General features: G+C 40.0%; 45 protein-coding genes (1 of these 45 cut by a window edge). 23 read left to right on the top strand and 22 right to left on the bottom strand.

From position 1 onward, the window contains the following. The 5 genes from QNI15_RS22550 to QNI15_RS22530 all read left to right on the top strand — a co-directional run. Nucleotides 1-640, top strand: partial view of a ThuA domain-containing protein gene (locus QNI15_RS22550; RefSeq protein WP_314033660.1) — the 3' end only. It extends 2,771 nt beyond the left edge of the window; only the last 640 of its 3,411 coding nucleotides appear in the window; its start codon lies beyond the left edge, outside the window; its stop codon occupies nt 638-640. Nucleotides 641-857: 217 nt separating this feature from the next. Beyond that, entirely contained in the window at nt 858-2,033 is a 1,176-nt protein-coding gene (locus QNI15_RS22545; RefSeq protein WP_314033658.1) for a 3-dehydroquinate synthase, read from the top strand. A 66-nt stretch (nt 2,034-2,099) separates the two neighbouring features. After that, complete coding sequence (eboE, locus tag QNI15_RS22540) at nt 2,100-3,350, top strand: metabolite traffic protein EboE (RefSeq protein WP_314033656.1); 1,251 nt, start codon at nt 2,100-2,102, stop codon at nt 3,348-3,350. A gap of 520 nt (nt 3,351-3,870) precedes the next feature. Then, entirely contained in the window at nt 3,871-4,416 is a 546-nt protein-coding gene (locus QNI15_RS22535) for a heme NO-binding domain-containing protein (RefSeq protein ID WP_313991244.1), read from the top strand. A gap of 93 nt (nt 4,417-4,509) precedes the next feature. Beyond that, nucleotides 4,510-6,537 carry an ATP-binding protein gene (locus QNI15_RS22530; RefSeq protein WP_314033654.1) on the top strand — a complete coding sequence of 676 codons (2,028 nt, stop codon included), beginning with the start codon at nt 4,510-4,512 and terminating at the stop codon, nt 6,535-6,537. Nucleotides 6,538-6,651: 114 nt separating this feature from the next. Here the strand turns inward: QNI15_RS22530 and QNI15_RS22525 are convergent, their stop codons facing one another. The 3 genes from QNI15_RS22525 to QNI15_RS22515 form a co-directional block, all read right to left on the bottom strand. Beyond that, a complete protein-coding gene (locus QNI15_RS22525; RefSeq protein ID WP_314033652.1) occupies nt 6,652-7,392 on the bottom strand; it encodes an SDR family oxidoreductase in 741 nt (246 codons plus the stop codon). A gap of 143 nt (nt 7,393-7,535) precedes the next feature. Next, nucleotides 7,536-8,132: a Crp/Fnr family transcriptional regulator gene (locus QNI15_RS22520; RefSeq protein WP_314033650.1), complete on the bottom strand. Its 597-nt coding sequence runs from the start codon at nt 8,130-8,132 to the stop codon at nt 7,536-7,538. Nucleotides 8,133-8,205: 73 nt separating this feature from the next. Next, a complete protein-coding gene (locus QNI15_RS22515) occupies nt 8,206-9,576 on the bottom strand; it encodes a flavin monoamine oxidase family protein (RefSeq protein ID WP_314033649.1) in 1,371 nt (456 codons plus the stop codon). Between the two features lie 138 nt (nt 9,577-9,714). On the opposite strand from QNI15_RS22515, the gene QNI15_RS22510 reads away from it, so the two are divergent. The 3 genes from QNI15_RS22510 (at nt 9,715) to QNI15_RS22500 (ending at nt 12,338) form a co-directional block, all read left to right on the top strand. Then, entirely contained in the window at nt 9,715-10,371 is a 657-nt protein-coding gene (locus tag QNI15_RS22510; RefSeq protein WP_314033647.1) for a hypothetical protein, read from the top strand. Nucleotides 10,372-10,549: 178 nt separating this feature from the next. Continuing rightward, the gene (locus QNI15_RS22505) at nt 10,550-10,891 is read left to right on the top strand and encodes a hypothetical protein (RefSeq protein ID WP_314033645.1); all 342 of its coding nucleotides are present in this window, start codon (nt 10,550-10,552) and stop codon (nt 10,889-10,891) included. A gap of 574 nt (nt 10,892-11,465) precedes the next feature. Next, nucleotides 11,466-12,338, top strand: coding sequence for a 3-keto-disaccharide hydrolase (locus tag QNI15_RS22500; protein ID WP_314033643.1), 873 nt, complete (start codon nt 11,466-11,468; stop codon nt 12,336-12,338). A gap of 441 nt (nt 12,339-12,779) precedes the next feature. On the opposite strand, the gene QNI15_RS22495 is transcribed toward QNI15_RS22500, so the two are convergent. After that, nucleotides 12,780-13,364: a non-canonical purine NTP diphosphatase gene (locus tag QNI15_RS22495; RefSeq protein ID WP_314033640.1), complete on the bottom strand. Its 585-nt coding sequence runs from the start codon at nt 13,362-13,364 to the stop codon at nt 12,780-12,782. Nucleotides 13,365-13,430: 66 nt separating this feature from the next. Next, the gene (locus QNI15_RS22490) at nt 13,431-14,207 is read right to left on the bottom strand and encodes a hypothetical protein (RefSeq protein ID WP_314033638.1); all 777 of its coding nucleotides are present in this window, start codon (nt 14,205-14,207) and stop codon (nt 13,431-13,433) included. Between the two features lie 91 nt (nt 14,208-14,298). On the opposite strand from QNI15_RS22490, the gene QNI15_RS22485 reads away from it, so the two are divergent. Further along, nucleotides 14,299-15,729, top strand: a complete 1,431-nt coding sequence (locus tag QNI15_RS22485) for an APC family permease (RefSeq protein WP_314033637.1) — start codon at nt 14,299-14,301, stop codon at nt 15,727-15,729. Nucleotides 15,730-16,289: 560 nt separating this feature from the next. On the opposite strand, the gene QNI15_RS22480 is transcribed toward QNI15_RS22485, so the two are convergent. From QNI15_RS22480 to QNI15_RS22460, 5 genes are all read right to left on the bottom strand, one after another. Further along, on the bottom strand, nt 16,290-17,684 hold the full coding sequence (locus QNI15_RS22480; protein ID WP_314033636.1) for a murein hydrolase activator EnvC family protein: 1,395 nt from the start codon (nt 17,682-17,684) through the stop codon (nt 16,290-16,292). Next, nucleotides 17,671-18,471, bottom strand: a complete 801-nt coding sequence (locus tag QNI15_RS22475) for a DUF4292 domain-containing protein (RefSeq protein WP_314033634.1) — start codon at nt 18,469-18,471, stop codon at nt 17,671-17,673. Before QNI15_RS22475 ends, QNI15_RS22480 begins: the two co-directional genes overlap by 14 nt. An 82-nt stretch (nt 18,472-18,553) precedes the next feature. Continuing rightward, a complete protein-coding gene (locus QNI15_RS22470) occupies nt 18,554-20,278 on the bottom strand; it encodes a tetratricopeptide repeat protein (RefSeq protein ID WP_314033631.1) in 1,725 nt (574 codons plus the stop codon). A 338-nt stretch (nt 20,279-20,616) separates the two neighbouring features. Beyond that, the gene (locus QNI15_RS22465; protein ID WP_313991276.1) at nt 20,617-21,282 is read right to left on the bottom strand and encodes a zinc ribbon domain-containing protein; all 666 of its coding nucleotides are present in this window, start codon (nt 21,280-21,282) and stop codon (nt 20,617-20,619) included. Between the two features lie 215 nt (nt 21,283-21,497). Continuing rightward, a complete protein-coding gene (locus tag QNI15_RS22460; RefSeq protein WP_314033629.1) occupies nt 21,498-23,006 on the bottom strand; it encodes a DUF5723 family protein in 1,509 nt (502 codons plus the stop codon). Between the two features lie 446 nt (nt 23,007-23,452). Between QNI15_RS22460 and QNI15_RS22455 the strand changes: the two genes are divergently transcribed. Beyond that, nucleotides 23,453-24,424, top strand: a complete 972-nt coding sequence (locus tag QNI15_RS22455; RefSeq protein ID WP_314033627.1) for a Smr/MutS family protein — start codon at nt 23,453-23,455, stop codon at nt 24,422-24,424. Between the two features lie 48 nt (nt 24,425-24,472). Further along, a complete protein-coding gene (locus tag QNI15_RS22450) occupies nt 24,473-25,024 on the top strand; it encodes a hypothetical protein (RefSeq protein WP_313991285.1) in 552 nt (183 codons plus the stop codon). Between the two features lie 412 nt (nt 25,025-25,436). Here QNI15_RS22450 and QNI15_RS22445 read toward each other — a convergent pair whose 3' ends face one another. From QNI15_RS22445 to QNI15_RS22415, 7 genes are all read right to left on the bottom strand, one after another. After that, nucleotides 25,437-26,339 carry a glycosyltransferase gene (locus tag QNI15_RS22445; RefSeq protein ID WP_314033625.1) on the bottom strand — a complete coding sequence of 301 codons (903 nt, stop codon included), beginning with the start codon at nt 26,337-26,339 and terminating at the stop codon, nt 25,437-25,439. Between the two features lie 332 nt (nt 26,340-26,671). Beyond that, nucleotides 26,672-28,243 (bottom strand): RagB/SusD family nutrient uptake outer membrane protein, encoded by a 1,572-nt coding sequence (locus tag QNI15_RS22440; protein WP_314033623.1) that lies wholly within the window; start codon nt 28,241-28,243, stop codon nt 26,672-26,674. Between the two features lie 68 nt (nt 28,244-28,311). After that, on the bottom strand, nt 28,312-31,953 hold the full coding sequence (locus QNI15_RS22435) for a SusC/RagA family TonB-linked outer membrane protein (protein WP_313991293.1): 3,642 nt from the start codon (nt 31,951-31,953) through the stop codon (nt 28,312-28,314). A 46-nt stretch (nt 31,954-31,999) separates the two neighbouring features. Continuing rightward, nucleotides 32,000-33,040, bottom strand: a complete 1,041-nt coding sequence (locus QNI15_RS22430; RefSeq protein ID WP_313991296.1) for a FecR family protein — start codon at nt 33,038-33,040, stop codon at nt 32,000-32,002. Nucleotides 33,041-33,207: 167 nt separating this feature from the next. Further along, the gene (locus QNI15_RS22425) at nt 33,208-33,831 is read right to left on the bottom strand and encodes an RNA polymerase sigma factor (protein ID WP_314033621.1); all 624 of its coding nucleotides are present in this window, start codon (nt 33,829-33,831) and stop codon (nt 33,208-33,210) included. Nucleotides 33,832-34,024: 193 nt separating this feature from the next. After that, nucleotides 34,025-34,624, bottom strand: a complete 600-nt coding sequence (locus QNI15_RS22420) for an HD domain-containing protein (RefSeq protein ID WP_313991302.1) — start codon at nt 34,622-34,624, stop codon at nt 34,025-34,027. A gap of 42 nt (nt 34,625-34,666) precedes the next feature. Next, nucleotides 34,667-36,412, bottom strand: a complete 1,746-nt coding sequence (locus QNI15_RS22415) for an alpha/beta hydrolase-fold protein (RefSeq protein ID WP_314033618.1) — start codon at nt 36,410-36,412, stop codon at nt 34,667-34,669. 156 nt (nt 36,413-36,568) lie between these two features. Here QNI15_RS22415 and QNI15_RS22410 point away from each other — a divergent pair, with 156 nt between their 5' ends. From QNI15_RS22410 to QNI15_RS22400, 3 genes are all read left to right on the top strand, one after another. Continuing rightward, a complete protein-coding gene (locus QNI15_RS22410; RefSeq protein WP_314033616.1) occupies nt 36,569-37,648 on the top strand; it encodes a leucine-rich repeat domain-containing protein in 1,080 nt (359 codons plus the stop codon). Between the two features lie 325 nt (nt 37,649-37,973). Further along, complete coding sequence (locus QNI15_RS22405) at nt 37,974-38,243, top strand: hypothetical protein (protein ID WP_313991314.1); 270 nt, start codon at nt 37,974-37,976, stop codon at nt 38,241-38,243. 1,042 nt (nt 38,244-39,285) lie between these two features. Beyond that, a complete protein-coding gene (locus QNI15_RS22400) occupies nt 39,286-39,438 on the top strand; it encodes a hypothetical protein (protein WP_314033614.1) in 153 nt (50 codons plus the stop codon). An 848-nt stretch (nt 39,439-40,286) separates the two neighbouring features. On the opposite strand, the gene QNI15_RS22395 is transcribed toward QNI15_RS22400, so the two are convergent. Further along, a complete protein-coding gene (locus QNI15_RS22395) occupies nt 40,287-40,736 on the bottom strand; it encodes a hypothetical protein (protein WP_313991319.1) in 450 nt (149 codons plus the stop codon). 299 nt (nt 40,737-41,035) lie between these two features. Between QNI15_RS22395 and QNI15_RS22390 the strand changes: the two genes are divergently transcribed. The 3 genes from QNI15_RS22390 (at nt 41,036) to QNI15_RS22380 (ending at nt 43,325) form a co-directional block, all read left to right on the top strand. Then, entirely contained in the window at nt 41,036-41,710 is a 675-nt protein-coding gene (locus QNI15_RS22390) for a hypothetical protein (protein WP_314033612.1), read from the top strand. Further along, the gene (locus QNI15_RS22385) at nt 41,697-42,254 is read left to right on the top strand and encodes a hypothetical protein (protein WP_314033610.1); all 558 of its coding nucleotides are present in this window, start codon (nt 41,697-41,699) and stop codon (nt 42,252-42,254) included. Before QNI15_RS22390 ends, QNI15_RS22385 begins: the two co-directional genes overlap by 14 nt. 114 nt (nt 42,255-42,368) lie before the next feature. Next, nucleotides 42,369-43,325 carry a rhomboid family intramembrane serine protease gene (locus tag QNI15_RS22380; RefSeq protein WP_314033608.1) on the top strand — a complete coding sequence of 319 codons (957 nt, stop codon included), beginning with the start codon at nt 42,369-42,371 and terminating at the stop codon, nt 43,323-43,325. Between the two features lie 161 nt (nt 43,326-43,486). On the opposite strand, the gene QNI15_RS22375 is transcribed toward QNI15_RS22380, so the two are convergent. After that, nucleotides 43,487-44,476 carry a helix-turn-helix transcriptional regulator gene (locus QNI15_RS22375; protein ID WP_314033606.1) on the bottom strand — a complete coding sequence of 330 codons (990 nt, stop codon included), beginning with the start codon at nt 44,474-44,476 and terminating at the stop codon, nt 43,487-43,489. Nucleotides 44,477-44,534: 58 nt separating this feature from the next. Between QNI15_RS22375 and QNI15_RS22370 the strand changes: the two genes are divergently transcribed. Then, nucleotides 44,535-45,692, top strand: coding sequence for an FAD-dependent monooxygenase (locus tag QNI15_RS22370; RefSeq protein ID WP_390902209.1), 1,158 nt, complete (start codon nt 44,535-44,537; stop codon nt 45,690-45,692). Nucleotides 45,693-45,970: 278 nt separating this feature from the next. Here the strand turns inward: QNI15_RS22370 and QNI15_RS22365 are convergent, their stop codons facing one another. Further along, nucleotides 45,971-46,867, bottom strand: a complete 897-nt coding sequence (locus tag QNI15_RS22365) for a helix-turn-helix domain-containing protein (protein WP_313991332.1) — start codon at nt 46,865-46,867, stop codon at nt 45,971-45,973. 334 nt (nt 46,868-47,201) lie between these two features. Here QNI15_RS22365 and QNI15_RS22360 point away from each other — a divergent pair, with 334 nt between their 5' ends. The 4 genes from QNI15_RS22360 (at nt 47,202) to QNI15_RS22345 (ending at nt 53,894) form a co-directional block, all read left to right on the top strand. Next, complete coding sequence (locus tag QNI15_RS22360) at nt 47,202-48,185, top strand: aldo/keto reductase (RefSeq protein ID WP_314033602.1); 984 nt, start codon at nt 47,202-47,204, stop codon at nt 48,183-48,185. Between the two features lie 72 nt (nt 48,186-48,257). Next, nucleotides 48,258-49,058 (top strand): aldo/keto reductase, encoded by an 801-nt coding sequence (locus QNI15_RS22355; RefSeq protein WP_313991338.1) that lies wholly within the window; start codon nt 48,258-48,260, stop codon nt 49,056-49,058. Between the two features lie 201 nt (nt 49,059-49,259). Next, nucleotides 49,260-51,704 (top strand): ABC transporter permease, encoded by a 2,445-nt coding sequence (locus QNI15_RS22350; protein ID WP_314033600.1) that lies wholly within the window; start codon nt 49,260-49,262, stop codon nt 51,702-51,704. A gap of 276 nt (nt 51,705-51,980) precedes the next feature. Further along, the gene (locus QNI15_RS22345; protein WP_314033597.1) at nt 51,981-53,894 is read left to right on the top strand and encodes a S9 family peptidase; all 1,914 of its coding nucleotides are present in this window, start codon (nt 51,981-51,983) and stop codon (nt 53,892-53,894) included. 97 nt (nt 53,895-53,991) lie between these two features. On the opposite strand, the gene QNI15_RS22340 is transcribed toward QNI15_RS22345, so the two are convergent. Further along, on the bottom strand, nt 53,992-55,221 hold the full coding sequence (locus QNI15_RS22340; RefSeq protein WP_314033595.1) for a multidrug effflux MFS transporter: 1,230 nt from the start codon (nt 55,219-55,221) through the stop codon (nt 53,992-53,994). 419 nt (nt 55,222-55,640) lie between these two features. Here QNI15_RS22340 and QNI15_RS22335 point away from each other — a divergent pair, with 419 nt between their 5' ends. Then, nucleotides 55,641-56,834 (top strand): anhydro-N-acetylmuramic acid kinase, encoded by a 1,194-nt coding sequence (locus QNI15_RS22335; protein ID WP_314033592.1) that lies wholly within the window; start codon nt 55,641-55,643, stop codon nt 56,832-56,834. Nucleotides 56,835-56,884: 50 nt separating this feature from the next. Here QNI15_RS22335 and QNI15_RS22330 read toward each other — a convergent pair whose 3' ends face one another. Beyond that, the gene (locus QNI15_RS22330; protein WP_314033590.1) at nt 56,885-57,664 is read right to left on the bottom strand and encodes an NIPSNAP family protein; all 780 of its coding nucleotides are present in this window, start codon (nt 57,662-57,664) and stop codon (nt 56,885-56,887) included. Nucleotides 57,665-57,671 lie beyond the last annotated feature (7 nt).

Below are 57,671 nucleotides of genomic sequence, written 5' to 3'. Positions count from 1 at the left end.
ATGGGGTGAACAAGCCATGAGTGCACACCCTCAATTAACAAAAGATGAAGCTACTGACATGGTAAAATATATTTTATCATTGGCAGACGAAAAGAAAAGTGATCCACTGAAAGGAACCTATGTAACCAAAACGAATGGAAAAAATGGAACCTATTTGTTTACTGCTTCTTATACCGACAAGGGTAAAGGAGAGATTGGACCTGCTACTGCACAAAAGACGCTTGTATTGCGCAATGCAAAAATGAAAGCAGCTGATTTTGATGGATCTAAAGAAATCATGAAATACAAAGCACCTACAGGTAGTGAATTGGCGGTAGGGACTGCTCACAATAGCTACCTGATGTACAATAGCATAGATCTGACAGGAATTGAAGGAGCGGTTGTAACCGTTTTTAGTAATCCGGCTTATACCAAAGGCGGTACACTGGAAATACACCTGGACGCACCTGATGGCAAGTTAATCGGACAAGGGGAAGTTGCGGCAACTGCTACAGGAGATGTCAAAATACCATTTGCTACTGCAACAGGAGTTCATTCACTTTTCTTTGTATTTAAGAATGAAAAAGCAGGAGCTCAGGGTGTGTTTGCATTGGATACAATTTCCTTCCAGAAAAAAGCATCCTTTCAGAGTTTGAAATAGATAACATTCGTAACTTTTGGAAATCGGTTTGCACCAGAATGATATCTGTGCAAACCGATTTTTGTATGTATAGTAGCCCTGTTATCAACTTTTCCGGATTACTATTTGTTACGGGAAGTAGAAAGCAAATCCCAACCTGATAATGAAGTAGTCCAGTTTCTTCACATTTTAATAAAAGATTCGCATTTTTGTGAATCTGTAGCGAGTTATACCTATTATGCAATCCTTATATCAACAGTTTCAGGTTAGATTTCAATATCCCGTACATTTTACCAACGGATTATTCAAGCTGGATAACCCTCTTTTTGCACAAACTATACAGCCTTCTTATCCAGGAGCTATTGGTAAGGTTTTATTTGTGATTGATAGTGGAGTGGCCCTTGCATACCCCCAACTGGAAGAGCAAATACAAACCTATGCAGAAGCAAACCGAACCATTTTCCAGCTTGCGGGAAGTCCTATTTTCGTAGAAGGTGGTGAAGCTTGCAAAAATACGACAGAGTGGGTAGAAAAGATAGAGCAGGCTGTAAATGAGTTTGGCATAGACCGACACTCCTATATTGCTGTCATAGGTGGTGGTGCAGTATTAGACATGGCAGGGTTTGCTGCGGCGGTTTCGCATCGTGGTGTACGTCTCATACGGATACCAACAACAGTATTGGCACAGAATGATTCCGGCATTGGAGTGAAGAACAGTGTAAATGCATTTAACAAAAAGAATTTTCTGGGCACCTTTGCTCCTCCTTTTGCCGTTTTGAATGATTTTGACTTTTTAGGAGCATTACAGGATAGAGATTGGCGGAGTGGAATTGCAGAAGCAGTTAAAGTAGCATTAATTAAGGACTCTGCTTTCTTTTCATTTCTTTTTGAAAATGCCTCTGCCCTGGCAACGAGAGACATGCCTGCTATGCAACAACTGATTCACCGATGTGCAGAGTTACATCTGAATCATATTGCGGGTGGAGATCCATTTGAAATGGGATCATCTCGTCCCTTGGACTTTGGTCATTGGTCTGCTCATAAACTAGAAGCATTGAATGGTTATCAGATACGACATGGCGAAGCTGTAGCTATTGGGATTGCATTGGATAGTATTTATTCCCAACTTGTAGGCAAGCTGTCAGCTGAGGAATCAGATCAGATACTAGAGTTGTTGGAACAATTAGGTTTTGAATTATATATCCCTGAACTATCAGCCAGGACATCTACCGGAGAGTTGGCAGTAATTCGAGGCTTGCATGAGTTTAGAGAACACTTAGGTGGACGCCTTACGATTATGTTGCTGGAGCGAATTGGAAGAGGGGTAGAAGTCCACGAAATCAATACCGAATTAATGACAAAAGCCATTGGTATTCTGGAGACACGAAAACAGAAAACCGAAGTTAATATTTAGTTTGAAACAGGTACATCATGTATGTAAGTGATACATGATGTATTTCCACTTTTTGATTATTACCCCATGCATCTGAGTAATAATATTCATCTCACCTACTGCACCAATATTCATGCAGGCGAATCCTGGAAAGATATATTCCAAAGTCTGCAGGAGTATGTGCTACCACTCAAGGAATCTATTGCACCAGATAATGCTTTTGCAATAGGTCTACGATTGCCAGATCAAGCCAGTCGAACACTCATTCAACCAGCCGAACTGGATGCTTTCAAAAAGTGGCTTACGGAACACAACTTGTATGTGTTTACCATGAACGGCTTTCCTTATGGAGGCTTTCACCGGCAACGGGTAAAAGATGATGTACATCGTCCAGACTGGACAACAACGGAGCGACGGGACTATACTATCAGACTAGCACAGATCCTGGCAGAGCTACCTAATGTACCCGATACGTGTGACAAATGTGATGCAGGTATCTCTACTTCTCCTTTGTCCTATCGGGGATGGTATACTAATCCGTCTGCACACCAGGATGCTATCCGAAAAGGATGTCTGCATATGGCTGAGGTAGTGAAAGAGTTGGTTGGATTGTCTCTGGAAAAAGGAAAAGTAATCCATATAGATATAGAGCCAGAACCTGATGGATCTATTGATCATGTGCAGGATACGATTGAGCTTTTTAATAAAACGCTTATACCCATTGTTACTGCCTATTTGGTAGATAATCTCTCTGTTAAACATGATGCTGCCGAGGAACTGGCCCGCACGCATATACAGTTATGCTATGATGTATGTCACTTCGCTGTAATGTATGAAGAGCCTGCTGCGGCAGTAAAAGCCTTTAAAGAAGCGGGAATTCGTATTGGAAAGATTCAGATTAGCGCTGCCCTCAAAGCGGATTTGCCTACACCTGTTGAGTCCAGAGGGCCTTTACTACAAGCTTTTCAAAATTTGTCAGAATCGACATACCTTCATCAGGTTGTAGCCAGAAAAACAAATTTACATGCAAATGAGAATTGGGCTGTACGTCAGCAGTATCCAGACCTTTCGGATGCCTTGCCACATATTTTTAATCCGGATGTGGCAGAGTGGCGTACACATTTCCATGTACCCTTGTTTATTAAGGATTATGGTCTGTTACAATCTACCCAGGAAGATATAGAAAAGGTATTAAGTATTCAAAAATCTAGTCCATTTACACATCACCTGGAAATAGAAACTTATACATGGGAAGTATTGCCTGCAGAATTAAAAATAAATTTGAAAGACTCAATTGAGAGAGAAATAAAGTGGGTTTTGAATTATTTAAAGCAGTAACTCCAGAAGTTTAATACGACGATCCTTGGTGAAAAGAGTTTTAAGCTAATATTCTTCTACAAATACTTATTTTATAGAAGCACAATTGTCTTTCAGATGATTGTGCTTTTTCTTTATAGATTGTAATCAGATATAGCAAATGCAAAAATACTGTGTATCAAGCAATTGCCAGCGATGAGACGGATTCTCAAATAGAAGGATATGTATTTTTTATGGTAATTTTATTGCATAAAAAGAACGCTTTTTTTTGACTTTTAGTTTTTTTATCGAAAACTTTAAATTAGTATTCACAAGCCCTCTACAACTATTTTGGATGCCTCAAAAATGTTCCTCTATTGGCATTCAAACCAATAAATACGTTTTCTTACTTAACATTTGACAAATCAATTATATGTCAAAGAACTAAAAGCTAATAGCCTGGTATAGTTTATCAAGAGCCGGATTATCTATTTTGGATGGTTAAGGAAGTGAGTGTATGTAAGAAAGAATAACATCTTGGTTGTGTAAAATCTATAGGCATATGTATGGAATAATAAATAAAGCTATTGAGGGACTTGTGACTGAAAACTTTGGTAGCGAAAAGTGGGATCAGATCAAAGTGCAGAGTGGCATAAAAGAAGATCGGTTTCTTAGTAATGATCACTATGAGGATGCCACAACATACCAACTCATTGGGGCTGCCAGTCAGGTACTTGGTATAAGTCAGAATGAAATATTACTGGCTTTTGGCAAGTACTGGATACTGAATACCGGGCATCAGCATTATGGAACACTTATGCATGCAGGAGGAACAAGTCTCAAGGAGTTCTTACTAAATCTGCCTAACTTTCATAGTCGGGTAATGCTTATCTATCCAAGTATTACACCTCCTGATTTTAAAGTTTTTACCATCACAGACAAGGAACTGCACTTATACTACTACTCCACACGACCTGGATTGACTTATTTCGCAGAAGGATTGATTGTAGGATTAGCGGAATCCTTTCAGGAAACCATTTCTGTTGTACTACTTCAGCAGAGAGTTGGGGAACGTGACCCGGATATCTTTAAGATAAGCTGGGTGTAGTATATAGGCCTTACAACTTATTTAACCATGTTAAACCTTTTCTTAACAAGAAGGTTTGTTCTCTAGTATTGAATACTAAATTATTTGTGTAAGATGGATTTTATATACGGAAATGATCCTATTAATATAAATCGGCTCTTTCCATTTTTCTTTGAACTGGATCAATTCCTGAATATTAAAAATGCAGGGAACAGCTTACAGAAAATGAATCCTTTACTGGCTCATTATCCATCGTTTGAGTCGTGTTTTGTCGTTCAGCGACCCTGGAGCCTTCAACTCACATTTGAGAGCTTTCTGGAATATTCGTCTCATCTGTTTATTCTTATAGAAAAAACAAAAGGATTGACGTTGAGAGGGCAGTTTATTCAGCTCAACAACAATAATACACTATTATTTATTGGTACTCCCTGGTTTATAGAAACGACTGAGTTATCCAGATATTCATTAAGTCTGCAGGATTTTTCTTTGAGTGATTCATTTACAGATATGATTCAGTTTCTGAAAATGAATGAAATCAACAATGCAGAAATAAAATCGCTGGCAGAAAGCCTTAAAGAGCAAAAGAAAAAACTTGAGGAGAAAGAGCTTTTGTATCGGCAATTAGTTGAAAATGCAACAGATATTATCTTCCGTTGCAATACACAGGGCATCATTACTTATATCAATTCAGCAGCAAGAGAGATTACAGGGTATACAGAGGAAGAGATTATTGGTAAGAAAATTCAGGATGTTGTTTCCCCTGAATCCAAAGAAGATGTAAGTAAACTATTTGGGGAACAAGTCCAAAAGAAGCTATCTAAAGTAAACATAGAGTATACAATTATACATAAAAATGGAACCCGAGTCTGGCTGTCTCAAAACAGTATCGCCATTCTGGAGAACAATGAGATTGTGGGTATTACATCCATTGCCCGTGATGTAACCTATAAGAAGGAAGCTGAAAAAGAACTATTACTTTCTCGTCAGAAAGCACTTGAGTTAGCGGCAACTAAGGAACGGTTTCTGGCAAACACCAGTCATGAAATCAGGACGCCTATGAATGCTATCATTGGGCTTAGCGGCTTACTTAGTGAAACCCTGTTAACAGAAAAACAGAAAGAGTATGTGCATTCTATTCATACATCTGCCGGCAATCTGTTGGTTATTATTAATGATATTCTTGATTTGTCTAAGATAGACGCAGGCAAGCTTCAATTAGAGCATATTGACTTTGACCTGAAAGAGAAGCTATCCACCTTAATCCGTTCGTTACAAATCAAAGCCTCTGAGAAAAATCTTATTCTGACATCCTCAATAGATCATCGCATAAGCAAGTATATAAAAGGCGATCCTTACCGGTTGAATCAGATTTTGATGAATCTGCTTAGTAATGCTATTAAATTTACAGATCATGGACGAGTTACTCTTACGGCAACATTATTGAAAGAATTGACGTCCTATCAGATAATCCGATTTTCCATAGAGGATACAGGCATTGGGATTTCGCCGGATAAGTTACTCTCTATTTTTGATGATTTTACACAAGCTGATACTTCTACGACCCGTAAATATGGTGGCACGGGTTTAGGGCTCTCTATTTGTAGAAAGTTATCAGAATTAATGGAAGGATCACTGGAAGTAACTAGTACACCTGGCAAAGGATCTGTTTTCTCATTAACTGTAACACTCGAAAAAGGTATAGAAATAACTGCCAGGAAAGAATCTATCCATGAGGCCAATCCTGATTTCCTCAATGAAAAATCTGTACTGCTGGTAGAAGACAATGAGTTTAACCAACTCCTGGCAATTACTATTCTGGAGCAATGGAATACAAAAGTTACGCTCGCACCTGATGGTCTGGCGGCTGTGGCAGCAGTACGAAAGCAGGAATTTGATATTATTTTAATGGATATTCAAATGCCTGTTATGGGAGGAATAGAAGCTACAGAGATTATACGAAAAGAATTATGTGTATCTACTCCTATTATTGCACTGACGGCTGACGCTATTGTGGAGAATATAAAAGAATATCTGGACAAAGGCATGAATGCTTGTGTGACCAAACCCTTTCAGAGAGAAAATTTATTTGAGGTTATGTATGACCTGCTTACTACTATAGAATCAAGTAAGGCTAATAAATAGCCAATACAAAGCAGATTATAGAAAGCTGCAGTAGGCTTACTATCAATACAAAGAAAATAAGTCTACTGCAACTTCACATAAAGACACTGGACTGAAAAGAAGTATGGATATCTACTACACAAGCACATTTCCACCATCTACAACCACTGACTGGCCTGTACTAAATGCTTGCTTCATAAAGTAAAGATAGGTTTGAGCCACCTCATCTGCCTCACCTATTCTGCCTACAGGTAACGCCTGACCTACTGTCTGAAAAAGACCATCCCGATCTGCTTCGTCCATACTATTCCAGAGATTGGTACGCACCAAGCCTGGAGAAACGATATTTACCCGTATAGGAGCAAGCTCTACGGCCATAGCACGGGTGAAAGCATCCATTGCACCACAAATACTAGCGCCTATACCCCATCCAGCTTGAGGCCGTAAACTGGCGATTCCACCTGTTAATGTGATAGAGCCACCTGAGTTTATATGCTTCTTAGCATATTTTATTGCAGCCAAAGCTCCCCAATACCGTATAGCAAAAAACTTCTGTGCTGCTTCCAGACTTAGCTGTTCAATCGTATTCAGAGTCAGATTTTCACCTGCTGTATACACTAAATGATCTATCTGACCATAGCCCTCAAAAAAATTACGAATATTAGTTTCCTCACTCAAATCTACAGAATATATCTCTGTCTCTGAGGGTAATTGACTTGCAGCGATCTCTAATTTTTGCAGACTATGTGAGACCAACGTAATTTTAGCACCTTCCTGTGCAGCCGCCTTGCCTGTAGCAAATCCCAAACCTGTACTTCCACCCAGAATGACAACTCTTTTGTCTCTGAGGCTCTGATGTTGAAATGTTGTATCCATTGTATTGTTTTTTGTTTTGACAATACAAAAGTCACTAACACCCAACCGAATCTATTTAACATTTGGTAAAATCGATCAGGCTCTGGCAGTGCGAAATAAAGAGTCTAGATTTTTACCTATTACTATAAGTGGAATGATACCTTTTAAGGTCGAGTTGGCTGATTGTAGCTGGATTGGGAAAGATTTTTTCGTATACGACTTAGCGACTGCTGAGTAATATCCAGATAGGATGCAATATACCCTAACGGAACTCGTGCAGCTACTTCTGGCTGAAGCATTAAGAAAAGCTTATAGCGACTTGTTGCATCAAGTCCCTGGTAGGTATTACGGACTTGTACTTTTTGCAGTAACGTTTCCTGCATCACTTTCTGTATGACTTCTTTTATATACGGAACTTGCAGATACAATTCACTGAGTTCTTCTTTACCAATTGCCAGCACTTCTACATCTGTAGCTGCCTGAATGCCTTCCTGGGCTACAATCTGATTATTGAAACTATTGGTAATGGTACAGAAATAATTCTCTTTTAAGAAAAAATGGGTTATATCATTTCCTTTTTCAGAAACTGATACAATACGTAGTATACCATTACAAATGAAATAAATCTTTTTGCAGATCTGATTGACAGCAGAGAGCATTGTCCCTTCTTTAAACTGTAGACGTTCAAATACACCTGCAATCAATGATTCATCCTCTTTCGAAATCGGTTTATAAGATTCAAGATACTGTATAAGTTCCATACTCGCTTTGAAATAGAACACTTTTGTAAACAAATATAGGTATCTTTAAGAAAATAATCATAACCGATTCCTTCTATCCAAGCAACGCCAATGCTGCATCTTCGCCTGTCTGAATAGCGCCTTCCATAAATCCTTGCCACTCAGCAATATGCTCGCCAGCAAAAACAACATGTTTGAATGACTGAGCAATTGCCTCCCGAATGCCATACCATTGATTTACATCATAAATGGCATAGGCACCCTGAGTAATGGCATCATCGGCCCAGTAATAGTAAACGGCTGTTTCAGCCAGAGATTCAGTATCACCAAAAGCAGTATCCAAAGCCTGACAGATCCGTGAAATCTTTTGTTTTGTTGAAAGTCGTGAAAAAATATGTGCTTTATCGCCAATGGTATAAGAGGTCAAAACACCTTTGGGGCCAGGTTGATTTTTGGTAGTATGAAAGAAATAATGAGGCAAGGTATCACTGACAATACTTAGTGCTTCGTCCTTCCAGAAGCGTTCTGTAAATAATACTGACGATTTGATAATTCGTGCATACTGTAGTTGCTGTAGAGCTTCTATCTGTAACTCTGGCAGCACAGGATTCCATTGAATGTCCAGCACTGCTACAGCAGGCAGCGTACAAATTAGTTTATGTCCAGTATAGGTAGTTCCATCCTTACAGGTAACCTTTACCTGCTTATTGTCCTGATAAACATGTGTTACTTTTTTATTCTTCAGTATTTTATCAGTGCCTACCTTCTCAGTTAGCTTTTCAATAAGCTGAGTATTCCCTCCTTTTATCTTAAAGTCCATTTCATTATTTGGGCTTGAGCCTGCATATTCCGAGATACCAGAATACGCCGATACATTTCGAATGGATTCTCCAAAATCTGTACTGTCATTGAGTTCGCGTATCTCCAGTTCACGATCCGGAATACCCTGGCTAACCAGATATCTCCACCAGTCAATTTTATCCAGCCGCTTTTTCTCTTTTTCACTTTTAGTTAGAAATCCTTCCAGTAGCCCTTTGTATTTCTTATCCCATGCTACATCTGGCTGATAGGTATCAGGGGTAGTATATTGTCCCTGCAAAAGAGAATAAAACCGAAACGAATGATCCTCTACTTCCAGGTCTAACTCTTTACAAAGGGCAAGTAAGCGTTTGTGAGAAGCGCCTACCCACTCAGCTCCCAGTTCCACATGTAAGCCAGTATCTTTATCAATTGTATGTGTCAGTATCCGTCCACCTGTTCTTGATCTTGCTTCCAGCAGGGTATAAGCGACCCCTCGTTTTTGTAACATGTAGGCGGCAGACAGACCAGAAACGCCTGCACCCAGAATAAGTACATGGTCACCTTTTTGAATAGGTGTAACATTCTGGTAAGCTTGTGTAGAGTGAGAAAGCAAGGCTCCAGTAGTTAGAAAGCCTGCTTTTCTTAGAAAATTGCGACGTTGCATTGACAACAATAAGTCATGGACAGAGTTTTTATCTTAAAATCATATAGGTTTGCAGGTATTCTCTAAAAGTCAGGAACAATGTATAGTTGTTCTACCTGTATTGGTATACAAAAGATAAAAATGTAAATCTGTTATAGCATGAAATCTGAAAGACGAGGTATTCTTCAAACTATAAAAAGCTTTTTCACTATTTACCTGGTCACCTTGATTGCTTGTACCTGTCTCTATGGTCAGAAATCTAATGATTATTATGTATCTGTATCTATGGAAGACGATCTGCCTAATTGCAGGCTAAAGTTTATCAGTGAGTCAATCATTGAACTCAGTACTATTCCGCACCAAAATCAAGAACAGGTCAAAAAGACTTTCATGTATACTACTCACGGCAAAACTATCGAAATTTCACCAGGCAATTTAAATAGCCAGGATAGCCTGAGTTTAATGAACTCCAGGCTCATGTATTTTATTAGTCCGTCTGCCAATCTGACTAAGATAGAAGGCGGTTTTATTGACTATCCCAAATCACTTATCTATGTCCGTGAAAAAGATTTCAGCCAAAATCCGGATCTGACCTATATCATTGATGGCAAAATCTATGTGCAGGAGATAAGCATACCTGCTAAAAATGGTATAGTAGAAAAAAGGCCCAGGAAAAACAAAGCGCTTCAGGAAAAGCTGAAATCTATAAAAGAACAACCGGAAAAATATACTATTGAGGTTGTAAAAGGTTTGGAAGCGTATAAACGATTTGGGATAAAAATGGTGTTTGGAGTAATTGTTATCACATCCCAGTAGAAAGAATTAAACAAGGCTTATAGTATTGCAATTTCCACTAAAACAAATGTCTCCAAAAAATCTCCGTTAACTGACAACCATTTAAGCATACTGAGTGTCAATAGGGTATAACAATTTTAAAAATCTGAAATATACCACGCTCATGAAATTGTTTCTACTATTTTTCACATGCATGACTATGTTATTCGTATCATGCCAGTCTATTGACGGTATAAGCCCTGAATCCAAAAGATCGACACCAGCTTGTGGGGTAAATAACCCTGTAGAGGATCTACCCTGGCTCAAAGAACTAATCAAGAATTCCAATAGAGATCCGGAAAGTCCTTTCTGTGTATTACAAAGTGTTCAGCAAGGTACCTATGAGGGGCAAACTATTTATTTCCCTGTTTTGTCAGGAGCGCTTTGTTGTACATGTGCCGGAGTATCTGCTTATAACTGTCAGGGAGATTTAGTTTTTGGCTGTGATATGGATGCTACATCTAAAATTACAGACATCAAAACAGTATGGACACTGAAATAATATACCTATTCTATTGCTTCTTTTACATGAGTCATCCTAAATTTTGGATATGAGTAAAACCCAAGCCTATGTTTTTGAAAATTGTGTAGGCTTGGGTTAATTTTTGGGAAATCTCTCTTTCTACATTTGTTTATAGTCCCTTACATCACTCTTCCATTGACCTCTTACTTTTATGCTTGCCCAAAAAAGGACAACAAATGAGAATTTGTTGGGCCAGGATGTGTGCCAGCCGCAAAAAAAGGCACTTTCCTCCGATTCTTCCGCCCGCAGGCCAAAGGCCAACCTCGCGGAGAAAAGATTGCCAACGCACCTACACCACCTCCCACGATTGAAGTAGACACCACTCTCTTTGTGACTCCTTTACTTCTTTTCTTTTAAAGGATGTGATATCCTTTTCCTCAAAACTTGGGATGACTCATGTTTCTATTGATAAATGGAAGGCAATAAAAGCCACTCTGCCAGTAATGACACAAATCAATAAAACTACCGTTTTATGATGAATTTATACAAATAATCCCCTCTATCGATCTGCTACCTTTGGGCTTTTATCTATTTAACCCATTTTATAGGTAGTATGAAATATAGCCTCTTTTTTCTTTTAATCTTAGTAATTATCTGGGTTCCTTCATTCAAGCCCAAAGACCAATGGACACCGTTATTAGATAAGAAGTTGTCTAATTGGGAGATATATCTAAGCTTTCGTCATGCGCGTGATTACAAAGGTGACGCCCCAAAAGACGAATCCGGTTCGCTGATCAAACCAATCGGATACAATACCAATGAAAAAAACGTCTTTTCGGTGATAGAAGAAAAAGGCGAACCTGTATTACGAATCAGTGGAGAAATCTATGGGTCGGTATTTACCAAACAGGAATATGAGAATTATCACCTGAAACTCAAAGTCAAATGGGGTGATAAAAAGTACGAGCCTCGTACAGAGAAACTACGGGATAGTGGCATATTGTATCATTCGGTAGGTGAAAGTGGGGTGGATTACTGGAGAGCCTGGAAGTTATCACAAGAGTTCCAGATTATGGAAGGTCATATAGGTGATTACTGGAATATTGCTAACTCTGCCATTGATATCCGGGCATTTTTGTCAGAAGGAGACATGAATAGTGTAGCTAGTACTACTCAGTCATTTTTACCATTTGGTACAGGGGTACCAGGACGTGGTTTCTGCCTGCGTAGCGAAAACTATGAAAAGCCAAACAATGAATGGAATACACTGGAATTAATCTGTTTTCAGGATAAGAGTCTACACATTGTGAATGGCCATGTGGTGATGGTTCTCCAGCATTCACGATACATGGAAAACGGTAAGGCAGTGCCTCTTACCAAAGGCAAGATACAGTTACAGAGTGAAGCAGCAGAAGTATTATTCAAAGATATTCAGATACGAAAAATTCAAGCGATACCTACTGAGTATGCCACTCTTTTTCAATAGAGGAACAAGAGCATACATATCTTTCTAAAAAAATATATGACTCATCCCGAATTTTGAATAAAAGACGTATCTCTTGTTAAGAAACAAAGGCGCTACAAAGAGAGCAAAGATAACTTCAATCGTGGAAGGTAGTGTAGGTGCGTAGGGATAAAAATTCCGCGGGCCTAGCGTTGGCTTTGCGGGGTGAAGCTTTGGAATTTTTTGTCCTTTTTGGGGTACTTTTTTGGACAAGCAAAAAAGTACCATGCCACAAGTAGAAGGCTGTAAGTGACAATAAAGAAACGAAGAAAGGGGATCTCAAAAATTAACCCAAGTCCATACTTTTCAAAAGTATAGGCTTGGGTTTTACTCACATCCAAAATTCAGCATGACTCTGTCTGGACTTGTGATTATAGTTAGTAATCATTCTGAATCACTACATATACACTCAGAGATAAAGCCTTATTTCTGCATTGTTTGTAGGAACTCAATTAGTTTCTGTACTGCTTTTCCCCGGTGACTGATACTTCCTTTTTCATCCAATGTCATTTCAGCAAAACTTTTCTGATAGCCATTGGGCATAAAGATAGGATCATATCCAAATCCTCCTGTACCCTGCTGACGTTCCAGAATAAGACCTTCAATTCTACCTTCGAACAAATATTTTTCACCATTAATGATAAGGGCTATACAGGTACGAAAATGAGCATTGCGATTTGCTTTTCCCTGAAGCTTCTTCAGTAGCAGATCCATATTGTCATTGGCATTGCGTTGTGGACCCGCATAAAAAGCAGTATTTACTCCTGGTTCACCATTAAGGGCTTCTACTTCAATGCCAGAATCATCTGCAAAACAACTTACGCCAAAATGTTCCCATACATATTCTGCCTTCTCAAAAGCATTTTCTTCAATGGTATCATGTGTTTCAGGAAGTTCTTCATAGCAGCCGATCTCCTGTAAACTGACAATGTGAAAATTATTACCAACAAGTCTGGAAATTTCCTCAATCTTGTGGCGATTATTGGTCGCAAAACATAGCTGTATCATACTATTCGGGGGATCTTTTACCCGCGAATCTACACATCCTTTGGAGAACAAGAAAGAATGTAGTCATTAATCATTGCCACATTGATAATTATAACTACAACTGTAGGCACCTGCATTACCTGTTACGTTATATTGTACAGGCACCTGAGTTGAACTATAAGTATAATTTACACTACTGGTGAAACGTGGATTTTCCATATCTTCTGCATAATAGATGGAATATCCTACACAGTTATGAAGGCTGTAAGCACCCACCTGGTCAGCTACTTCAAAAGGAGTAAGTAAAGAAGAAAGTACAACCCATTTCAATATAGCATCGCTTTGCCAGGGTGTATTGTTAGTGTCATAAAGAAAGTTACCCAAAGAAAGGACTTCTTTTACTGGCGGAGCACCTGGAACTGGAACAGAAGATAATGCTTTGGTAAACACTTTGGACAGATTGCCATTTGTATCGTATTCAAAACGCCGATATGAGCTTATCTCTCCAGTAAGCTTCTGAACCATGACCAACCGGTTCTGATCGTCATAATTGAACTGATAGTCCATTGCTTCTGTGATGTTCCCTTTACTATCTGTTTTTACAGCATAGGTTGTTCCTGAATGAACTGCCTCAACAGAAGCCAGATATCCATCTGAACCATATTCAAACGTATAACTACCTTCTGGAAAATCCAAAGATTGTAACTTTCCATCTGTACTTGAATAATGAAAAACCACATTATTATATTGTGTCATCTGACAAGTAGCAGCGGATCTCACAGTGCTTTCCTGTTCCTGCTCCTGACACGCACTGATCCCAAAAACGATCATCAAAAAAGCAGGGAAATGTACAAGTCTTTTCATGATAGGTCTTAACTTTAGGTGTTTCAAAACTTTCCAGCTACAATCAGCAGTCACATTCATCTGTTAAATTTCCGTACCAAGCAAACCATACATGCAAACCACTACCAAAACTCAGGGACATCTGGTCCGCTCTTTGGGATTATTTTCCGCTACCGTTCTCGTTATTAGTTCTATCATTGGCTCTGGAATATTTAAGAAGGTGGCTCCTATGTCTGCCGAACTTCAATCACCTGGCCTGGTACTATTTTGCTGGTTGCTTGCGGGAATAGTCAGTTTATTTGGCGCTTTGAGTAATGCAGAAGTTGCCAGTTTGCTAGCCGATGCAGGAGGAGAATACGTCTACTTTCGGACAATCTATGGCCGCTTGTTTGCGTTTCTGTACGGCTGGTCTTGCTTTGCAGTGATTCGTTCAGCATCTATTGCTTCAATTGCGTATGTTTTTTCACAATCTCTTAACAGTTTATGGACATTACCTACTTTTTCACCTGAGGTAAGCCAACTATCGCTGTTTGGAATTTTTCAGCCTTTCGATAATATAGGTGTCAAGCTAGTAGCAATTATTCTTATCTGTTCGCTTACCTGGGTAAACTACAAAGGATTACGTTTTGGAGAAGGATTAAGTAACATTGTAACTGGAACAGTAGTAGCCTGTATTGTATTGATTGTAATAGCCGGATTGACCATTGGAGGAGGTTCCTTTACAAACATTCAGACACCAGCCCCTACCTATGTGAGTCGCTCATGGACAGATCCTTCACTCATTAATATTCTCTTTACAGCTATGCTGGCTGCCTTCTGGGGATATGAAGGATGGAGCAGTGTAGGGTATATGGGCGGAGAGATTAAAAATCCAAACCGAAATATTCCCCTGGCTCTCACTTTTGGCGTTTTAGGTGTAATTCTGATCTATCTCGCGGTTAACTTCACCTATCTGTACGTTTTGCCAGTTACAGATTTTATTCAGATACATGAATCTAAAAATACAATTGCAGCCGTAGCTGTTGTCAAACACTTCTGGGGTACTACCGGAGCTTTACTAGTATCTATACTTATTCTCATCGCTACCTTTGGCTGTACTAACACTACCGCACTAATGGCCTCTCGGCTATATTACAAAATGGCCAATCAGGGATTATTTTTTCGCAAGGCTGATTATATTCATCCTGTATATAACACGCCCTCCTACTCCCTACTAATACAGGCTTTCTGGGCATCTATGCTTGTATTATCGGGCAGCTTTGATCAGCTTACTGATATGCTGATCTTTGCTTCTTTTATATTTTATGGAGCTACTACATTGGGAGTGTTTGTTCTTCGTTACAAAATGCCAGATACTCCTCGTCCATATAAAGTAATTGGTTACCCGGTTATCCCAGCACTCTTTATTATATTCTGTATTGTACTCATTGCAAATACATTGATAGAACGTCCACGAGAAGCAGGTATTGGCTTGTTTCTGATTCTTACAGGCTTGCCATTTTATTTTTACTGGACACGAAACAATAAGTCCACTTCAGTATAGCCTGTTGTTTCATGCTTCTACAAATATGAATTATCCCAGATTTTGAGTAAAAGACTATCGCATCCTCTAGAAAAAGAGAAGCAAAGGAGTTACAAAGAGAGTGGTGTCTACTTCAATAGCGAGTGGCCGTGTAAGTGCGCAGGGCTTCTTTTCTCCGCGAGGTTGGCCTTTGGCCTTGCGGGCGGAAGGATCGGAGAAAAGTGCCTTTTTTTGCGGCTGGCACACATGCTGGCCCAACAAATTCTCATTTGTTGTCCTTTTTTGGACAAGAAAAAAATGAAGAAGCCTGTGGAAGAGAAATGAAAGGGAAAATAAACCAACTCAACTAAAGAGATATCTAAAAATAAACCAGCGCCTATACTCTTTTCAAAAGAATAGACGCTGGTAAAACTCACATCCAAAATTCGGGATGACTCAGGTCAGGTATTGTATATGTTTTCCCATCGTTGGTGTTATCACCAACGAGTTGTATCCCACCGTTCAGGTTGGTGATAACACACAACCTGGGGGATGACATCTTTTGCTCAGCATTCGAAATGACTCATGTATTGTATATGTTACTACTTGTCTTGTAGCCAGCTTTCCGGATTTAGCTTTTCCTGATTATGCCATATCTGAAATTGCAATTCGGAAGTACCTTCTCTGTCTGTATATACCTGTCCAATAATTTGTTGTGCTTTTACCTTCTGTCCACGTTCTACATTTACCTTTGCCAGCTTGGCATATACAGTCCAGTACTCATTGCCATGTTTCAGCATAATTAGTTTGTGCATTCCCGGAATATCCGTGATAGTGGCAACCTCTCCATCATATACTGCCCGTACTTCTTCCCCTTTATTAGTTTGTATATCTACTCCATGATGCTCTACTACTACATTTTTCAATACAGGATGTGACTGACGGCCAAAATGGCTTGAGATAAATCCTGAACTTACGGGCCAGGCTAACTGTGACTTGGCACCTTCAAATGTGGATGATATTGTCGCAGAAGTTGAAGCAGCAGAACTTTCAGATTTCGTAGCTCCTTTTTTAACAGTTGCTCTTCGGCTATTTGCCAAGGCTTCTCTGGCTTTTTCACGTTCGGCAGCTTTCCGCAGCTCTTCTGCAATTACCTCTGCAATGAGTTTTTCCAGTTTGTCGACAGATTCTTTCCTTTCTGCCAGTTCTACAGAAAGTTCCTGCTCTTTCGCATTTAACTTGGCAACCACATCATTCTGTTTATCTTTCAGTTTCAGCAAACTTTTATTTTCTTTTAACCGGACACCCAGCAGATTGTGTTTTTCCTGTTTTTTAGTGTCCAGTGCTATCCTTTGTTCTATCAGAGTCTTTCGTACAGCTTCAATCTGCTTAAGTTGTACCTTTCTTGCTTCTGAATACTGTTGCAGGTATTTCATGCGCATCAGTAACTCTGTAAAGCTTCCGGAAGAAAACAGAAACAATACCTTATTATAGCTATTAGTAGTTTTGGAAGCCGCATACAACATAGCAGCATACTCACGTTGTAGACTGGTAAAGTTATTTTCCATAGTTGTGAGTCGTTGTCCCACATTGCCAATCTCTTTATCCAGTAAAGTTAGTTCTTCTGATATTTTATTGATAAGTCCTTGTTGTGTAGTGATTTGCTCGTTTAAGGCAGTTAGCTGTCCCAAACTAGCTTGTTTTTCAGCACCTGTTTCCTTAAGGATACGGTTAGTCTCTGCTATTTTAGCTAGATTCTGTCGCTTCTCCCGTTCCAGTTGAGAGCGTGTTTTCTGTGCTAGTGCACCCTGTATAGTTGCCAGTACTACAAGCAGGCAAGCAAATATTTTTAGAAGATATTTACCAGTAGGGTCCATAAATACAAATGCCTTCTCCGGATGGGAAGGCTTAAAAAAGGCGATAACTAACCTGTATGCCTGTGGCAATAAAAAAAATGATAATCCTTTGAATATTAACGAGATACTATTTTTTACCATTTCTTCGGTTGGCAGGCGGATTAAACGGAAATTTGAGTTCCTTATCGGCCACATCCGCTTTTGTATATTGAATAGATACTACTGTATTATATATACCCTGTGGTGATTTGTATTGCAAAGATATATTACTATTAAATGGAAACAAAACGTCATTGATCAGAGTAAAATTCTCATAGTCAAGAGATAGTGAGTTATTGGTAGCAGGTTCAATAAAGAGAGCCTTTTTTAGCTTGAAGTTCTCTATACTTACATAGTTATCTACAATAACTGAATCTTCTTTCTGACGTAACAGATAATAGTCCTTATCTTTCATCACCTTTAGCTTCTCTTTCCGATTTTTGGCAATAGGTAGATTACCAAATATAGCAGCCTGGATAATATCAAAAGAAAGATTAAAGTTGAATCGTTTTCCAAGTCCTTTGAAGTCATATACTTCAAAACTATTATTCATCCTATCTATTACATAAGCTGAATCACGGGTAATCAATACGCGGGCACCTTCAATGCCTAATTTACTGATAGACATCCAGATAAGGCTATCCCTTTTGATACGTAAATCTACAGTAGCCGTCTGATTGGCTACAGCGTCTGCATAATTGATCTTCGCTTTTGCTTTAAAAAACTGAAATTCAATTTCGCTTACATTTACTCTGGGATCGTCATTTTCATGCATTCCGGCAGAATCAGATGTAGGATTGCTGGAAACAGGCTTCACTCGTTTACCACATGCTACCAGCATTAATGCACAAATGACAATAGGAAATATTTGTCGGATATATATATACATTAGAAAAAAGCTAACAACCCTCTTACTCCTGAAAGGATCTTACTGTATGGTTTATATATAATTAAATAAAAATTGTACCTGCTTACTCTACCAGTTTCCGTTGAGCAATTTTTTTGTCAATCGTTTCAGTAGTCTCACCTGCTTTTTTGGCTTTCATCCATATCTCTACAGCTTTTTCTGTTTCTCCCAATTTATAAAGCACATCTCCATAGTGCTCAAGAATTGTTCCATTATTGCCATCCTTTATAGCAAGTTCCAGATATTTTTTGGATTCCTTGTATTCTTTAAGCATATAAAGTACCCAGGCGTGTGTATCAATGTAGCTTGCATTGTCAGGATGTTTATCCATCAGTCGCTTACTCATCTCTTTTGCCTTTTCCAGCTTTTGCTTGCGCAATGATAGATAATAACTATAATTGTTCAATACCGAACTGTTATCCGGATCATTTGCCAGGACTTCTTCATAAGCAGCATCTGAACGAGTGTATTCGCCATTTCCATTGTAGGCATCACCCAACATAGAATTGTAATCATTCAGTAGCTTTTGATCGCTGGATGCCAGTTTCTTTCCTTCTTCAAGTGCATCTACTGCTTTCTGGTAATTTTTTCTTAACAGATACGCATATCCATTAAAGAACCAAAACTCACCCTGATTAGGAAACAATTCCAGTGCCTGCTCAGAATGTTTGATTAATGAATCAACCTGATTTAATTCGGCATCCAGTCTCAGGAGATTGCTCCATACTTCATAGATAGAGTTGTCCAGACGAGAAGCTTTGCTGTATATAAGGCGGGCATTTTCCTTTTGATCGTTCATTGCCAGCAAATCACCATATACGGCATAGGCTTTGGCTTCCATAGGATGGGCCTTGATGATCAGATCCGCAAATTTCAGTGCCTTTTTTCTGGATTCCTGGTCACGATGTGTCTGAATATAATTTGCAAGGATCTGCACTTTTACAGAAGCTTCCAGATCTGAATTGCCAAACGCCTTTTCAATTTCCTGATCCGCTTCCTGCACTTTTCCCTGCTGTCTGTATATATCAGATAATATCAAATGAGCTTGTGAACTTGCCTCACTCCCTGATGCTACTTTTTCAAGTAGTGGAATTGCTTCATTGGTACGCTTATTAGCTGTATAGATTTCTGCTAACAGCAATGCATATCGGGGTTCATCCGGAAAACTTTCGACCAGTTTTTTACCTTCACTGATGGCATCATTCAAATGGTTGGTCTTCAAAAAGATCTGTTGTTTCTGACGGCTTATTTCTTCTGTAATTCCGATTCGTTTTTCTATCTGGTCATACGCTTTGATCGCATCGTCATACTTTCCCTGTTGAAGATACAGGTTAGCCAGTTCAATATAGGATTCAGGGTCGTTTGGTTCTATTCTCACCAATTCCTGATAAGCTTTAGCAGCTTGAGGATATTTTTTATCACGTGTATAAAGATCAGCCAGTAAGATATAATAGTACTTGTTCGTACTCACCAGTTTAATAGCTTTTTCCGCATAGGGAATAGCATCCTGAAAAGATCTGGTTTTTGCTAATGCCTGAGCAATGGCATAATTGGTCCCTGCATTTTCTGCATTAATCTCCAGAGATTTCTGAAAGTAATCTACTGCTTTTGTGTAATTGTCCAGCAAATAATACTTCATACCTTCTGTAAAGTAATATTCTGCCTGGGCAAGTTCACTCTGCCTATGAGTCTCGTCTTTGTGACGACGATTTTTCTGTGCGAAAGCCGGACTGCACAAGTAACTGAAAAATACAACCAGTGCTACAATCCGAAAAGAATGAGAAGACATTGTTAAAAGAAGCTGATTAAATGAACCCAAGTTTTACGAAAACCACTATTTTGCTACAATTTGATGGGGCATTTCTTCAAATATACAACAACAGCGCAAATAAACGAATAAAGAAGGAATTTTATATTTTAACGAAGCCCGAATTATTTCATTGTCATTTTTATAGAAAAAACCAATTCTTTCTCAGGCGAATACAACGGATGATAAACATCAGAAAATTAAACTCTTCCAATAATTACAAACATCAGGAAGGTACTGAAATCAGCAGATAGGTATATAAAAAAATACTGTTCTGAAATAGATTTCCAGAACAGTATTTACGGAAAAGTGTATTTTAATCAAAATAGCTTATTTCCACAACCGGCACAAAACTTCTGGCCTGGCTGAGTAGGAGCACCACACTCAGAACAGAATCGCGACTGATTCTCTGCTTGTGGTCGGGCAAGTGAATTAGGAGCACCACATCCTGGACAAAACTTGTCAGCGGAAGTAAGCTTGGTATTGCAACTAGTACATTGCATTACAGCTGTTTTCTCTTTAAAGTTTATATGTTCTGTATAATTTTGCTCCCGCGTTTTCTGGTAAATCTGTTCAGAGGTTGCCTTTGCCTGCTGAGCAGCTAGTTCTTCTTTTTCATCGGGAGCACATTCTTCACACAGACCCGCAGAATGATTCCAGCACACATCCGGACATACCCATTTGCCACACCGTGAACATTGTTTAAAATACTGCTTCCCCTCCTGAACTGCTTTATCTAAAGCTTCATCATGTGCCCTTCCTCCTACTGCACGTTGCATCTGATAGGTAGCATCTCCTACCTGACCAAATATTCCTCCAAATAAACTTCCGGCAGCATTCAGCAGACTTCCTGCCATTCCCAGTGCATTTGTCTCAAAGTGTGACATGTGGCCATTTCCACATTTGTCACAATGAAATTTAAACTGGAAACCTTTATCCGTAGAGAGATCGTCGTAATTGCGAACAAATTGAATCATTTTACCCATGGTTGTAAGAATTAATAGTGGTAATGGTTCTGAGAGTAATACAAAATCTACCAAAGCTAAAGATCATCACAATTATTAATGGACAATCTGTGATTAGGTAACCGTATATAAATCAGAAAGTCATACCAATATTGGTATGACTTTCTGATTTATACTTATAAAAAGCTAGTAAGGTTTCCTGTCAAGGACATTTCCTGCGCATATAGCCTGATTATTTATTCGCGTGTAGGAACTCCTTCTGAATGTTCTCTTTTAGATGATTTAGATTTTGACTGTGTATTCTTTGCAAATATTGGAATATGAATACCAGTGTACACATCTAATCCGGAAGTTTTACCCATACCCAGCAAACCTGCAATGTTATCTGAGCCAAAGTGTAATATTCCGGCTTTGATATGAGTACCGATGGTCAGGTTCTTGTAGTTACCTGTTAAACCTACAGGAACAGCTACTTCAAACCAACGCATTTCCAGACGAGGTGTTACAGCCAATAGAGATGGTTGACGCATACCTAAGGCATATTTTCCTTTCAGGCTTTGTACCCATACAGCGTTCACATATAATTTGCCTTTGATATGATAATCGAAACTCAACTGAATAGCAGTAGGCAGGCTGCTGCTAAAGCTTGTCTTCTTTTCTGAATCTGTCACTCCCAATGCGTTATTCAGTGTACCTGCAATATCATCTGTAGAACCATCCAGACTATCTAGTGAAACTTTTGTATTGGTCCGTGTGATATCATAGCTCTGAACATAATTTCCGCTATAACGCATACTTCCTACATCCATCAGAGAGAAACCTACACGATACTTGTAGTTGTTGGTCATTTTTCCATTACCCAGATCCAATTTAGCTCCTTTTTTGTGTACCATTCTGAGCGAATCCAACTTATGTTTTCCTTCACTAACTCCGGTAGATTCTTCTAACTTTTCAAAAGTAGCACCCAGATTCACCCCCCATCCTTTACCAGGAAGGCCTTTTCCAAAGAAGGTACCAAATCCACCATTATCCAGCGTATTGTCATAGGCTTCTGATTGCACATAGGCATATTGTAACTGAATTTTCTGGATATCCAGAATCGTTTCCGTTTCGCCCTGCTCATTGGTTTGATCATAGCTTGAGAAACTCATTTCTTTAGAGGTAATATGAGCACTTGTAATGCCAGCTACCCGATTGATGGTAATCCCACCCTTAAGGCTGTATTCCGGTGTAGTTTTAATTACCCGTGCGTAGGTCAACCCTGTCTCTTTGTAGGCATTCATATTCAGGTTAAAATGTATACCCTGAAATGTTGAATAATCGTTATTATCACTATCCCAGATTATCTTTGCCAAACCTTCGGATACATTATTGGCAGTTATACCATATCTGACCCGGTTGGTGAGTGCAAGACTGTGTACAGGACTCATTTTTACCATAAATGAAAATGCCTGTGCTTGTCCCTGTACATTGAGGTATTTATCTTTCCCATTGTTTTTTACTGTAAAGGACTCTTTTTCTATACCAGAAAAACCTATAGGGCCTTTTACATAGTTGTTGGAGGCACCAACTTGTGCAGAAAATAAATCTAAATAGAAGCTCATTCTGGAATCGGCAATAGAGGCCGGATTCAGGAATATTCCATGTGTTCCACTGTAATTACTGCCACTTAGCCCAAGGGTTTGCTGTGCATTTACTTCATACAAACCTGCAAAAGCCAATAAAAATGGTAGAATTTTTTTCATAATTAATATTTTAAAGACCCTTTTGAATGAAAACTATTCAAATTTACATATTGATCTCATAATAAGAATGTTACCTTGTCTTGAGCATCCAAAAGTCGTGTAAGGTTATGTATGGGCATTTACAGCATTTTACTATTTTTGCAATCCGAAAATATTTCCAAAACAAAAATCTAAGTAAAGCAAGTATTCACCACAGGAGATAACTATCTGTCCATAAGTGCAATAACTTAATAAACAGTATGAATCAAGGTAGAATCTCACATTGCAGGGTTATTGATCTTTTTGTATTCTTTCCGGGTTATATAATCAGGCAGTTCGATTATTTCAGGTTTCATCCACTTTTACCATAGGAGAAGCTTAACTTAGTATTGAATAAAATGCCTGGGGTAGTAAGCATAAAAATTCTTTTGTATCAGTACGTTACATAAAAGTTAATTAGTCATTCTATGAATATTGGGGATAAAGTACGTATGGTTCACGGGCGTGAAGAAGGCATCATTGTCGGCTTTACCAAAAACCATATGATAGAAGTAGAAATCGAAGACGGTTTCCGGATTCCGATGTTACGATCAGAGATTGTTATTATCTCACAGGAAGAGGCAGCTCGGTTTCAGAAAAATCCAGTTACCGAATCAACCAAAAATACATCCAGAGATGTTCTGGCTGACAGAGGAATATTTCTGGCATTTATTCCGCTTAATGACACAGGTCTGGCACTCTATCTGATAAACAATACAGATTTTGATATGCCTTATACACTGGGACAGGAGCAGAATGGAAAATACAACGGGATCAAAGGTGGTTCACTGGCTCGGAAGTCGTCTGTAAAAATTGATGAATACAGCTCACAAAACTTTGAGAGCTGGGGAATATTTGTGTGGCAGTCACTACTGTTCCGGGAAGGAATGACATCCTTGCGGGAACCTATGTTGCAACGCATCCGGTTTCGGGCTAACACATTCTTTAAGACGAAAGCTAAAGCACCTCTGCTGGGAAAAGATGCACATATCTTCCAGTTAGATACACCAACAGCATCACAACCTGTCACCATTCAACCAGACAAGATTGTTGAAAGTTGGGAAAACAACACCCAACTCACTACAAACAATCAATCAAAAGCCAATACGGTTAACAAACCTGCCAGTGAGATTGATCTGCATATCGAAAAGCTAACAACCAACCTTATTGGATTGGCTACAGCGGAGATGTTACAGATCCAACTACAGGCCTTCGAGAAAGCATTGGATGCAGCTATTGCACACGGAATGCACGATATTACCTTTATTCATGGAGTAGGTAATGGCACGCTGCGTAATGAGATTCACCGTAAACTCGGCAAGAATGTGCATGTCCAATACTATGAAGATGCACAAAAAGAAAAATTTGGCTATGGTGCTACCAAAGTAAAGCTGAAATAACACATATACCTATTTCCATTCTATTTTAAAAAAGTATAACCTAACAACATGTCTACTGACAATATTGGATTACAAGCTGAGGAGGTTGCCCGTATCAAGCGACTATGCAAAGAAGCAGGACAGCTATATATTTTGAATGAAAATGAACCACAGGGAGAAGAGTTTGCTCACTTTATCTTTGCAGGTACTCATAAAGGCAAGGAAGTGGTTTTTGACTCTGTGTTATATACACTGCGTTTGCATCATATGAGTGTATTGTATGAAAGTGCAGAAGACAAAGCATGCGAAAAATATCCAGAATATAACCGGATCGACTTAGAAGAAGAGGATGATCTGAACAAACATCTTTCAGAAGCCAAACTTGAGGAAATTGAACTCTTCAAGGCAGAGATCATGGATGAGCTAGAAGAAACGGAAGAGATAAAGGTACAGGAATATGTCAACCTTGATCCCGACTTTGACTATGGCATAGCATTGGAAGCCTGTCTGAATGTAGAAGAAATCACGCCTCAGACTATTGCCCGTTTTGTGAAAGCGTTCACTAACAATACACTAGAGCTGGATAAGACATTATACAGTTTTAAACACGAAGAAGAATAAGCGTCTTTTCCTAAAATTAAAAGCCTCAGTGAGCCTATCATTGAGGCTTTTAATTTTTACATGAGTCCTCTCGAATTTTGAGTAAAAGGTGTCATTGAAAAAGTAATAACAAATGTTACAAAGAGAGGTGTGATAACTTCAATCGCGAAAGGTGCGTTGGCCTTCTTTCTGCCGCGAGGTTGGCCTTTGGCCTTGTGGGCTGAAGGATCGGCAGAAAGTGTCCTTTTTGGCCTACTTTTTTGGACAAGCAAAAAAGTAGGAGGTTAGTGGAAGAATGATGTAAGGGACAATAAACAAACTCAACTAAAGAGAGCTTTCACAAAAATTAACCCAAGCCCACATTTTCAAAAACCTAGGCTTGGGCTTTACTCATATCCAACATCTGGAATGACTCATGTTATTCATTCAGCTATTACTTCCATAACTGTAATTTGAAGTAATTAATAAGCTGCCGTACCAGGCTTGGTTGAAAAAAGCGTTGCAGACCTTTAATAATCTCATCATTTGGCACCAGGTCCCGATCCAGCACCATGGATTTATTGCTTAGTACAGTTTCAAACCGTTTGGTTTTAGGAGAATGTGTTCCGGATTCGTCATTGCCAATATTTTGTAGTTTGGATATCCGGGGAAACAGACAATACGCCTGATGTTTGTAGTGCGTGTAGCTCCATCGTACCGCCCAGGAGTTCACCAAGCCTTTTTGTTGCTTAATTAGCATATACACAAGATCCCTTCCACCCTGTGCGAATCCATCCTGTATAGTTTTGTCTTTTAGAAACACACGGTAATCCGTAACCTGCCAGTCAGCCTTTTGCCAGCGGTCAGCCCAGGTGGCCCATCCCCAGGAGGATGCTCTGGGCAGTAAATAGACATCTTTTGTATAGCTATCCGGAATAGTGATAGGATAGCTGTATCCTGAAATAGAGAAAACAGAAGGATTATCCTTATAGACTTCCAGCGACTCATTCAGAAACACCAGAAAGTCTTCCGCAAACACCATATCATCTTCCAGTACGATAGCTTTGCCATACCGACTCATCACCTGAGAAACCCCATCAATCACAGACCGGGCCAATCCCATATTTGTGGGTCTTTCTATTACCCTCTTGTTTTTAAACCCTGTCACAGTTTGTATATACTGCCGCACTTGTCGAACCTGCTCTTCATCTGCTGTACTTCTGGCTGCATCTGAGAAAATAAAGATCTCACTAGCAGAAGCTAACTGACAGTTTACCAGTGAAGTAATAGTGCGTTGTGTATGGATAGGACGATTGTATACAAATAAAACAACAGGAGCCAGTGTATGTATAGCCATGAGTACAAATCAACGAATATTGTCCAAAGGTAATAGAGAATCAGATAAAAGTATCTATCCTCTGAAAGCAGCCAGTATTCGATTGATATAAAAATGGGTATAAATAGAAAATGACCGGAACTCAGTTAGCACTTGTTGGTGATCTGAATTCTGGTCATTTTTCTTTTCATAGAATTTAGATTCTCTTTGATTCTGTATCAGAATATAATCAGGATTTTGATATCGTTATCAAAATATCAGAATCCTGATCAGCCTACAGAGTTATCAGAGCTCTGATTATTTTCTTTTTTAACCAGAATTCTGATAACCCGGATGTATAACTTATGTACCGATTATTGTCCTATGGATTCGTTATACAAGAGTTCACGGGTTGGGATAGCCCATACAAAATCTTCACTGGTATAGGGATCTGTGCCCGCACCCCGTTCCCCTTTTGGAATATCCATCTTTAACGCCCTCAGATAGTCAATCCGGTCATTTTCACCAAACATTTCAATGAGTCGTTCATCATGAATCATATTTTCGGTAATGTCGGCACCTGTCACCTCTACATAGGGTCCGCCTACAGTTGTATTCCAGGCTCTTTTGCGCACTACATTCAGATCTTCAGCAGCACCCGACTTGTCTCCAGCTTTAAACCGGCAGATGGAACGTGTCAAATAGATCTCTGCCAAACGGATAAGTGGCACATTGGTATTGAAATCTTTAGGTCCCCGATAGTATTTATAAGGCCAGATGGTGGTGATGGTATCTATTTCAGTTCTTGTATCAATAACCTGTCCCTCTTTAGCCTTATCTTTTGGATATCTTACAGCAAACAATTGTGTAAACCGCTTATCTCTTTTAGCAGCTAAATTTAGCGTTGTATCAGTTAAGGGATCGGTCATCCAGCCTAGTCGTTTGATGGTACTATTACTCATGTGTGTTTCTACCCAGGTACACAGCCCCCAGGCACCAGCTGAATGGTTGATAGCTGTCAGGTGGAGTGGAGCTTTTGCAGTTTGGTCAAAGAAAGGCAGATAAAAAATAATTTCTTTGGGCCTATTAGTTGAAGTAAGAATTGTACTTGTTGAAAATGCAGCAATAGGATCTTCAGTCAAATTATATCTGCCTCCATTCTGATCTATGATAAAATCGGCTTCTAGTTTTGCTTTATCATACTCTCCTCTCTGAAAATAAGCTCTCATCAGCATAGCAGAAGCTGCAAATTTAGAAGCACGCACCTGATAAGATGGATGCATATCATCTCCATATTCTTCTGGTAATAGCTCTTTTGCCTTCTGAAAGTCAGCTACAATCAAATCATATACCTCTTGAGTTGTTCCAATTTTAGGATTCTTTGCTTCAGCTATAGATTTCGGATACTTTGTAGGCATAGGTATATCCTGTTTACTATTAGCATTACCTGCCACATACGCATGCCCAAAGGTAGTTTCAAGCAAATAGTAAGTATATCCCCGAATAAAGTATAGTTCACCAATAATGCGATTTACATTATGTTGAATACTTTGTTCACTTTCAGAAGGAAAAGGATTACCATTATTTGCCTCCACAAATTCAAGTGCATTATTAGCGGTAGCAATTGCTCTATACATCACTAAAAAAGCTCTGTCTGTATATTTGTTGTATTCTTTTGTCTTACGCCAGTACCCCCATTCTGCACTACTTACCCAATCTACATCATCACCCATACTCGTTTTTACAACAGTAACATTTACCCAAGGCATATTCCATTCATCTCCATTAAATAAGGTAGCATATAGACCAATAGGTGCCCGCTCAAATTCGTCTATTGTACCCCATGCAGTTTGTGGAGGCCTTTCTATTTCAAAATAATCTTTTGAACAACCGCCTGATGCGAGTAAAAGTCCCAGAGTCAGACTATAAAGAAGGATCTTTTTCATATAGATAGTTGTATTCGTTCAAATATTAGTTTAATTTATTTCCTACCAACAGGTCTATCTCTAGAAACCTAGAAGCGAGCAGACAAACCCAGGATAAAAGTTTTTAACTGAGGAATAGTAGCCGTATAAACATATCCAGCCCCTTCTGGATCAAAACCTGGATATTTGGTAGAAGTCCAGAGGTTGCTACCAGATACATATACTCTTAGCCCCTGCATTTGCAGTGTCTTTGTCACAGAAGAAGGTAACGTATAACCTATCTGCACATTCCGTAAGCGAATATAATCGCCTTTATACATTTCGCGATTATGATTTTGCCACTCATCTCCGAAGTCTCCAACTGATTGTCCATTGATAACATAGGTATTTCCATACCGAATTTGTGGATACTTGGCCTGATCTCCAGGTTTGCGCCATGAGTTATTAACTATATCAGCCAGAAAGGTCTTGGTCTCTCCAGGAACAGCAGCCATCTGCCGATCATAGTCCAGAATATAATTTCCTCCGGAAAAAGAGAACATAAAACTTAGATCAAAGCCTTTGTATTGAAGTGTATTGGTAATACCACCATAATAGGTAGGGTCAGCAGACTTGCCATTCTGATAAAATCTATTGCCAGCTATATTTGTCTTGGTAGCATAAATAAGGCTGTCCTGCCCTGCTTCGTTTTTCAGGCGTGTCGTTACTCCTTCTGCATCATATCGTACTTTGTCCAAAGCATAAATCATGGGTACGCCTGTAGCTGGATCTACTCCTGCATAATCTGCCACAAACCATTCCTGACGTTTATGATCTTTACGAGAAATAGTAGGTCCATTGATGATTCCTTTACCTGTATTATCTGCTTCTGGAGTCAGCTTTTTAATGATGTTTTTATTAAAGGAAATATTAAAATCTGTAGACCATCGAAAACCTCCTTTATCAATATTTATAGAATGCAGTTCCAGTTCCCAGCCTGTATTTACCATATCTCCAATATTGCTCCAAACATTATTCGAATTCTCTACATATACTGATCCTGGAAATCCAGCCACTTCCTCAACCGGAGTTAAGCCAGAAGAAACCGGAATAGGTGTAGTTAACAACATATCTTTGACATATCTGTGATAGTATGCTAACGAACCATTAATGCGGTTATTAAAGAAACCATAATCAATACCTATATCACTACTACGTGTACTCTCCCACTTTAGATTATCAACAGCAATTGTTGATGCCATTGAACCATTGAGACCTAAAATGTCGTCACTTCCATATCGGAATGTATAATTGTATTTGATTGCATCCAGACTACCTGGTATACTTTGATTGCCTGTTTGCCCATAACTTCCTCTAAGTTTCAAGAAAGTTTTGCCTCCCAAAAAAGACATAAATTCTTCCTCAGAGATAATCCATCCTGCGGATGCACTTAAGAATGTTCCCCAACGATGTTGTTCCGTAAATGCAGAACTACCATCCCGTCTGGCACTAACACCGAAAATGTAACGATCTTTATATTTATAGTTAACTCTACCAAAATATGCGAGTAGGTAACGCTCTCCGTTCATATATCCATTAGTATAAAGCCGAACACCCGGTTTGCCAATTTCCTGATACTTTCCTGCTAATCCCTGACCTGCCATTGCCCGATTATATTGGCTACTCTGCTGGGCTTCTGTTCCGGCTACTACATTTAGTGAATGTAATCCAAATGTTCTATTATAAGTACTATATACATTGTAGTTGGTGCTCTTGAAAGTAACAGCTTCTTCATAGGCATAGGAAGAAGGTTTTTGACCTCCATCTAAGCGAATATCACGACTCTGCCAGAAAATATTATTGCTTTGGATAATATCGAAAGACACTTCTGACCGTATAGATAATCCCCTCAAAAATGGAAATTCATAATTTAAAAATAACCCTCCTAATCCACGATATTGTTCCAGGTTGTCTTTTACATTAGCAGGGTCAGCAAATGCTGCGGGATTAGAACCTGAATAAGCATTAAAGTAACGATCAGGGTTAGCGAGTTCACGTACAGGAAACCAAGGTAATGCTCCTGTGGTAATACTATTTAATCCTCCATTTAAGCCTGGACCACCTCTATAACTTGTGTTTTGCATACGATCATTGTCTGTGTAGGCAAAACTCAGTCTGGCGCCTACAGTCAGATTGTTTATGGGACTAAAGTCTATATTTGATCGTAAAGAGATACGTTTCAGATTATTATTATGTTGTACGCCTTTATCTTCCCGGTAATTTCCTGATATATAAAAGGATCCCTTATCAAAGCCACGTGAACTGGAAAGGTTGTAATCAGAGAAACGCCCTGTTTGAAAAAGCTCATCATACCAGTTGGTGTTAATTGCCATTGCTTGCTCACGAGTAAGCTTAGGAGATGCCTGTGGAATATTAGAATAAGGCGAATTGCGATAGTAATCATCCATGGTAAAAGTTTTACCAGAATTCTGGTACATTTCATCCATGATTTGAAACCATTGACTCGTATTGGCATATCCAATATCCTCAGGGGTACGTGTTAATGAAGAAAAACCAGTTGAATAATTGAACGTAGTGCTACCTTGTCCTTTTTTACCTGTCTTTGTAGTGACAAGAATTACCCCATTGGAAGCTCTTGAACCATAAATAGACGTTGCAGCTGCATCTTTCAAGATCTGTATACTTTCGATATCATTCGGATTGATTAGTGACATAGGGCTTTGTCCCGTAGTACCATCACTCCGTCCTAATCCACCCGGATTGCTATAAATAGGCATTCCATCAATTATCCATAAAGGATCTGTTCCAGAGTTAATTGAACTAACCCCTCGAATCTTAATAACAGTAGGTGATCCTGGTACACCACTGTTAGTTTGGACTGAGACACCCGCAGCCATACCTTGCAGCCCTGAGTCAAAGGAAGCGGTCGACTTTAATTTGATATCGTCACCATTTACAGTAGCTATTGAGCCAATTACATCCCGTTTTTTCTGAGTACCATATCCTACCACCACCACTTCACCCAACGACTTCACATCTTCTACCAGGGCAATAGTCCAGTTGCTGTTCCCTCTTACAGCTACTTCCTGAGTCAGATAGCCGATATAGGAGAATACCAGCACAGCGGTTTCATCCGGAACGCTCAGTTGAAACCCACCTTCTGCATCTGTAACGGTTCCCTGTGTTGAACCTTTCACTGTGACACTAACCCCAGGTAAGCTTTCTCCTGCAGTAGAAGTTACTTTTCCTTTGATCGGAATAGCCATCTCCTGAAGAGTCTGTTGGATGCTGCTGATTTGTATACCCGTATTTCCGGAAGCGGATACCAAAAGAGGAGACTCCAGGGCTGTTTTGCCAGTTATTTTTCGGATCGCACCTTTTTGATCTATCTTTTCATAAATCACAAAGTCTTTGCCTTCCAGTCTTTCGAAGGTCAGATGCAGAGGAGATAATATCTTTCTGAGTCTGTCTTCAACAGATGAGGCCGAACGCTGTAAGAGTTTACCATCAACCATTTTGTCCTTCAGCAAGCCTACATTGTAGCTAATATCTATCTGATATTTTACTTCAATGTCGTTGAGTACATCTATCAGGGGAATCATTTTTTGCTGATCCAGGCTGGTTTCAGACATAGCTTCATTGACAAGTGCAATTGTCTGCGAACTAACTCGTATGGCGGGAGTTGTAGTTAAAAGCAATACAACTCCAAAATATCGTATAACTTGTCGCATAAGTTGTATAGAAATTAGAGGAATAGAGAATAGATTAGTTACTATATTATTCATGTGTGGATTTTTCCAGTAGTATTTCTCCGGTAGGCTGTCGGACAATATTCAGCCGAAATGCCTTAGATAATTTCAACAGCAGCAGATCTGTTCTGTTTGCTGAGACAGAACCTGAAAATTGAAGTGATGCCATTGACGTGTCTTGCAAAGTTAGTTTTACTCCCTGCGTATCAGCTAAAATCTCTGCAATTTCAGCGAGTGTAGTTCCATTAAAAACCAATCTGCTCTGAGTCCAGGAACTGTAGGTATCAGGATTTACTGTTTTTTTCATGATCTTTTTCTCACTTTCTTTACACTCAACCAAGTCTCCGGGTACCATCTGAATGGGAGGATCTTGTTTATGTTCTGATAAGGTCAGTGTCACTTTTCCTGTATTGAGAATCACGCGTGTCTTCTTATGGCGGGTATTTACATTAAAGGTTGTACCCAGCACTTCTACATTCAGTTGTTTGGTGTGCACAATGAAACGTGCCTTAGAGGCTGTTCTTTTTACATGGAAGAAGGCTTCTCCATCCAGCCATACTTCCCGTATCTGATCAGTTTGCAGGGAAGGATTAAACCGGATAACGGAGTTTGCATTCAATGTTACCTGCGATCCATCTGGCAACAAAACAGCTTTCACCTGCCCATTTTGGGTAAGATATGAAACCTCTTGTTGCTGGGTGTACCAGTAATAAAGTCCACCTCCGATAGGTAAAACCACTAAGAGGATACTTGCAGCAATTTTGAATACCTGTGTACGGAAGATAGTTGTTGTGCTTGTCTCCCTCTCCAGTATCTCTTCTTCAAATGCCTGGTCTGAGATTACCTGCCACATGGACTGCACTTCTTTCTGGTCAGGAAATGTCTCTTCAAAGTCAACCGAAAAGACCAGTTGTCTGGCTTGAACTATCGTATCTTTCTTGTCCGGATACTGTTCAAGCCAGCTGGTCCAAAACTCGCTGGTTGAAGAATCCGCAGAAGATTTTACCCACTGAATGAAATAGTCATCCATAGCAAAGTCTTCTGCACTGAAATCGGAATAATCCGTCATAGATAACGAGTGGGTTAGTGTAACGATTTTTAACCAAAAGCAGCTATCTTATCTTTTCTACTCGAAAAAATTTAAAAATTTCTCAAAATATTTTAAAACAGGATAGAATTGTGGCTACAGAGCTTAAGGAATCCAAAATGGACGGAGTTATTTGAGGATAGATTTACTTAGAAAGAGAGAATACAAAAGAAGAGGAGAACCTCAACAGGAAAGAATTTTCTGAGGAGTTGTAATCCCTGATACACCAGATTGTAAACAGACTGTTCATTAACAGCCATAAGAGAGGCAATTTCACTATTGCTCAGACTATCATAATATTTCAGAAATAATGCTTCCCGCTGGCGCTGAGTCAAGTGAGTCAGAGCTTTGTTCAGGTAAACTTTTTTCTGGTCTACAGACTGGATGTCAATAAGTAAGTCCTCAGGAGAGGATACTGGATTGTAGTTATTTTCAGTTGTAAAACCGATATCAGGCAGAAACTTAGCAGACTGTTCTATGTTCCGGATAATTTTACGACGAATACACTTGTAGAGATAATATTTGATATTTGTTGTTTCGCCTATTGTGCTATGGTTTTTCCAGAGTTCAATAAATAAATCCTGAACAGCATCCTTTACCTGCTCTCTATCCCTGGAAAGCTTCATACCGTAATTGTACAAAGCAGAAACATACAATCTATAAATGGTAGAAAAAGCCTCCCTATCACCGCTTCTGAAGCGGTTCCATAAAGATAAATCACTTTCCTTAAGTGGTAGTATTCTATCCTTATATACATCCCTCTTATCTTTCATACATCGACAGCTATTCTACTTAACTTACAAATGAAACTAGATATAGTTAAATTTTAAATCAGGCACCGAATGTATAAAAAATAAAAACAAAATAAAATAAAGACTATAAAAAACCGGTAATAACATATTTAAATCTCAATAAACAGGATTTATTTATGTTATCACCGGAGGTTTTATACTAAAATGAAGAGATTTACACACCTGCCTGATGTGTAATAGCAAAAGCGATTAGTTCGTCTACTTCCCTTGCTGCCCGTTGTGCTGCATCTGCAATATCCTCTCTGGAAACCTGTGCAGCAAAGGCTTTGTCCTTGAGTCGTTTTCGTACACCTTTGACATCCATCCCTTCATAGCCTGTGGGGCGCATCAAAGAATAGGCATGGATAAAACCTGACAACTCATCAAAGGCATACAACATTTTGTCCATAGTGGTTACAGGCTCCACTCCAAAAAAACGGGGTCCATGAGAGGCAATAGCATGAATAATCTCCGGATCAATGTCTCGTTTCTCCAGTTCCTCCACAATGCGTTTACAATGGTCGTCAGGCCACTGATCCCAGTCGGCATCATGAAGCAAGCCAGCTGTTTCCCATTTCAGTTGTCCAACGTCATCCAGTTTCTCTACTTCCCTGGCCCATGCTTTCATCAAAGCAGCCACCTGCCGCATATGCCTTTTTAAACTCTCATTTTTTACCCAATCGTCTAATAACTGGTTAGCATCCTGTAAGGATATAGTATTACCGGCATTGGCAGGATTGCCAAAAACTTGTCTGCCTAAATCGTGTGTAAGCATGAATAAAATGGTGCAAATAGGTTAGGTTGAAGGGTATTGTTTTTAGTAACGCCAGCTTTTCAGATCAGCACCTTTGGGTGCATTTTTCTCGATTAGCTTCAAAATCTTGGGGATATACATGGTATTGTAATGCAACCGTGACAGATAATTGGGCAAAGTAGGATCACCATTCCAACAGTGTTCAGCCCTATCTCCATATTTCACTTCACCTCCTTCTGTGAAGTTTTTCGTCTTTTTTAGAAAATCTTCAGCCAGATATACTGCATTGTTCAGATAATAGTTATCCATATCACCACAATAGATATTGATTTTGCCTGTCAGCTTGGGGCCTAACGCAGACCAGTCTCGCTGCATGATATACGTGAGGTCATAGTTATTGTGCCAGTATTGTGCCACCATCGTATCTATTTCGCCTGTCATTTTGTCAAAGATTCGTTTAGGATAGCCATCTTCTCCAACAGGCGAATAAACAGCCTCCCAGATATCCCATTGTCCACCGGAACGGGTTTTGGTACCCAGTACCAGTTCCAGGTGATTCATATCGGCAATGGTTGTGGTGATATGCCCTAAGTAATTACGATATCCTGGCTTGGAGACTTTACGGAATGGTCCTTCGGTATAGTAGGCGTTTTTATCTTTGTAGATGTTAACCTGTGTATAAGCCCGAAAATCAATAGGGTCCGGGCATGCAGCAAAACATCCACCATATTGATCCGGATAAAATATCTGTGCAGCCAGAGCTTCCCAACCACCTGTTGATCCTCCATATAGAAACCGAGCCCAGCCTTGTCCTATTCCCCTGAACTGCTTTTCAATATAGGGAATGAGTTCATAGGTTATAGCATCTCCATACGGACCAATATTGGCTGAGTTTACAGCATAGGAATCATCATAATAAGGGTTGGCATGTTGAATTTCAATAATCAACATACGAGGGAAGTTTTTACTTGTCCATGTTTTGTAAAAGTTATGTGCTTCCTGAGCGACAATCTTTTTATAGCCATAGATATGGAAACGGTCGCTATAATCAGAGGTATCCATATCCGCAGCAGGAGGTTCCGGACTGAATCCGTCAAAGTCGCTTGGAAAGTGGCCATGATTGATACAAAGCGGATAATGCGCTTCCGGATGTTCGTCAAATCCTTCAGGAAGTAATACGTGGGCACCCAGGTACATAGGACGTCCCCAGAATTCGGTTAGCAGCTTGCTTTGAATACGTATATGTTTGATGTATTTCGTATCCTTGGGAACAGCAATGGCAGGATTGGCTTTTGTGAGTGTGACAGCAATATTGCCATCTGTACCAATGGTTACTTTTGCAGGAACGCTGTACAAATTGCCGGGTGCAGTACGCCAGTTTTGTCCTTCTCCTCTATCCATAGGCAGCTTCAATACACGGCCATCTTTCAGTTTACATGTTTCATACTTATGCAGTAGCGCCTGCACATAATAGTCACCAGCCGTTAGCTCCGACAAGCTTTTTAGCGGGTAACCAAATACAGTGCCATCTATTGTTTTCTCTTCTCCTGCTTTCCATCCGTCTACATCTATCCCAAAAATCTGGGTACTTCCCGGACTATCACCTACCTGATTACGAGGTTCGCCTTTGGCTGTATCCTGTGCAATCATAAGCAACAACCTGCCATCAAGGGGATCTTTGCTGAGACTATCGCTAAATGTGATTAAAAACTGTGGCCCTTTGCTTTTAGAGGAGTTACAGGCTACCAAAAAGAATACACAGACAGTGCACCAGAGTACTGTCCGAGCAGGTAAATACATTTTCTTCATGTTTGGAGGTTGGTTAGGCGAATGCGGCAAAAGAAAGGTATAAAATCCAGTGAGATTTTCAAAACCGCGTCTCTTCCTTCAAAAGAAAATATCTTCAACTCTTTTACAACTAAATAATTAGTTATAAATTAGATCCAACAAAATCCATTAACACCTATGAAACACTTATTTGTTACATTCTGGGTATTAGCCAGTTGCTTGGTATTACAAGCACAATCGCCAGACAAAGGAGTGGCTACCACACTGGAACAAATCCGACAAACCACACGTCCGGATACCATCCTGACAATCAACCTTCAGAATAAAGACATTCGGTATGAACGTGTTGAAATGTATGATACTATCTCAAACAGAAAAGAACCTATCATTCGCTGGCAAACAAAAGAAATAAACAATGGACTACAGGAAGTACCTGCGGAAATTGCCCGATGCCGCAATCTGAAAAGTTTACTTCTTCGCAAACATCGTATTACCTCTCTTCCTGCCTGGGTATCTGAAATGGATTCATTGCAACAACTCGATTTGAGTGGCAATCCAATCAACTACAAAAAACTTCGTTTTCGAAAGAACAAACATATCCAAAACATCAATCTGGCAGAGTGTGCATTAACACAATTACCCAGAAGGCTTCGAAGAAATAAGAGACTGGAACAGCTGGTGTGTAATAACAATGCATTTGTAAAATTTCCTAAGGTAGTCCCTACAATCAGATCGCTCCAACGGGTAGGATTCTACCACAATCACTTAAGCGAGCTACCTGCCAAACTTCGGAAGCTGCATTCATTGAAGTATCTCGATCTATATTACAACGAGTTTACAGAATTCCCTATGGTGCTCTGTCAGATTAAAACCCAGGAAGCCCTGGCTATTTCCTATAACAAGATAGACAGGATTCCGGAACAGATAGGAGATCTTTCAAACCTGACGGAGATTTACCTGAGAGGGAATGTCCTCACTTCTTTACCAGAGAATCTGCAGAAACTGGATAAGGTGAGTCTTTTGTATATCAGTGAAAATGCACTAAAAGCTATCCCCCCTGTTGTCTTTGAAATGAAAAACCTGGAAGAGCTGGATATTTCAGACAATCAGATGAGAAAGCTGGGGCCACAACTCGTTCAGCTTCCTCATTTAAAGGCCTTATATGTCAAAGGTAATCCGTTCTCGTATCCTAACTACCAGGAGTTTGCTTCACTATTGGAGCAAATGAAGGCACAGGGAGTGGAAGTACATGAGTAATCTTCACACTGTGTCTGGTTTATTGTATACAATGTATTTGTGCATAATTCACAGTAATGCATAAACATGAGTGATCCCGAATTTAGGATATGAGTAAAACCCAAGCCTATACTTTTGAAAGTGTGGGTTTGGGAAAAGTACTCTATATTGTACTACTCAGTTTTATGTCCATACTCAGTAGCATTAGCAGGAAATCGATAGGTGTTATCATTGAAGTTCATCTGGTACCCGTGTACTTACCTCTTCCTTTGACCTGGGCAAGTTATCCCATAGTCATCATCCGGTAGAAAAATATTTTAACTGGGATACAGAAAAAGACTTCTTTATGCCTGCAGACTACCATACACCGATCCAGACAGGACAGCCCAAAGCCGGACAAGTTCAACTAAGCGATATTATCAAAAAAGCATTTACCAAACTTATGTCTACTCAGGCTTCTTCTATGGAGCTGAAAAAAGTGGTATTGGAGATTAGCCATGAAAATGAAAGTAAGGTCAAACGCATGCTCTCGGATGCGGTTGAGTTTGGCTATATCCGTTTGGAAGGAGATCGGCGCGATACCACTTATCATCTTTGTATCCCCAAAGGCAAGTAGGGTAAATGATACTCTTACCGTTTAGGTCTCGCATATAGGATATAGATTTATATACCCCTATATATATATAAATATATAGGGGTATAAATAAACCTATAGACTACCCTAAATAGGCTAATGCAAACTAATATTCAATCAATGGTTAGCTAATAAAAACCACAAACCGACTCAAAGGACCACAAATACACCAATACACACCAATAACCGAGTTTTCACCTACACAATTATACCCAAATGCTACCTCATATTTCCATACAACCATCCGAAACCCGTATACAAGCCTTATGCTTCCAATGGCACTAGAATACCTTTTCAGCTTACAGAGGTCTGCTACATACCCATAACAACAACAGTCATAATGCCATCAAAGGCGCACTAAACAAAGTCTTAGGCATAGTGAAAGGGGTATCTGACCTGGAATACTTCTTTGCAGGCAAAAGCTACTTTATCGAACTTAAGAACTTAGCAGGCTATCAAACCCCTGAACAGAAATAGTTTCAGAAACTGGTCGAATCACAGGGAGGTGCTTACCAGATTGTACGCAGCCTGGAAGAGTTTCAACACCTGATTGAGAGTATTCATACACAACAATCGCTATACTAATCAATCTGTATAGCTAACCATTATAGCGCTAAAAACCATACTTGATTGCCATAGGAATCAGCTTTCTATCTCACCAAGGAAACAATCGTTATTGGGATCATTTGCAAGTGTTGATAGCTATAGTGATTGAAAGAAAAATAAATCACTATAGCTATCAGGCACACTCCATTAACCAATGCTATCAACTTATCAAAATACTCCCTTATTGGCCTCCTGAAAGGATCTTTCATTTTCCCTGTCTTCCTGAAAGAATCTCGTGCCAAGACCGGCGGCCTTTGGATTTGGAGAGTATTTTTTCGCTCAGAAAGGAAACATGACACTATTTGTCACAAGGTTCTTTCAGAAGGACAAAAGGGGAACTCTTTTCAAAAGGATAGTGTAAGTGTTAACTAAACCCGCATACCCGATAGCAAAATCGATATACGATTACCTCCAGTTTGTGCTAGACAACTGGAAAACCTCAACCCTGGGTTTATTCACCTTCTCAGGATATATTCTCTGGCTGGTTAACCGAATCGATACACAAGCTTTCGCTTCATTACTGGCCTTTATTTCAACAGTAGGTTTCTTCTCCATGAGAGATCCTAAATAACAAAACAGGACGGCTTCACAACCCGTCGTTCCCGTCGTTGGTGTTATCACCAACGCCCCTGTTTCCCATCGTTCAGGTTGGTGATAACACACAGCCTGGGGAAGAGCACAACGTATCCATAACCCGTCCTGTTCTCTTTCAATAGCCCACTATGCATAATAAACCACCTACACCATGCACTTCCAATACCTGATTATACACTGCACCGCCACTCCTGCCGGACGCTGGATCTCGGCTGAAGATGTCAAACGCTGGCACACCGCTCCCAAACCCTATGGCAACGACTGGAAGCAAGTCGGCTACTCTGATCTGATTCTACTCGACGGCTAGCGTCACCAGTTCGTCAAACACAACAACAACCTGACCATAGACCCTTTCGAGATCACAAACGGAGTAGCAGGCATCAACTCCATCTCCCGCCACCTATGCTACGTAGGGGGCCTGGATAAAACCTTCCACAAAGCCCAGGACACCCGTACGCCTCAGCAAATCGAAACAATGATTCATGAAGTACTTGCCTATGCGCCTAACATCAAGATTGCCGGGCACAACCAATTTGACAACAAAGCCTGCCCAAGCTTCTTTGTCCCTGATTGGTTAAGGAAGGTGGGGATTGAGGAGAGGAATATTGACCATCATGCTTAACATTATAATACGTATCATTACTAGAGGTTTAGTCCTAATCTTATTATGAGACTGAATGAGTATACATCTATTCATTCAGTCTTTTCTCCGGAGAAGATTCCAAAACAATAAAACTTAATAAGTATAACAGCATACATATATTAACGACAAGACAGCCAATACACCAGTATATAGTATGTTTTTCATTCGTATTCTTTTCATAGTTATGCTTTCCAGATAGCTACTTCATCCTGAGAAGGCCATTCTCCCAAAAGTAATAGCTCTAGTTTATCTAATGTTTTACTAATTGTATCTGTAGGTAAATCCGTGCTCCATCTACTTTGTAACTTATCATGTACAATAAACAAATTCAATTCCTGGTGGCTTAACCAGTCTCCTTTTGTAAGTAAATAACTTTTTGTCTCCCGAATTAAATCGATAAAAGAATCGACTCTGTTTTCGTCGATCAGATACTTATCAAATCCCATAGTAATAAACCTAGGGAAATTTCCTTTTGCTATATGAAACAACCATTGATCAATATAGTTTTTTAGCCATTGTGTCTCAGATGACTTTGCTTGAAAAGTCTTAATCATATAGTCAACAGATAGTTCAAAAAACGTATCATTACTCCAAAATCCTTTTTCTTTATACTCTGTGTAACTTGTAGCCATTGGTTATTTAAATGGTTTTTGTATCGCTAAAAAACACTAGCGTCTGACTTTTGTCAGGTTGCCGAAGATAATCAGTTTGACATTGAAAGCGATCCGTCTTTCTTTGTACTATTCTAATTCAAGCCGCTACTCATTCCGGGACATACTATATTTGTTCATGCGATAATAAATCGTCGCGCCATATATTAAGTATCTTGACTACATAAGGGGTAAGGCTTTATTGTACGTGAGATAATTATAAGTAGTTTTGTTAGTAAATTAGCAATCTGCCTAAATGAAATTTGCAAAACAGACCCATAATGACCAAACAACTATTCGTACTTATTTTTTCATTTCTAACGGTTTTGACATCATGTCAAGGACAGAGTAGTCAGAACGCTACTAATACGTCAACATATTCCTTACCAATAGATACTGCGTTTATACCAACAGATAGCACTCAATTTTATTTTCCACTGGAAATTTTCAGAGATACTTCACTGTATGTTGGACATGATACACTTACAGACTCATGGTATTCAAAACATTTGTTTGCGATGCGAGAGCCTGTTATTTACGCAAACAAATCACAGAAGGAAATGTATAGATTTACCTGGTTAAGGTCATTTCATAATCCTGTTGCAATCAGAATAGAAAAAAATGGGGACACCTATAGGCTTTATTGGAAATTGTGTGATGGTGCAGGAGGTTATCGACCGGGAAAACTGACAATTTCTAAACAAAAGACTATCAATAAGGCAACTTGGGAAATGTTTCAAACGCATATGCATCAGATTGACTTTTGGAATATGAAAACCAATGAAACAGAACTTTTAGGATCAGATGGCTCACAATGGGTCTTAGAAGGCAAAACGACAACACAATACCATGTTGTTGACAGGTGGACACCAAACAAGGATAGTAAATACTACACATGTTGCAACTTTCTTATTGGACTGACAGATCTAAAAATTAAAAAAGATGACAAATACTAATGCAGGAATACATCTGTTGTTAACACCAGTAATACTATTGGTACTGGCTATTTCCTTGCTGGTTTTATGCTCTTTAGCTCCTAATGATGACTCATTATCAGAATACATAAAGCTTCAAAAATTAGAGCAACAAGCTTTGAAAAAAGGCATTGTAAGAGAATACATATATGATTTGACCCACAAAAAAGACTGCAACAAAACTAAAATCAACTATTTAGGAGTAGTTCATATGGACAACGGAAGGCAATATAAAATTTTGACTTCCTTTTTTGTTTTCAGCACAGGTAGTGACATGTGTCATGGTACCAGCAACATTAAAATCTATGATATGAAAAATAGATTTGTTGGTAAGTACTATGTTGGGATGCCAGAAAGTTTACCTGACACGTTGCAGGATAACAAGCTGTGTTATTTGGAAAATTCAGAAGAATGTAATTTAAGAAAAACAGGATCAATAGATCTTCGTAAGGGCTTACCAAAAACTTTCTATATTCCATGTTCAAAAAACGGAGGCGATGTATATAGTTTTAGTAGTGGAGATTAGATCTAACTATAATTATTCCCCTTTGCAAAAGCTGGGCTGACAGTCTTTTTGTTATGACATCTACCCAAATCTAAAACCACAAAACGTTGTCTGAAATTTCAGAACCACCCTCTTATGGAAGAAATTAGTAACCCACCTACCGATATAACCTTCAAAAAGTATATTCCCATTATAACAGTAATTTGCGGCTTGGTAAGTATAGTGTTGTTCATCGGTATCAACTTACAAGATAACCGTGATACTTGGGAAGCTTACAGAAAATGGGGAGCACCTTCAATGACCGACATTTTTGGTGGTGACTATTGGGGACTAATTACTTCTAATTTTTTACATGTTGAAATATGGCACATCGCTTTCAATTTGTATTGGCTATGGATACTTGGAAAAAAGATTGAATTTGAAACTAACAAAGCATTTTGTATCCTTTTCATTTTATCCTCTGCACTGGTAAGTTCGTTAGCACAGCTTGCCTTTGCTGACACAACAGGTATTGGTCTTTCTGGTATCGGGTATGCGTTATTTGGTTTTTTATTTGTAAAAAGTAAAACAACAGAAGAGTACAAAAACTACCTGACTAAAAATACTGTCAATCTCTTTTTAGTTTGGCTTGTGGTAGGTGTAATCCTGACAAAGGCCGGCACTTGGAAAATAGGTAACGCTGCTCATATCGGTGGCTTACTTTGGGGAGTTTTAGTTGCTTATACAGCAAAGTTTGACAAGTATTTGCAGTGGGCAACGGGGTTGATGTATATATCAGGGTTGACCTTTTTGATTTTCTATAGCCCTTTTTCAACTTCCTATCTATCCTACCAGGCATATGAACTACACAAAGCACAACAAGTGGATGCAGCCATAGAAGCTTATAAGAAAATTCTCAAACGAGACCCGGACAATGAATTTGCTAACGGGAATTTAAAACAACTTGAAGTTTACCGATTGGAAAAAAAAGCTATTGAACTTCACACCAAACAAAAGTACACAGAAGCCCAACTGATTTATAATCAAATATTAAGCATTGATCCCAACAATGAATGGGCGAAAGAAAATTTAATCAGGCTTCCAAGTGAATAAATCAGTGTATGGTCGCACATCATTAGGTGAAGAAGAAGTAATCAGCTATGTGTGGGCACCAGCGGTAATTGAGGGGTATAACGTCTAATGCCTACACCATAATAGCATGTCTTACTCTTTAAACAAGCACCTGATCCAATCTGTCAGTAGTATCAACAGAGTCATCCCTCATTTCTTACTATCAGTTTGGTATTTGTACCCTTGAAAGATTGAACGTATTTTTTGGGCTTCATGCCTATATGCTTTTCAAATACTTTCGTAAAGTGACCCAGGTTCTCAAAACCCATTTGAAAGCCTGCTTCCGATACAGATACATTTTCCTCACGCAAAAGTCGGGCGGCTTCTTTCATACGCAAATGCTGATAGTAGTCATAAATGCCCATCCCAAATACCTGTGTGAAAATCCTGCGGAGCTTCAATTCGTTCATACCCGCAATTTGCTTTAATTCCTCTATACTGCTGGATTGGCTCAATGACGACACAATCTTGTCCCGCACCCGATACACAGCGTCAATTTCCTTGTGACTCAGTTTTACACTACCAGCGGTCTGACGCTTTCGCAAGCTCTCAAACAGATAGAAAAGCAACTCCATTGCCTTGATCTTGTAATAAAAACTTTTCATACTATCGGGCTCTTCCTTCTTCACAATCTCATTTACTGTGCGTACAATGTCATCGGTCATCAGTTCCTCTATCCAAAAGCTATGGGTATTGTCAAATAGAAACTGGAAATGGTCAGACTCTTCTTTCAGGAAATTTTTCAAATACCCGGCACTAATGCTGATGGAAACATGTGTTACCCAGGTATCTTTTGCAAAAGATATTTTTTGACTAATGCTATACGGAAATATACGCACATAGGGTGGAGTTGCAATTCGATTGCTTTTATCGGCCTCAGCAATCCCATCAACCTCAAAAATATTATGAAATATAAAGCCAATCCCATCACTTATGGCAGACGTGGCAGTTATGCGGGTGAAATCATTGGTTGCATAAAAGGACCCAAAGTGAATGGCCATATCAGGCAGAAAAACAAAGCCTTTAAAAAAGTTGACCTGTAGATGTTCAAATTCCTTATCTAATCTTAATCCTACTTTGTCAGTGAATTGAAGAATTTCACTGTCAGCAAGCAGACTATCTTTAGTATTCATTTTTCCGACTAAAATTAGTAGTAAATCGAATATTTTACTCCCAAAGCTACCATTAGTTTTGCATTGTAAATACTATCGAACTATAAAAATACCCTTGAAAGCGATGAAAAAACGAGTGTTAATAGTTGGGGCAAGTTTTGCCGGATTAACGTTGGCCTATTGGTTACATAAATTTGGCTATCAGGTGACAGTAGTGGAACTCGGCACCGATCTGAGAACAGGCGGCTCCCCTATCGATGTGCGTGGAGAAGCCCTGGATATAGTCAGGGAAATGGGCATATATGACCAAATCAAAGCCCATGAGTTTGTTCACACAGATGAGGTCGTCAATGCCGACGATCAAACACTAGCTACGTTTGCCATCAATACCTTGGAGGAGTATTTGGGGGATATTGAAATTCACCGGGGCGATCTGGTAAAAATTATATACGAAACCATTCCAAAAGAGGAAGTAGAGATCCTTTTTGGCAATAGCATCACTGCATTGATCCAGCACGAAAATGAAGTGGAAGTGTCTTTCCAAAAAGGAGGACGAAAAATGTATGATTTTGTGTTTGGAGCGGATGGGACCCATTCTACTGTCAGAAGACTTGCGTTCGGTCCTGAAGACACATTCAAAAAGTTTCTAGGGGTCTATTTTGCCTTTGCTGTAGCAGGCCAGATACAAACAGGCAGACCCAAATCTACAGGTATTGTGTATCGTGAGCTGGGCAAACAGGCTGTCATTTATCAATTTAAAAACGGAGCGAACGCTATCCTGTTATTTCGGGCGCCTAAACTAAACTGGAACTACCGGAATCCCGAACAACCGAAGGAAATTCTAAGAGAATATTTTGCGGGCAACACCCATTGGAAACTTCCGGAAATTCTGGATGCAATGCTTCATGCCGATGACCTGTATTTTGATGAAGCTTGTCAGATTCATATGTCCACCTGGACAACTGGACGCGTAGGCCTGATAGGGGATGCGGCATACGCGCCAAGCTTTTTCACAGGTATGGGTACCAGCTTGGCAATACAAGGTGCTACCCTGTTGGCGAAAGAACTTCACGCCAATGAAGATTACCAAACGGCTTTTGCAAACTATCACGAACAGTTTAAACCTTTTGTGGAAAGCATTCAAGCCCGCGTAACCTATGGATTAAAAGTTCAATTACCAGAAACAGAAGAAGAACTACAGGCCTCTTACAAAGCCTTGAGTAACCCCGATCAATAGCCATAGATCGTTTAACTCCATATCATCATCTGCCTTATAGCCATCTCTATGATACAGTATTTCTAGAAAATGTTGCAGCCCATAGCAACTGGCTATGAGAGTGATTGACTTATAGTCACTTTCATAGCCAGTTGCTGCTTGTTGAGTTTTTGTAAAAATATAGTACACAACTTTAGGTATTATGTTGAAGCATACTATAATGACTCATCTAAAACATTTCAATAACTAGATATGAATGAAATAAAGTTGAAAATTGAGATTTATAATCCGTAGTTCATTCAATTCATCATCCGGTAAGCATTTGGCGTAACCCCTGTTTTTTGTTTGAATAAACGGATGAAATGCTGCGGGTATTTAAAGCCCAATTCGTAGGCAATTTCACTCACCGATTTATTCAAGTCAAACACTCTTTCTTTGGCCATCTCTATTACTTTTGATTGAATGTATTCCTGAGCAGATCTGCCGGTTTCTTTCTTAACCAGATCACCAAAATAGTTAGGCGATAAATGCAAGGCTTCGGCGCAATACGCTACAGAAGGCAAGCCTTCGTTCTGTGGTTTATCGGATGAAAAATAACCTTTTAATATGTATTCAAACCGTTCCAGAATCCCTTTGTTTGCCGTGTCACGCGTAATAAATTGGCGGTCGTAAAAACGGATGCAGTAATTGAGCAGCAACTCGATGTTGGAGGCAATCAGTCTTTTGCTGTGCTTGTCTATATTTTGATCCAGCTCATACTCAATTTTTGAGAAGCAGTCTATCACAATACCTTTCTCTTTATCTGACAGGTGAAGTGCCTCATGTACATCATACGAAAAGAAAGAATACTCCTGAATGTGTTTGCCCAGTGAAGTGCCGTTGATCAGGTCAGGATGAAAGAGCAATACCCAGCCTTTCGGGGCAAATAGGTCAACGCTGGGTTCCACACCTACCACCTGTCCGGGTGCTATAAATATCAAACTTCCTTCCTGGTAGTCATAGTGCTTTCTTCCATAACGTAACTGGCCTTGGTTTAATTCTTTTAACCCCACCGCATACAAACCAAAGTTGAATGACCTGGCGGGCAGCGGTTTCGCTTTCGACTGGTCAATCGCTGTAACCAGCGGATGTTTGGTAGGTACGCCCCGCATGGCATTGTATTGGGCGATGCTGTCAATTTTTACAATCTCTTCCATACCGTATTCTTTATCGCTACAAAAGTAAACATTCGGGTAAATCCTCTTTATTCCCCTCATTGGTGTTATCACCAACGAGCTATTTCCCGCCGTTCAGGTTGGTGATAACACACAACCTGGGAAGAAAATATCCTTCCTGTCCTCCTGAAAGAACCTACTTTTAGGAGGACAATAAGAGAGTGATCCCAATAGTAAAAGTACACATTCCGGTAATCCCTTTTATTAGCAGCCTTCCCAATCCGTAATAGTGGTAGCAAAACCTGTAATCTGTATACCAACCGGATTGTCCTTCTTCCGCAATTTTGCAGCAGTAAACACACAAAAAACAGACAAAATGAAAACACGACACTTAGGAAGTTCAGGATTAACAGTGTCCGAACTTGGTTTCGGATGCATGGGATTAAGCCACGGGTATGGTCCGGCAACCAATGAAAGTGAGGCCATTGCCCTCATTCAAAAAGCCTATGAATGGGGCATTACGTTTTTTGATACCGCAGAAGCGTATGGACAAGGCGCCAATGAACAGCTGGTAGGAAAAGCATTGCATCCTGTACGTGATAAAGTAGTCATTGCTACCAAGTTTGGATTTGTAAATGGCAGGAATACAGATGGGTTGGATAGTCGCCCGGAACGCATCAGACAGGTGGCCGAAAACTCGCTCCGGTATCTGCAAACCGATTATATCGACCTGTTTTATCAACACCGTGTAGACACGAATGTGCCTGTTGAAGACGTTGCCGGAACTGTAAAAGATCTGATTGCCGAAGGCAAAGTAAAATACTTTGGTATGAGTGAAGCTGGCGTGCAAAGTATCCGCAGAGCACATGCCGTGCAACCTGTGGCAGCCCTGCAAAGCGAGTATTCCATGTTCTGGCGTGAACCTGAAAAAGAGATCATTCCACTCCTGGAAGAACTGGGCATTGGCTTCGTTCCGTTTAGTCCGTTAGGCAAAGGATTTTTAACGGGCAAGATGAATGCAAACACCGAATTTGACAAGACCGACTGGAGAAATGTCATGCCCCGCTTTAGCAAAGAAAACCGTGAAGCGAATCAAACCATTGTTGACCTGGTGACAAAGATTGCGGCAGAGCATAACGCAACACCAGCACAGATTGCCCTGGCATGGCTGCTGGCGCAAAAGCCCTGGATTGTACCAATTCCAGGAACCACAAAAATGACTCGCTTAGAAGAGAATATAGGTGGTGTAAATATCACCTTACCTGCTGATGACTTAGCTACTATCGCTAAGGCTTTGGACAGCATTAGCCTTCAGGGAGAACGCTATCCGGCAATCCTGGCAGGCCTGCAAGGCAAGTAAGCAAGGCATACTCCAGGTGATATGTCTTTCTATGTAAAAACATATAGAAAACCAGCATACAAATATACCCTAATGAACATAACATTAAATAACGGTGTAAAAATGCCCCTGCTTGGTTTTGGAACATACTTGCTTCGGGAGGGTTCACAGTGTGAGCAGTCTGTGCTACATGCATTACATAGTGGCTACAGACTGATCGACACCGCTGCGGCATACGGTAATGAGGAATCCGTGGGCAAAGCGATTAAAAAAAGTAGTGTTAAACGAGAAGAAATCTTCGTGACCACAAAATTTTTGCCAGCGGATACCGGATATGAGAAAGCAAAGCGCGCCTTTGAAACCTCGCTAAAAAATTTGGGTCTTGACTATATTGATCTGTACTTGATTCACCTCCCACAGGGAGACATACATTCCTCCTGGACAGCCATGGAGGAATTGTACAAAGAAGGGAAAGTAAGGGCTATAGGGGTAAGTAATTTTACTATGAATCAGATTCAGAGTTTGCTTACACAGCATAGTGTGATACCCGCAGTCAATCAAGTGGAGACGCATCCATTTTCCCAAAAAACAGAGATGCAGAAAGCGTTGAAATCTCAAGGCGTCCAGTTGGAGTCATGGGCTCCCTTTGCTCAGGGTAAAAACAATCTTTTTAGGAATGAACTTTTAAAAGCACTTTCAAGCAAGTATAACAAGAGCATTGCCCAAGTGGTGCTACGATGGTTAATTCAAAGAGAAGTGGTGGCTATTCCCAAATCAGCAACCAGAGAAAGGATAATTGAGAATTTCAATGTATTTGACTTTGAGTTGTCTTCTGAGGATATGACAGCTATCCAATCGCTGGATAAAGGGAGTGGACTCATTTATTCTGTTTAAAGAGATTAGAAAATAGCAAGCTTTTGCTATGAATTGATTTGTTCAAAGAGGTATTTGACGAGATTCTTATCAAAGCAGTGTTATCTGAGCCATCTTCTTTACATCCTATTTCAGAATAAGATGCTATTTTTTCATTGCATGCAACCTGCCAACTCAATTAAGCATCTTACTCTCAAAGGTTTACCTCTATACTTTGTCACTATGCTCCAGAACTATCTGACTATCGCCCTGCGCAACTTAAGGCGCCACAAAGCTTTTTCGGCTATCAATATTTTTGGTTTGGCCATCGGCATTGCCACATGCCTGCTGATTACCTTGTACGTACTTGATGAACTGACCTACGACCGCCATTTTAGTAAAGCTGACCGCATTTACCGGATGGGTTTCAGCGGTAAATTCAACGGACAGGTGCTGGATGCAACTGCATTAGGTGCTCCATTAGCGCGACAAATGCGGGTAGATTATCCGGAAGTAGAAGAATCGACGCGGCTGCGGGTTTCGGGCAATCCCTTTGTGACCTATGGAAACCGGACATTCAAGGAAGACAAATTTGTGTATGTTGACTCTAATTTTTTTCAGGTATTCGACATCCCCTTTCTAAAAGGTGATCCCAAAACGGCCTTGTCGCAACCCAATACGATGGTGATTACCCAGGCCACTGCCCGGAAGTACTTTGGCAACCAGGACCCGATGGGTAAAATGCTCCAGTTGAAAAGCTGGAATAATACGTATAAAGTAACGGGTGTGATTGAGAAGGTTCCGGCCAATACCCATTTCCACTTCGATCTGTTTGCGACCATGCTCAACCACGAAGATGCCAAGCAACAGATATTTGCCAATTTTAACTTCCCGACCTACATAGTACTGAAGAAAGGCTATGATTATAAGCAATTGGAAGCCAAGCTACCCACAATTGTCAACCGGTTCATTGAGCCAGAATTCAAACAATACCTGGGCGCTACTACAGCTGACTTACGGAAGGCAGACAATCAAATGGGGTTTTTCCTGCAACCACTCACTGACATCCATCTGCACTCGCACCAATATGACCAATTGGAAGCCAATGGAGATATTCGCTACGTGTACATTTTTTCGACTATTGCCGGCTTTATGCTGCTCATTGCCTGCATCAACTTTATGAATCTTTCGACGGCAGGCGCTGCAAAACGAGCCAAAGAAGTAGGTATCCGCAAAGTGCTGGGGTCAGTGAAAGAACAACTAGTTGGTCAATTTTTGTCTGAATCGATGCTATTGGCCGGTTTCGCACTGCTGTTGGCCGTACTCATCGTGATTTTCTGCCTGCCGGCTTTCAATAGTCTGACAGGTAAAACGTTTTCTATTTTTTCCATTGCTCAAGGCTGGTCAGTAGCGGGGCTGGCTGTCTTATGTCTATTAGTGGGCTTACTCGCTGGAAGTTATCCGGCATTTTTCCTATCCTCGTTCAAACCGATTGCCGTGCTCAAAGGAGGCAATCCGACAATGCAACTGTTATCGGGCAGCCGTCAATCGGGTCTTCGGTTGCGAAGTGTACTGGTGGTATTCCAGTTTTTTATTTCCATCATCCTAGTAGTGGGCACTACCGTCGTTTATCAGCAACTGACCTTCATGCAGAACAAGAAGATCGGCTTTGATAAAGAGCAGGTAATAGTGATTCACGATACCTATGCCCTGCGAAAAAATGAGCAGGCTTTCCGCAACCAGCTTCTGCAAGATTCACGCGTGGTACGGGCGAGTATCTCCGACTACATTCCAGTAGGACCGACCAATTATGATTATAGTCCCGTTTTTCCCGAAGACCATCCGACCCAAAATGTAGTAATGGGGCACTACCGGGTCGATGAGGAGTATGTACCCACGCTGGGAATGGAATTGGCTCAAGGACGAAATTTTTCCAGGGACTTTGGCACCGACTCTCTGGCGGTGATTATAAATGAGTCTGCCGTTAAGTCGCTGGGATGGCAGAAGGACCCGCTGGGAAAAAAAATACTCCGCATTGTAGATGGAAACGGTACAAAACGAGCTTATACGGTCATTGGTGTGGTGAAGGATTTCCATTTTAAGTCCCTACACGAAAAGATTGGTCCACTCATTATGATTATGGGCGAGAATTCGGGCAGTATTCTGGTGAAGGTAAAAACCAAAGACATTGCGGACTTACTGGCTTCGTTCAAAAAACAGTGGAGTGCCTTCCCCTCTGATGCACCTTTCGGGTACTCCTTCATCGACCAACGGTTTGAATCGGTTTATCGGGTCGAACAGAAAATTGGGCAAATCCTGGGCATCTTTGCCAGCCTGACCATTTTCATTGCGTGTCTGGGTCTGTTTGGCCTGGCTACCTTTACCGCCCAGCAACGTAACAGGGAGTTCGGCATCCGCAAAGTACTCGGAGCCAGTGTGACAAACATTATTGGTCTGCTTTCCAAGGACTTCCTGGCACTGGTGCTGACTGCCAATCTGATTGCCTGGCCTATCGCTTATTATGCCATGAACCGCTGGCTGGAAGATTTCGCCTACCGCATTTCCATCGCCTGGTGGGTGTTTGCCCTGGCGGCGGCGTTAGCCTTACTCATCACGCTGGTAACGGTGAGCTACCAGGCGGTGAAAGCAGCCCTGGCCAATCCAGTGACCTCACTCAAAACAGAATAACCCAAACAGAATAATTTGTCTTACGATTAGAAGAGTTGACCCCTTATCACTTATTCTTTTTACCATCCCAGGTAAGCTGTTGCTAGTGTCGACAACAAAATAGTCGACACTAGCAACAGCTTACCTGGAAAGACACTAATTTTCCTTCTCTTTTTGAGTTTCCCTCCTTGCGACAGGCAACCTGTGGAAGTAACAAATCACGAAAACAAAACAAGCTTATAGAATAATTTGTATCTTACCATTCCACAAAAAAGCTACTACTTAACCTGTTTCCTTATGCATAAGAAAGTCATTTATCTGATCATTGGATTAGTGAGTGCAGGCATACTCTGGCAATGCACTTCTCCGGAAAGTAAAGGTGAAAACACTGATTCTGCATCACCACCCAAGCAATATACCATATCACAATTTATGAATACAGTGAGGCTTTCCGGAAGTTCATTTTCTCCGGATGAGTCCAAATTATTATTTACAAGTAACCAATCCGGAATATTTAATGCCTATGAAATAGCTTTGACCGGTGGGACACCCAAAGCTCAGACGGAATCAAAAACGAATTCCATATTTGCTATTTCCTATTTTCCAACAGACGAACGCATCTTGTTTTCAAGTGATAAAGGAGGAAATGAAATAACCAACATCTATAAAAAAGACTTGGATGGAAAAATTACCAATCTGACTCCTGATACAACGGCAAAATCCGAATTTGTTGGTTGGAGTGCGGATAAGAAAAGCTTCTTTTATGTGACAAACAAAAGAAACCCTCAATTTTTTGATCTGTATGAAATGGATATCACAAAGCTTCAGTCAAAGCTTATCTTCAAGAATGAACAGGGACTAGATGTAGGGGCAATATCCGATGATAAGAGATATCTGGCCTTATACAAGTCTATAACTACAAGCAATACCGATATTTACCTCTATGATGCGCAAACGAAAAAGACATCTTTGATTACAAAACATACAGGAGATGTTGCCAATAGCCCCCAAACCTTTAGCCCCGACAATAAAAAACTATATTATACTACAGATGAAGGAAGTGAATTTGCGTACTTGAAAAGCTATGATCTGATAAGTGGAAAGGCACAGAAAGAGGCAGAAGAGCCATGGGATATTTCGTATATGTACTTTTCAAAGAAAGGAAAATACAAGGTAATCGGTATTAACAACGATGCAAAAACACAGATTAAGATCTATACAGCAGCCGACAATCAATTGGTGAAATTACCCTCTCTGCCCGCGGGCGAAATCACAGGAGTGACTATTTCGGATTCAGAAAAACAAATGGCATTTTATGTAAGCAGTTCCAAATCACCCAATAGCCTGTATGTCTACAATTTTGAAACGACCGAATATAAAGAGTTAATCAATGCAATGAATAAAGAGATTGCAGCAAGTGACTTGATAGAGGGAGAGGTAGTTCGGTTTAAATCGTATGATGGACTGGAGATTCCAAATATTCTATATAAGCCTAAGACAGCCACACCAGATCAGAAAACTCCTGTAATGCTGATGATTCACGGCGGACCAGGAGGCCAGACGCGACTCAATTATTCTCCTATGATTCAATATCTGGTCAATCATGGGTATGCCATCTTAACAGTAAATAACAGAGGAAGTTCAGGGTATGGAAAGACCTTCTTTACTGCTGATGATCAAAAACATGGAGATGCTGATTTGAAAGACTGTATTGCCTCAAAGAAATATTTAGCCTCATTGCCTTGGGCAGATACAACACGAATAGGAATTATGGGAGGTAGCTATGGCGGATATATGACTCTGGCTGCTTTAACATTTGCCCCGGATGAGTTTAAGGTAGGCGTTGATATTTTTGGCGTTGCCAATTGGCTGCGTACATTAAAAAGTATTCCACCTTGGTGGGGATCTTTCAAAGATGCACTATATAAAGAGATGGGGAATCCGGCTACAGATTCTGTGGCTCTTTATAACAAATCACCACTCTTCCATACCCAAAGAATCAAAAAACCGTTGCTTGTCATTCAAGGAAAGAACGATCCGAGAGTCTTAAAAGTAGAATCAGATGAGATTGTGGCGGCGGTAAAGAAGAACAACGTTCCCGTAGAATATATAGTGTTTGATGACGAAGGCCACGGATTTGTAAAGAAAGACAATGAAATAAAAGCCTATGAGGGAGTACTCACCTTTCTGGATAAACATCTGAAAAAATAGTATCTCTGAAAAATAAAAAGCCTGCCTAAATTGACTTACATCTTTTAGGCAGGCTTTTTATTTTAGTAGAGCTTTTTGAAGTATTAGCGACACAGTACTAATGACTAACAACTACTCTCTCGCCAGTCACCCCTGTAAATTTTCCTCGGTTTATACGCAGGCTGATAAAAAATATCAAGAAGGCAATACCTGCTGTAGCACACATTACAGCTGCTAAGGGTACAACAGAAAGACTGTCAAAAAAGCTAACACTAGTTGATACCAATGCACCAATACCTAATTGTAATGCACCAAACAACGATGAAGCTGTACCTGCATTTCTGGAGAATGGGGCAAGGGTTAATGCAGCAGCATTTGGATTGATCATGCCCAGACAGCACATGAACAGGAAAATCATGACAATAGTACCCCAGAAACCAAGTATACCTAATACCGAACCAATCAGAAATAATATTCCCACCAGAGCCTGTGCTGGCAAAGCAATCTTAACAATCTGCTCACTGGTAAAATAGCAAAGCACCAAGCTATTCACCTGACTTGAGCCAATGAAACCAACTGAGATTCCTGCAAATATCCAACCGAAGACTGTGTCATCTACACCAAATACTTTCATAAATACCAATGGTGATCCGGCCACATAAGCAAACAGTCCGGAAAAGGCAAAGGAGCCGGTGAAAGTATAGGTATAGAATTGTGGTACTTTAAACACATTTAAAAAGCCGGTTATGATTGGCTTTGGTTTCAATGAAATAGTTGGATCAAGTTTATAGGTATCTGGTAGCACAAGTAATACAGCTACCAGAATAAAAACAGCCATAATGGCCAGTATGATAAATACCCACTGCCATCCTGGCCCTGCCGTTACATAGCCCCCAATAGTCGGCGCAACCATAGGCGATGCACCTACTACCAGCATCAGCAGCGCAAAAACTTTGGCATTTTCATTGACTGGAAACAGATCACGTACCATGGCCATAGACGCTACTGCTGCCGCACAACTTCCTATGGCCTGGATCACACGCAAAACAATCAGTTCATTCAGTGATGTAATCATCGCACAGCCGATAGAGGCAAGGATATAAACGCTTAAACCAAATAATAAAGGCTTCCTGCGTCCAAATTTATCTAACAGAGGTCCATACAATAGTTGTCCCGCTGCCAGACCAATAAAAAAACTGGAGAGTGATAGTGCTACCCCAGCGACATCTGTGTGCAAGTATTTTGCCATAGCCGGAAATCCCGGCAAATACATATCTATCGAAAAAGGGCCTAATGCCGTTAAAGTGCCTAATATTAAAATAAGTGAGATATAACGTTTCCTGTTCATGATTTAATAAAGTAATATCAGGCAATGCCTGTTCTATAATACATTCTACTGTGATAGTGGTGTTTGTCTATGCTTGCAATGATGTTAAAGAGTCTATATAGATTGATTCTTTGACAAAGAATTGTATTCACCTGTGGTCATATCGATGGCGAATGTAACGTTTCTGCTATCGATGTTCTTATAAGCCTTATCAACTCGAATTGGTTCGGCTTTTATCTCTTCTACATCAGGATAAATTTTATGAGTTACAGATATATTAATTTAGATTTACTAAGACATGAGCCTTGTATTGATGCTGAACCACATAAAATAGGTAAGAAGCATTTTAAGGAGTTCACTTGATGCCCAATAATCTGAATAAGAGTACGAAGAATAGTTACTGCTTTTACTTTTTATCAAAAATCGGCTACCTTACCAGCATGAATACTCAGATAGCCAGGCTTTACCAAATTGCTCAGAAACCACAGCGCCTTATCATTGGCCTTATGTCAGGTACTTCTCTGGATGGATTGGATGTAGCATTATGTCAGTTTACAGGGAGTGGTATTGATGCAAAAACAGAACTACTCGCCTTTGATACCATTTCTTATACAGACGATATTAAACAAACCATCCGGACTGTTTTTTCTAAAAAGCAGGTAGATCTGGAAACACTTACTCTTCTTAATCCATGGATTGGGAAGCTGCATGCATCCATGATTCTGAAATGTTTACAAAAATGGAAATATACACCTGCTGAGATAGATTTGATTGCCAGCCACGGCCAGACCATCTACCATGCCCCGCAGAGTCTGCACAAACAACCTGATTTTCCCAATGCCACCCTTCAGATAGGAGATGGAGATCATATAGCAGTACAAACGGGTATTATCACACTGAGTGACTTCAGACAGAAACATATAGCTGCCGGTGGAGAAGGAGCGCCGTTGGCTGTATATGGAGACTACATACTATTTTCGCAGAAAGGCGAAGACCGTATCATGCTGAATATCGGAGGCATTGCCAACTTTACCTTTCTGTCAGGCGATCTGGATGCAACTAAAATGTTTTCGACTGATGTTGGGCCTGGCAATACCTTGATTGATGCATTCTCCCGTTTACACTACAATCAACCTTTTGATGAAAACGGAACCATTGCCGCATCTGGAAGTGTGCATCAATCACTGTTGACAACCTTATTGAATCATCCTTTCTTCCAGGCTGGCTTTCCTAAGACGACAGGTCCTGAACTATTCAGTCTGGCCTATGTACATCAGGCGCAACAACAATCACAAACAGAGAATATCTCACCACAGGACCTTATTGCTACACTTACCCGATTTTCAGCAGAAGGGATTACTCAGGCAGTAAAGCGTAATAATCTTTCTGACAAAGCGGTAGTGTATATGAGTGGAGGAGGCATGCATAATCCAGTACTGGTAAAACACCTGCATCAGTTATTGCCTGATAATGTGTTAAAGACAACGGCAGATTTGCAGATTTTGCCAGATGCAAAAGAAGCTGTTTTGTTTGCAATCCTTGCCAATGAGACTGTGGCAGGAGGACTTGTTAACTTTGGTAATCGGCCAGGGATTCCCAATGTCACAATGGGCAAGATATCATTTCCTGCCTGACAGTTGTTTCCGGCTTTATTGATAAGCTAACAAAGCCGGAAACAGAATGTTTATTTTACAGGAGAGAAATCGGTTGGTACCATATACAGAGATTCAACAGAGACGGTAAGAGAACCACCTGCTTTATCCTCTGACTCTTTGCGTACCTTTTGCCATTGCGGATCATCACGGAATTTCTCAAATGATTTTAGTCCAGCTTCCTGACTGGGATGTGCCAGAATATATACTAACATATCATCAGCACCTTGCTCTTTGTCAGTATAAGTCCAATACCACAGATTTGTCATACCATGTTTTTCAAAAAGTTTAGTGGTATGATCACGAAAGCGTGACAGCAAAGCGGGTAGGTTACCGGAGGTCGCCTTATAAGTACGTAATTCAAAAACGCGGTTAGCAGAACCTTTTTTAGTAATCTTCTTTGGAGAGAAGTCTGTCGTCTTCATAAAAAAGCTTTCTACCTTAGCTACCAGGTTTCCATTCTTTTCAGATTCGGAAGCTACTTTCTTCCATTCCGGATCGCTGCCAAAAGACTTCCACGAATTATTTCTGGCTTCCCGACTTGGATACGACAATACATAGACCAGCTTATTGTCTTTATTATCTATGGGCAGCCAATAGCCTTCATTGGTCATGCCATGTTTTTCAAAAATCTTGGTAGTATGATTGCGGAAACGTGCCAGCAGATCTTCCAGTTTGCCAGGCTCAGCATAATAAATGCGCATTTCATAACAACGGTCGGCTTTTGCAACTGACTTATTTTCTTCACTTGGAAAAAATGTACTCATTGTCAGTGCATAGAAGCCCAAACAGGAAAGAAGGAGAATTTTCATGGTGTTA

The organism is Xanthocytophaga flava, from assembly GCF_030068545.1.
GTDB lineage: Bacteria > Bacteroidota > Bacteroidia > Cytophagales > 172606-1 > Xanthocytophaga > Xanthocytophaga flava.
This window is presented reverse-complemented; position numbering and strand designations above follow the sequence as displayed.

Bases quoted from the DNA above. Each gene is read 5' to 3' on its own strand.
- QNI15_RS22545 (WP_314033658.1), top strand. From the start codon at position 858: ATGCAATCCTTATATCAACAGTTTCAGGTTAGATTTCAATATCCCGTA.
- eboE (WP_314033656.1), top strand. From the start codon at position 2,100: ATGCATCTGAGTAATAATATTCATCTCACCTACTGCACCAATATTCAT.
- QNI15_RS22535 (WP_313991244.1), top strand. From the start codon at position 3,871: ATGTATGGAATAATAAATAAAGCTATTGAGGGACTTGTGACTGAAAAC.
- QNI15_RS22530 (WP_314033654.1), top strand. From the start codon at position 4,510: ATGGATTTTATATACGGAAATGATCCTATTAATATAAATCGGCTCTTT.
- QNI15_RS22525 (WP_314033652.1), bottom strand. From the start codon at position 7,392: ATGGATACAACATTTCAACATCAGAGCCTCAGAGACAAAAGAGTTGTC.
- QNI15_RS22520 (WP_314033650.1), bottom strand. From the start codon at position 8,132: ATGGAACTTATACAGTATCTTGAATCTTATAAACCGATTTCGAAAGAG.
- QNI15_RS22515 (WP_314033649.1), bottom strand. From the start codon at position 9,576: ATGCAACGTCGCAATTTTCTAAGAAAAGCAGGCTTTCTAACTACTGGA.
- QNI15_RS22510 (WP_314033647.1), top strand. From the start codon at position 9,715: ATGAAATCTGAAAGACGAGGTATTCTTCAAACTATAAAAAGCTTTTTC.
- QNI15_RS22505 (WP_314033645.1), top strand. From the start codon at position 10,550: ATGTTATTCGTATCATGCCAGTCTATTGACGGTATAAGCCCTGAATCC.
- QNI15_RS22500 (WP_314033643.1), top strand. From the start codon at position 11,466: ATGAAATATAGCCTCTTTTTTCTTTTAATCTTAGTAATTATCTGGGTT.
- QNI15_RS22495 (WP_314033640.1), bottom strand. From the start codon at position 13,364: ATGATACAGCTATGTTTTGCGACCAATAATCGCCACAAGATTGAGGAA.
- QNI15_RS22490 (WP_314033638.1), bottom strand. From the start codon at position 14,207: ATGAAAAGACTTGTACATTTCCCTGCTTTTTTGATGATCGTTTTTGGG.
- QNI15_RS22485 (WP_314033637.1), top strand. From the start codon at position 14,299: ATGCAAACCACTACCAAAACTCAGGGACATCTGGTCCGCTCTTTGGGA.
- QNI15_RS22480 (WP_314033636.1), bottom strand. From the start codon at position 17,684: ATGGTAAAAAATAGTATCTCGTTAATATTCAAAGGATTATCATTTTTT.
- QNI15_RS22475 (WP_314033634.1), bottom strand. From the start codon at position 18,471: ATGTATATATATATCCGACAAATATTTCCTATTGTCATTTGTGCATTA.
- QNI15_RS22470 (WP_314033631.1), bottom strand. From the start codon at position 20,278: ATGTCTTCTCATTCTTTTCGGATTGTAGCACTGGTTGTATTTTTCAGT.
- QNI15_RS22465 (WP_313991276.1), bottom strand. From the start codon at position 21,282: ATGGGTAAAATGATTCAATTTGTTCGCAATTACGACGATCTCTCTACG.
- QNI15_RS22460 (WP_314033629.1), bottom strand. From the start codon at position 23,006: ATGAAAAAAATTCTACCATTTTTATTGGCTTTTGCAGGTTTGTATGAA.
- QNI15_RS22455 (WP_314033627.1), top strand. From the start codon at position 23,453: ATGAATATTGGGGATAAAGTACGTATGGTTCACGGGCGTGAAGAAGGC.
- QNI15_RS22450 (WP_313991285.1), top strand. From the start codon at position 24,473: ATGTCTACTGACAATATTGGATTACAAGCTGAGGAGGTTGCCCGTATC.
- QNI15_RS22445 (WP_314033625.1), bottom strand. From the start codon at position 26,339: ATGGCTATACATACACTGGCTCCTGTTGTTTTATTTGTATACAATCGT.
- QNI15_RS22440 (WP_314033623.1), bottom strand. From the start codon at position 28,243: ATGAAAAAGATCCTTCTTTATAGTCTGACTCTGGGACTTTTACTCGCA.
- QNI15_RS22435 (WP_313991293.1), bottom strand. From the start codon at position 31,953: ATGCGACAAGTTATACGATATTTTGGAGTTGTATTGCTTTTAACTACA.
- QNI15_RS22430 (WP_313991296.1), bottom strand. From the start codon at position 33,040: ATGACGGATTATTCCGATTTCAGTGCAGAAGACTTTGCTATGGATGAC.
- QNI15_RS22425 (WP_314033621.1), bottom strand. From the start codon at position 33,831: ATGAAAGATAAGAGGGATGTATATAAGGATAGAATACTACCACTTAAG.
- QNI15_RS22420 (WP_313991302.1), bottom strand. From the start codon at position 34,624: ATGCTTACACACGATTTAGGCAGACAAGTTTTTGGCAATCCTGCCAAT.
- QNI15_RS22415 (WP_314033618.1), bottom strand. From the start codon at position 36,412: ATGAAGAAAATGTATTTACCTGCTCGGACAGTACTCTGGTGCACTGTC.
- QNI15_RS22410 (WP_314033616.1), top strand. From the start codon at position 36,569: ATGAAACACTTATTTGTTACATTCTGGGTATTAGCCAGTTGCTTGGTA.
- QNI15_RS22405 (WP_313991314.1), top strand. From the start codon at position 37,974: ATGCCTGCAGACTACCATACACCGATCCAGACAGGACAGCCCAAAGCC.
- QNI15_RS22395 (WP_313991319.1), bottom strand. From the start codon at position 40,736: ATGGCTACAAGTTACACAGAGTATAAAGAAAAAGGATTTTGGAGTAAT.
- QNI15_RS22390 (WP_314033612.1), top strand. From the start codon at position 41,036: ATGACCAAACAACTATTCGTACTTATTTTTTCATTTCTAACGGTTTTG.
- QNI15_RS22385 (WP_314033610.1), top strand. From the start codon at position 41,697: ATGACAAATACTAATGCAGGAATACATCTGTTGTTAACACCAGTAATA.
- QNI15_RS22380 (WP_314033608.1), top strand. From the start codon at position 42,369: ATGGAAGAAATTAGTAACCCACCTACCGATATAACCTTCAAAAAGTAT.
- QNI15_RS22375 (WP_314033606.1), bottom strand. From the start codon at position 44,476: ATGAATACTAAAGATAGTCTGCTTGCTGACAGTGAAATTCTTCAATTC.
- QNI15_RS22365 (WP_313991332.1), bottom strand. From the start codon at position 46,867: ATGGAAGAGATTGTAAAAATTGACAGCATCGCCCAATACAATGCCATG.
- QNI15_RS22360 (WP_314033602.1), top strand. From the start codon at position 47,202: ATGAAAACACGACACTTAGGAAGTTCAGGATTAACAGTGTCCGAACTT.
- QNI15_RS22355 (WP_313991338.1), top strand. From the start codon at position 48,258: ATGAACATAACATTAAATAACGGTGTAAAAATGCCCCTGCTTGGTTTT.
- QNI15_RS22350 (WP_314033600.1), top strand. From the start codon at position 49,260: ATGCTCCAGAACTATCTGACTATCGCCCTGCGCAACTTAAGGCGCCAC.
- QNI15_RS22345 (WP_314033597.1), top strand. From the start codon at position 51,981: ATGCATAAGAAAGTCATTTATCTGATCATTGGATTAGTGAGTGCAGGC.
- QNI15_RS22340 (WP_314033595.1), bottom strand. From the start codon at position 55,221: ATGAACAGGAAACGTTATATCTCACTTATTTTAATATTAGGCACTTTA.
- QNI15_RS22335 (WP_314033592.1), top strand. From the start codon at position 55,641: ATGAATACTCAGATAGCCAGGCTTTACCAAATTGCTCAGAAACCACAG.
- QNI15_RS22330 (WP_314033590.1), bottom strand. From the start codon at position 57,664: ATGAAAATTCTCCTTCTTTCCTGTTTGGGCTTCTATGCACTGACAATG.